The sequence below is a fragment of the Micromonospora echinaurantiaca genome (genome assembly GCF_900090235.1).
Lineage (GTDB): Bacteria > Actinomycetota > Actinomycetes > Mycobacteriales > Micromonosporaceae > Micromonospora > Micromonospora echinaurantiaca.
The window spans coordinates 3011288-3068665 of sequence record NZ_LT607750.1; the positions used below are offsets into that span (position 1 = coordinate 3011288).

52 protein-coding genes and 2 pseudogenes (1 of these 54 running past the window's edge) are annotated in these 57378 nt (G+C 69.6%); 21 read left to right on the top strand and 33 right to left on the bottom strand.

Annotated elements, in window-relative coordinates; translation table 11 throughout:
- Together GA0070609_RS13795 and GA0070609_RS13800 are read left to right on the top strand one after the other, a co-directional pair.
- On the top strand, nt 1-1175 hold the 3' portion of the coding sequence (locus GA0070609_RS13795) for a sialidase family protein (protein ID WP_197700278.1). Its footprint begins 727 nt before the window's first position; 1175 of the gene's 1902 nt are visible here — the last part of the coding sequence; its start codon lies off the left edge, out of view; its stop codon occupies nt 1173-1175.
- A gap of 300 nt (nt 1176-1475) precedes the next feature.
- On the top strand, nt 1476-2690 hold the full coding sequence (locus tag GA0070609_RS13800) for a sialidase family protein (protein ID WP_197700279.1): 1215 nt from the start codon (nt 1476-1478) through the stop codon (nt 2688-2690).
- Nucleotides 2691-2737: 47 nt separating this feature from the next.
- Here the strand turns inward: GA0070609_RS13800 and GA0070609_RS13805 are convergent, their stop codons facing one another.
- Nucleotides 2738-4729, bottom strand: a complete 1992-nt coding sequence (locus tag GA0070609_RS13805; RefSeq protein ID WP_197700280.1) for a beta-galactosidase — start codon at nt 4727-4729, stop codon at nt 2738-2740.
- Between the two features lie 214 nt (nt 4730-4943).
- On the opposite strand from GA0070609_RS13805, the gene GA0070609_RS13810 reads away from it, so the two are divergent.
- The 3 genes from GA0070609_RS13810 (at nt 4944) to GA0070609_RS13820 (ending at nt 8913) form a co-directional block, all read left to right on the top strand.
- Nucleotides 4944-5642: a FadR/GntR family transcriptional regulator gene (locus GA0070609_RS13810; RefSeq protein ID WP_088994186.1), complete on the top strand. Its 699-nt coding sequence runs from the start codon at nt 4944-4946 to the stop codon at nt 5640-5642.
- A 285-nt stretch (nt 5643-5927) separates the two neighbouring features.
- Nucleotides 5928-7835: a sialidase family protein gene (locus GA0070609_RS13815; protein WP_197700281.1), complete on the top strand. Its 1908-nt coding sequence runs from the start codon at nt 5928-5930 to the stop codon at nt 7833-7835.
- An 85-nt stretch (nt 7836-7920) separates the two neighbouring features.
- Entirely contained in the window at nt 7921-8913 is a 993-nt protein-coding gene (locus GA0070609_RS13820; RefSeq protein WP_088994187.1) for an acetylxylan esterase, read from the top strand.
- 3 nt (nt 8914-8916) lie between these two features.
- On the opposite strand, the gene GA0070609_RS13825 is transcribed toward GA0070609_RS13820, so the two are convergent.
- From GA0070609_RS13825 to GA0070609_RS13845, 5 genes are all read right to left on the bottom strand, one after another.
- The gene (locus GA0070609_RS13825; RefSeq protein WP_088994188.1) at nt 8917-9849 is read right to left on the bottom strand and encodes a dihydrodipicolinate synthase family protein; all 933 of its coding nucleotides are present in this window, start codon (nt 9847-9849) and stop codon (nt 8917-8919) included.
- Entirely contained in the window at nt 9846-10868 is a 1023-nt protein-coding gene (locus GA0070609_RS13830; protein ID WP_197700282.1) for an oligopeptide/dipeptide ABC transporter ATP-binding protein, read from the bottom strand. The genes GA0070609_RS13825 and GA0070609_RS13830 overlap by 4 nt, the downstream gene beginning before the upstream one ends.
- Nucleotides 10865-12829 (bottom strand): dipeptide/oligopeptide/nickel ABC transporter permease/ATP-binding protein, encoded by a 1965-nt coding sequence (locus GA0070609_RS13835; RefSeq protein WP_088994189.1) that lies wholly within the window; start codon nt 12827-12829, stop codon nt 10865-10867. The genes GA0070609_RS13830 and GA0070609_RS13835 overlap by 4 nt, the downstream gene beginning before the upstream one ends.
- The gene (locus GA0070609_RS13840; protein ID WP_088994190.1) at nt 12829-13788 is read right to left on the bottom strand and encodes an ABC transporter permease; all 960 of its coding nucleotides are present in this window, start codon (nt 13786-13788) and stop codon (nt 12829-12831) included. Before GA0070609_RS13840 ends, GA0070609_RS13835 begins: the two co-directional genes overlap by 1 nt.
- Before the next feature lie 86 nt (nt 13789-13874).
- Nucleotides 13875-15491, bottom strand: a complete 1617-nt coding sequence (locus GA0070609_RS13845) for an ABC transporter substrate-binding protein (protein WP_231928739.1) — start codon at nt 15489-15491, stop codon at nt 13875-13877.
- 215 nt (nt 15492-15706) lie between these two features.
- Here GA0070609_RS13845 and GA0070609_RS13850 point away from each other — a divergent pair, with 215 nt between their 5' ends.
- On the top strand, nt 15707-16429 hold the full coding sequence (locus GA0070609_RS13850) for a FadR/GntR family transcriptional regulator (RefSeq protein WP_088994192.1): 723 nt from the start codon (nt 15707-15709) through the stop codon (nt 16427-16429).
- Between the two features lie 429 nt (nt 16430-16858).
- Entirely contained in the window at nt 16859-17533 is a 675-nt protein-coding gene (locus GA0070609_RS13855; RefSeq protein ID WP_157748142.1) for an IS110 family transposase, read from the top strand.
- Here the strand turns inward: GA0070609_RS13855 and GA0070609_RS33860 are convergent.
- Nucleotides 17518-18078, bottom strand: a complete 561-nt coding sequence (locus tag GA0070609_RS33860; protein WP_197700284.1) for a response regulator transcription factor — start codon at nt 18076-18078, stop codon at nt 17518-17520. The genes GA0070609_RS13855 and GA0070609_RS33860 overlap by 16 nt on opposite strands.
- Nucleotides 18035-18616, bottom strand: a complete 582-nt coding sequence (locus GA0070609_RS33865) for a hypothetical protein (RefSeq protein ID WP_197700285.1) — start codon at nt 18614-18616, stop codon at nt 18035-18037. The genes GA0070609_RS33860 and GA0070609_RS33865 overlap by 44 nt, the downstream gene beginning before the upstream one ends.
- A 176-nt stretch (nt 18617-18792) precedes the next feature.
- Between GA0070609_RS33865 and GA0070609_RS13865 the strand changes: the two genes are divergently transcribed.
- Nucleotides 18793-20241, top strand: coding sequence for an FAD/NAD(P)-binding protein (locus tag GA0070609_RS13865; RefSeq protein WP_088994194.1), 1449 nt, complete (start codon nt 18793-18795; stop codon nt 20239-20241).
- A 5-nt stretch (nt 20242-20246) separates the two neighbouring features.
- Here the strand turns inward: GA0070609_RS13865 and GA0070609_RS13870 are convergent, their stop codons facing one another.
- From GA0070609_RS13870 to GA0070609_RS34285, 7 genes and pseudogenes are all read right to left on the bottom strand, one after another.
- Nucleotides 20247-20750, bottom strand: coding sequence for a hypothetical protein (locus tag GA0070609_RS13870; protein WP_088994195.1), 504 nt, complete (start codon nt 20748-20750; stop codon nt 20247-20249).
- A 459-nt stretch (nt 20751-21209) separates the two neighbouring features.
- Nucleotides 21210-22193 (bottom strand): phosphotransferase, encoded by a 984-nt coding sequence (locus GA0070609_RS13880; protein ID WP_231928741.1) that lies wholly within the window; start codon nt 22191-22193, stop codon nt 21210-21212.
- A 235-nt stretch (nt 22194-22428) separates the two neighbouring features.
- Nucleotides 22429-22575: pseudogene (locus GA0070609_RS13885) on the bottom strand (IS21-like element ISAau2 family helper ATPase IstB); the annotation flags it as partial.
- Nucleotides 22575-22790 (bottom strand): hypothetical protein, encoded by a 216-nt coding sequence (locus GA0070609_RS13890; RefSeq protein ID WP_088994197.1) that lies wholly within the window; start codon nt 22788-22790, stop codon nt 22575-22577. The gene GA0070609_RS13890 and the pseudogene GA0070609_RS13885, both read right to left, overlap by 1 nt.
- The gene (locus GA0070609_RS13895) at nt 22787-23482 is read right to left on the bottom strand and encodes a DUF998 domain-containing protein (RefSeq protein WP_172899336.1); all 696 of its coding nucleotides are present in this window, start codon (nt 23480-23482) and stop codon (nt 22787-22789) included. Before GA0070609_RS13895 ends, GA0070609_RS13890 begins: the two co-directional genes overlap by 4 nt.
- Nucleotides 23483-24238: 756 nt before the next feature.
- On the bottom strand, nt 24239-25180 hold the full coding sequence (locus tag GA0070609_RS13905) for a phosphotransferase (RefSeq protein WP_088994200.1): 942 nt from the start codon (nt 25178-25180) through the stop codon (nt 24239-24241).
- Between the two features lie 109 nt (nt 25181-25289).
- Nucleotides 25290-25436, bottom strand: a pseudogene (locus GA0070609_RS34285) (Type 1 glutamine amidotransferase-like domain-containing protein); the annotation flags it as partial.
- Nucleotides 25437-25743: 307 nt separating this feature from the next.
- Between GA0070609_RS34285 and GA0070609_RS34290 the strand changes: the two are divergent.
- From GA0070609_RS34290 to GA0070609_RS34300, 3 genes are all read left to right on the top strand, one after another.
- Nucleotides 25744-25983, top strand: coding sequence for a hypothetical protein (locus tag GA0070609_RS34290; RefSeq protein WP_231928743.1), 240 nt, complete (start codon nt 25744-25746; stop codon nt 25981-25983).
- Nucleotides 25952-26239, top strand: a complete 288-nt coding sequence (locus tag GA0070609_RS34295) for an IS110 family transposase (protein WP_231928745.1) — start codon at nt 25952-25954, stop codon at nt 26237-26239. Before GA0070609_RS34290 ends, GA0070609_RS34295 begins: the two co-directional genes overlap by 32 nt.
- Before the next feature lie 121 nt (nt 26240-26360).
- Nucleotides 26361-26807, top strand: coding sequence for a transposase (locus GA0070609_RS34300; RefSeq protein WP_231928747.1), 447 nt, complete (start codon nt 26361-26363; stop codon nt 26805-26807).
- A 171-nt stretch (nt 26808-26978) separates the two neighbouring features.
- On the opposite strand, the gene GA0070609_RS13920 is transcribed toward GA0070609_RS34300, so the two are convergent.
- The 4 genes from GA0070609_RS13920 to GA0070609_RS13935 form a co-directional block, all read right to left on the bottom strand.
- Entirely contained in the window at nt 26979-27341 is a 363-nt protein-coding gene (locus tag GA0070609_RS13920) for a YciI family protein (RefSeq protein ID WP_088994201.1), read from the bottom strand.
- Between the two features lie 316 nt (nt 27342-27657).
- Nucleotides 27658-28269 carry a hypothetical protein gene (locus GA0070609_RS33165; RefSeq protein ID WP_157748144.1) on the bottom strand — a complete coding sequence of 204 codons (612 nt, stop codon included), beginning with the start codon at nt 28267-28269 and terminating at the stop codon, nt 27658-27660.
- 112 nt (nt 28270-28381) lie between these two features.
- The gene (locus tag GA0070609_RS13930; protein WP_088994203.1) at nt 28382-28702 is read right to left on the bottom strand and encodes a hypothetical protein; all 321 of its coding nucleotides are present in this window, start codon (nt 28700-28702) and stop codon (nt 28382-28384) included.
- Nucleotides 28703-29062: 360 nt separating this feature from the next.
- The gene (locus GA0070609_RS13935) at nt 29063-29971 is read right to left on the bottom strand and encodes a hypothetical protein (protein ID WP_157748145.1); all 909 of its coding nucleotides are present in this window, start codon (nt 29969-29971) and stop codon (nt 29063-29065) included.
- 246 nt (nt 29972-30217) lie between these two features.
- Between GA0070609_RS13935 and GA0070609_RS13940 the strand changes: the two genes are divergently transcribed.
- Entirely contained in the window at nt 30218-30613 is a 396-nt protein-coding gene (locus tag GA0070609_RS13940) for a hypothetical protein (RefSeq protein WP_197700286.1), read from the top strand.
- Between the two features lie 5 nt (nt 30614-30618).
- Nucleotides 30619-30843 carry a translation initiation factor IF-1 gene (gene infA / locus GA0070609_RS13945; protein WP_088994205.1) on the top strand — a complete coding sequence of 75 codons (225 nt, stop codon included), beginning with the start codon at nt 30619-30621 and terminating at the stop codon, nt 30841-30843.
- Between the two features lie 946 nt (nt 30844-31789).
- On the opposite strand, the gene GA0070609_RS13950 is transcribed toward infA, so the two are convergent.
- The 4 genes from GA0070609_RS13950 to GA0070609_RS13970 all read right to left on the bottom strand — a co-directional run bounded on the left by GA0070609_RS13950 (nt 31790) and on the right by GA0070609_RS13970 (nt 36057).
- The gene (locus GA0070609_RS13950; protein WP_088994206.1) at nt 31790-32374 is read right to left on the bottom strand and encodes a dihydrofolate reductase family protein; all 585 of its coding nucleotides are present in this window, start codon (nt 32372-32374) and stop codon (nt 31790-31792) included.
- An 897-nt stretch (nt 32375-33271) separates the two neighbouring features.
- Nucleotides 33272-34156 (bottom strand): helix-turn-helix domain-containing protein, encoded by an 885-nt coding sequence (locus GA0070609_RS13955; RefSeq protein WP_088994207.1) that lies wholly within the window; start codon nt 34154-34156, stop codon nt 33272-33274.
- Between the two features lie 9 nt (nt 34157-34165).
- The gene (locus GA0070609_RS13960) at nt 34166-35002 is read right to left on the bottom strand and encodes an alpha/beta fold hydrolase (protein WP_231928749.1); all 837 of its coding nucleotides are present in this window, start codon (nt 35000-35002) and stop codon (nt 34166-34168) included.
- Nucleotides 35003-35460: 458 nt separating this feature from the next.
- Nucleotides 35461-36057: a TetR/AcrR family transcriptional regulator gene (locus GA0070609_RS13970; protein WP_088994208.1), complete on the bottom strand. Its 597-nt coding sequence runs from the start codon at nt 36055-36057 to the stop codon at nt 35461-35463.
- 281 nt (nt 36058-36338) lie between these two features.
- Between GA0070609_RS13970 and GA0070609_RS13975 the strand changes: the two genes are divergently transcribed.
- Both GA0070609_RS13975 and GA0070609_RS13980 read left to right on the top strand, forming a co-directional pair.
- Nucleotides 36339-36896 carry a hypothetical protein gene (locus tag GA0070609_RS13975; protein WP_088994209.1) on the top strand — a complete coding sequence of 186 codons (558 nt, stop codon included), beginning with the start codon at nt 36339-36341 and terminating at the stop codon, nt 36894-36896.
- 1 nt (nt 36897) lies between these two features.
- Complete coding sequence (locus tag GA0070609_RS13980; protein ID WP_088994210.1) at nt 36898-38337, top strand: dihydrolipoyl dehydrogenase family protein; 1440 nt, start codon at nt 36898-36900, stop codon at nt 38335-38337.
- A gap of 77 nt (nt 38338-38414) precedes the next feature.
- Here GA0070609_RS13980 and GA0070609_RS34870 read toward each other — a convergent pair whose 3' ends face one another.
- Nucleotides 38415-44453, bottom strand: a complete 6039-nt coding sequence (locus GA0070609_RS34870) for a DUF4011 domain-containing protein (protein WP_088994211.1) — start codon at nt 44451-44453, stop codon at nt 38415-38417.
- A 294-nt stretch (nt 44454-44747) separates the two neighbouring features.
- On the opposite strand from GA0070609_RS34870, the gene GA0070609_RS13990 reads away from it, so the two are divergent.
- Nucleotides 44748-45602: a glycerophosphodiester phosphodiesterase gene (locus tag GA0070609_RS13990; protein WP_088994212.1), complete on the top strand. Its 855-nt coding sequence runs from the start codon at nt 44748-44750 to the stop codon at nt 45600-45602.
- A gap of 165 nt (nt 45603-45767) precedes the next feature.
- Here GA0070609_RS13990 and GA0070609_RS13995 read toward each other — a convergent pair whose 3' ends face one another.
- Nucleotides 45768-46508 carry a uroporphyrinogen-III synthase gene (locus GA0070609_RS13995; protein WP_088994213.1) on the bottom strand — a complete coding sequence of 247 codons (741 nt, stop codon included), beginning with the start codon at nt 46506-46508 and terminating at the stop codon, nt 45768-45770.
- Nucleotides 46509-46754: 246 nt separating this feature from the next.
- Here GA0070609_RS13995 and GA0070609_RS14005 point away from each other — a divergent pair, with 246 nt between their 5' ends.
- On the top strand, nt 46755-46952 hold the full coding sequence (locus GA0070609_RS14005) for a glycerophosphodiester phosphodiesterase (protein ID WP_269459295.1): 198 nt from the start codon (nt 46755-46757) through the stop codon (nt 46950-46952).
- A gap of 8 nt (nt 46953-46960) precedes the next feature.
- Here the strand turns inward: GA0070609_RS14005 and GA0070609_RS14010 are convergent, their stop codons facing one another.
- From GA0070609_RS14010 to GA0070609_RS14025, 4 genes are all read right to left on the bottom strand, one after another.
- On the bottom strand, nt 46961-48370 hold the full coding sequence (locus GA0070609_RS14010) for an ABC transporter substrate-binding protein (RefSeq protein WP_088994216.1): 1410 nt from the start codon (nt 48368-48370) through the stop codon (nt 46961-46963).
- Between the two features lie 19 nt (nt 48371-48389).
- The gene (locus GA0070609_RS14015; RefSeq protein ID WP_088994217.1) at nt 48390-49220 is read right to left on the bottom strand and encodes a carbohydrate ABC transporter permease; all 831 of its coding nucleotides are present in this window, start codon (nt 49218-49220) and stop codon (nt 48390-48392) included.
- Nucleotides 49217-50056, bottom strand: coding sequence for a carbohydrate ABC transporter permease (locus GA0070609_RS14020; RefSeq protein WP_197700287.1), 840 nt, complete (start codon nt 50054-50056; stop codon nt 49217-49219). The genes GA0070609_RS14015 and GA0070609_RS14020 overlap by 4 nt, the downstream gene beginning before the upstream one ends.
- A gap of 543 nt (nt 50057-50599) precedes the next feature.
- Nucleotides 50600-50914, bottom strand: coding sequence for a hypothetical protein (locus tag GA0070609_RS14025; RefSeq protein WP_088994219.1), 315 nt, complete (start codon nt 50912-50914; stop codon nt 50600-50602).
- 287 nt (nt 50915-51201) lie between these two features.
- On the opposite strand from GA0070609_RS14025, the gene GA0070609_RS14030 reads away from it, so the two are divergent.
- The 4 genes from GA0070609_RS14030 to GA0070609_RS14045 all read left to right on the top strand — a co-directional run bounded on the left by GA0070609_RS14030 (nt 51202) and on the right by GA0070609_RS14045 (nt 53950).
- Nucleotides 51202-51411 carry a hypothetical protein gene (locus GA0070609_RS14030; protein WP_157748147.1) on the top strand — a complete coding sequence of 70 codons (210 nt, stop codon included), beginning with the start codon at nt 51202-51204 and terminating at the stop codon, nt 51409-51411.
- A gap of 223 nt (nt 51412-51634) precedes the next feature.
- The gene (locus GA0070609_RS14035) at nt 51635-52783 is read left to right on the top strand and encodes a restriction endonuclease (RefSeq protein WP_088994221.1); all 1149 of its coding nucleotides are present in this window, start codon (nt 51635-51637) and stop codon (nt 52781-52783) included.
- A gap of 325 nt (nt 52784-53108) precedes the next feature.
- The gene (locus GA0070609_RS14040) at nt 53109-53627 is read left to right on the top strand and encodes an ATP-binding protein (RefSeq protein ID WP_088994222.1); all 519 of its coding nucleotides are present in this window, start codon (nt 53109-53111) and stop codon (nt 53625-53627) included.
- Nucleotides 53624-53950, top strand: coding sequence for an STAS domain-containing protein (locus tag GA0070609_RS14045; protein ID WP_157748148.1), 327 nt, complete (start codon nt 53624-53626; stop codon nt 53948-53950). The genes GA0070609_RS14040 and GA0070609_RS14045 overlap by 4 nt, the downstream gene beginning before the upstream one ends.
- A 264-nt stretch (nt 53951-54214) precedes the next feature.
- Here GA0070609_RS14045 and GA0070609_RS14050 read toward each other — a convergent pair whose 3' ends face one another.
- From GA0070609_RS14050 to GA0070609_RS33175, 4 genes are all read right to left on the bottom strand, one after another.
- Nucleotides 54215-55768 (bottom strand): hypothetical protein, encoded by a 1554-nt coding sequence (locus tag GA0070609_RS14050; RefSeq protein WP_157748149.1) that lies wholly within the window; start codon nt 55766-55768, stop codon nt 54215-54217.
- Between the two features lie 301 nt (nt 55769-56069).
- A complete protein-coding gene (locus GA0070609_RS14055; protein WP_088994225.1) occupies nt 56070-56384 on the bottom strand; it encodes a hypothetical protein in 315 nt (104 codons plus the stop codon).
- A 562-nt stretch (nt 56385-56946) separates the two neighbouring features.
- Nucleotides 56947-57099, bottom strand: a complete 153-nt coding sequence (locus tag GA0070609_RS33170; RefSeq protein WP_157748150.1) for a hypothetical protein — start codon at nt 57097-57099, stop codon at nt 56947-56949.
- A gap of 93 nt (nt 57100-57192) precedes the next feature.
- Nucleotides 57193-57345 carry a hypothetical protein gene (locus GA0070609_RS33175; protein WP_157748151.1) on the bottom strand — a complete coding sequence of 51 codons (153 nt, stop codon included), beginning with the start codon at nt 57343-57345 and terminating at the stop codon, nt 57193-57195.
- Nucleotides 57346-57378: the final 33 nt, after the last annotated feature.

Consider the following 57378-nt stretch of genomic DNA (forward strand, 5'->3'; position numbering starts at 1 on the left):
CGACGCTGGTGGAACTGACCGACGGGCGGATCTACGTCAACGTTCGGGAAGCCGGCACGGCTGAGGGCACCCGGGCGTACGCGATCTCCAGCGACGGCGGCGAAAGCTACGACGCACCGTTTCAGATGGTGCCCGAGCTGACGATGCCGGTCGTGCAGGGAGCGTTGCTACGCCTCACCGCCACTGACGAAGGTGACGCGCGGAACCGCATCCTGTTCTCCGGACCAGCCAACCCCGGCAAGCGCGAGGCCCTGACAATCCGGTCCTCGTACGACGAGGCCCAGACCTGGGAGACCTGGCAGGAAGGCAAAGTAATCACCTGGGGTCCGGGCGGCTACTCCGACCTGGTCGAGATCGAGACCGATCCGGTCGCGGGCCCCGTGGCAGGGGTGCTGTACGAAGGCGGTGTCGCCGCCCTGTACGAGGTGATCCAGTTCGTCCGGTTCAACGAGGCGTACCTCGACACCCCGAACGGTTCACCTCCGGATCTGCCGCCGCCCCCGGAGCCCGGACCGACGACCCCGGACGCAGCACCGCGCTACGACAACACCGCCTACGTCCGCAACGGCGCGACGCTGACCGAGGGGCGGTACGGCACCGGCATCGCGCTCGACGGCGTCGACGACCACGTGGAGGTGCCGTACAACCCGAACGTCGACCTTGAGGACAACCAATTCACGATCATGACCTGGTTCCGGTACAGCCAAACCACCGGCAGCCACGTGATCTGGTGGTTCCACCAGGTGGGCACGGGAGCCGCCCAGATCTGGCTGCGAGCCGAACCGGCAGGCAACCGCATCCGGGGCGTCGTCGGCACCGGCCAGGGCGACGCGAACATCACCATCGCGGGCGCGTACAACGACGGGCTCTGGCACCACGTTGTCATGCAACGCACAGCGACCCGGGTCACGGTCCTCATCGACGGCGCCACCGTCGCCAACCTGGCCGCTCCGCGCGGCTCGGTGACCACCGGAAAGGAGTTCGGCATCGGCAGCATCCACCTCGGTCAACGGATCGACGGCGTCAACCGGTTCCGCGGCACCCTCGACGAGTTCCGCATCTACGGCCGCGCCCTCACCCCTGAAGAGTTGCGGGATATCCGGGACCACAATGTCCCGATCGCCGGCCAACTCCGGCTTCGCCTCCCGTTCACGACCGTCAACCCCGAGCAGTAGCCACAGGGTCGGTGCCCCGCCAGCGGTCGTCTGGCGGGGCACCACCGCGCCGACTGTGTTCACGCTCCGCGTCGACGGCCTTGTGGGTCGAGGGTCGCGGAGCGTCCGCCAACGTCGGGGCAGAGCGTTCCGGAGGCTGTCGGCAGGCGGGCCGGCAGGTCATCGACCTTGACCATATCGAACTCCGCCATTAGCGTCTGGATCGGACAGAGGACGTCCTACGTCAGGCTCGACCAGTGCATCTTTGAGCGATGCGCCGGATCTACGAAGTTGCCACCCACCATCACGAAAGAGGTGCGCATGTCCCGTACACCCCGCTCGATGATCGCTCTCGGCGCTGCCGCGACCGCCGTCTCCCTGGCCCTCGGAGCCCCGCCCGCGACGGCCGCACCGACGACACCCGCTCACCAGTGCGACACCTCCGTGCCGTTCGTCTCCGGCACCGAGGGCTACACGGGATTCCGGATCCCCGCCGTCGTCACCACTCGGTCCGGCATCCTGCTCGCCTTCGCCGAGGGGCGACACGGCTCGTTGGCCGACGCGGGCAACATCGACCTCGTCCTCAAGCGATCCGGTGACGGCGGATGCACCTGGGGGCCGTTGCAGATGGTGCACGACCGCGGTCCGGATACCGCCGGAAACCCCGCGCCGGTCCTCACGGCGAGTGGCCGTCTCGTCCTGCTGTCCACGACCAATGCCGCCGACGCGTCCGAAGCCGAGATCATGCGCGGTGAGGTCACGCCCGAGCAGAGCCGCCGGGTCTTCGTCCAGCACAGCGACGACGACGGAGTCAGCTGGTCGGCCCCGCGGGAGATCACGGGGCAGGCGAAGGCGCAGAACTGGCGGTGGTACGCCACAGGGCCGGGCCACGCCCTACGCCTGACCGGTGCCGCCCACCGGGACCGGCTGGTGGTACCGGCCAACCACTCGATCGCACCCCCGGCCGGATCGACCGATCTCGGTACCGAGGCCAAGTACTACGGTGGTCACCTGCTCTACAGCGACGACGCCGGCGAGACCTGGCACATCGGCGCGGTCGACGACAACCCCAACGGCTACGTGAACGTCAACGAGACCACGGCGGCTGAGCTGCCGGACGGCCGGCTCTACCTCAACACCCGCGAACACAACGGCAGCGCGCCCGGCAACCGGGCCGACACCTGGAGCGCCGACGGCGGCGAGTCGCTGGTGCTGCCGTACCGGCCGCAGGCGACCCTCGTGGGCCCGGTCGTGCAGGCCAGCGTCCTGCAGCTGAGCGGTCCGAAGGCGCCGCTGCTCTTCTCCGGGCCCGCCGACCCCGCCAGCCGGGCCGCGATGACGCTGCGGATCAGCACCGACCAGGGTGCGACCTGGCGGCCGGCCCTGGCGCTGTCCGGCCTTCCCGCCGGGTACTCCGACCTGGTGCAGCTGGACGCCCGAACCGTCGGGGTGCTCTACGAGACCGGCAACTTCGGCCCGTACGAGACGATCACCTTCCGCCGGGTCCCGGCGGTCGAGCTACGGAAGTTCGGGTGAGGCACGGGTGTGCGCCGCGACGCTGGTCGCGGCGCACACCCGCCCGATCAGGAACGCAGCACAGCGACACCGCGCGGAGACAGGGTGACGATGTCGGCCGCCGCGTCCTGTTCACCGAGCAGGTCGACGGCGACGGACGGCAGTGCCACGGTCGCCGGCATGCCGCCGTGGTTGAGCAGGAACAGGTACGAACGGTCGTCGCCGTGGCGACGCACGGCCTGCACGCCGTCGGGCAGGCCGGGCAGGACCGGCGCGACTTTCGCCTCCGCTCGGACCTGGTCGAGCACCGCGCGCATCAGCGCCGGGTCGGGGCGAGTGGCGAGGTACCACGCGGCGCCGGCTCCGTAGCGGTGCCGGAGCAGCGCGGGTCGGCCGGCCAACTCGCCGTCGGTGAACGTCCCCATCACCTGCGCCCCGCCCGGCTCTACCCACTCCGACCACTCCAGGCCGTGACCGTGCCGGCCGTCGAGGTCCAGGCCGATCGTGCCGTCGACCGGCAGGGGCCAGAACTCCTCCACCCGCAACCCGAGCAGGTCACGCAGAGGCCCCGGCGCACCTCCCGGGTGCAGCCGCTCGGTCTCGTCGACCACCCCGGTGAAGTACGACACCAGCAGGGTGCCGCCGCGGTGTACGTGCTGCCGTAGCGCGTCGGCGGTCGCGGTCGAGAGCAGGTACAGGTTGGGCACGATCACCAGGCGGTAGCTGGTCAGGTCGGCGTCGGGTGGGACGACGTCGCAGGTCACATGGGCGTCGAAGAGCGGCGCGTAGTGCGCCCGGTGGGCGGCCAGGACATCGAGCGGCGCCGGGTGGGCGTCGCCCTCCACCGCCCACCAGTTCTGCCAGTCGTGCAGCAGGGCCACGTCGGCCTGCACCCGGGTGCCGGCGAGTTCGGCGGCGGCCGCGATCTCGGCGCCGAGCTCACGGACCTCGCGGTGGGTCCGGCTGTGCTCTCCGGTGTGCGGCAGCATCGCCGAGTGGAACTTCTCGGCGCCGCCCGCGGCCTGCCGCCATTGGAAGTACAGCACCGCGTCGGCCCCCTGGGCGACCGCCTGCCAGCTCCACAACCGCATCACCCCCGGCGGCTTCGGCGCGTTCCGCTCCCGCCAGTTGACCGCGCTCGGTGCCTGCTCCATGAGCAGCCAAGGCTGACCCCGTCGTGCCGAGCGGACGAGGTCGTAGCCGAAGCCGGCGTCGACGTGCGTACGCGGATCGTACGGGTCGGGATAGCTGTCGAGACTGACGACGTCCTGCTCGGCGGCCCAGCGGAAGGAGTCGATCGGCTTGTGCACGAGGCCGATGAAGTTGGTGGTCAGCGGTATACCGGGGGTGTGCCGACGCAGGATGTCGCGTTCGAGGGTGTAGCAGGCGAGGATGGCGTCGTTGCTGAACCGGGCGAAGTCGAGCTTCTGGGCGGGGTTGCCGAAGGTGGGCGCGGTACGTGGGGGCAGTACCTCCGACCAGTCGTCGTAGCGCTGGGACCAGAAGGCGGTGGACCAGGCGGCGTTGAGGGCGTCCACGTCGCCGTAGCGGTCACGCAGCCAGCGCCGGAAGTCGGCCGCGGACACGTCGCAGTAGCAGGCCCGCACATGGCAGCCGTACTCGTTGCCGACATGCCACAGCCGCAGCGCGGGATGGCTGCCGTAGCGCTGGGCGAGCTGTTCGACCAGCCGGGCGGCGTGTTCCCGGTAGACCGGGCTCGACGGGCAGTAGTGCTGGCGGGCGCCGGGCCAGAGCCGCACCCCGTCGGCCCGGGTGGGCAGCACCTCGGGGTGCAGGCGGGACAACCAGGGCGGTGGCGAGGCGGTCATGGTCGCGAGGCTGGCCCCGATTCCCGCCTCCGCCAGGTGGTCCAGCACCCGGTCGAACCAGCCGAAGTCGTACTCGCCGGGACGCGGCTCCACCTGGGCCCAGGCGAAGATGCCCACCGAGACCAGTGAGACGCCAGCCTCGGCCATCAGCTTCATGTCCTCGACCCAGACGTCCTCCGGCCACTGCTCTGGGTTGTAGTCACCGCCGAACAAGATGTTGGGCATGGTCATAGTCCACTCCTCGTCGTTCGGGCGACCGCCCGGGCACTCCGAATCGGGCAAGGCGGACATGGGATGTCATCCGCCATCCGGGCACAGTAGGTGGGGCCACAGTGACCGTCAAGGCATGAGCCGTGTAAATTCTTCCTACCGCCCGGCCGCGTCAGTGGCACGACGTGGGATGTTTGGAGCGAGAAGACGTGGCGGTGCGGAAGTGGGAGGCAACATGCGGGCACGCACGAGGGAGACGCTGCAGGACCGCATCATCGCCCTCATCCACGAGCGCCGGCTCGCGCCCGGTGCCCTGATGCCGACCGAACCGCAGCTGATGGATCTGCTCGGCGCCAGCCGCAACAGTGTGCGGGAGGCGATCCGCGCCCTGCAGGCGTTGGGCATCGTGGAGATCCGGCACGGATTCGGCACGTTCGTGGGGCACGCGCCGCTGGACGTGCTCAGCCCGTCACTGACGTTCCGGGTGCGGACCCGGCCCGGGCACGGGGTCCGGGCGCTGCACGATCTGGTCGCCGTCCGCGAGATCCTGGAGACGGGCCTCATCGGTTCCGTGGCGCGCGATATCAGCGAGGCGCGACTCGCCGCACTGGACGCCCTGGTCACGGCGATGGAACGGGACAAGGAGGCTGACCGCGCCTTCCACTCCCTGCTCTACGAGTCCTGCAACAACGAACTCGTCCTGCAGTTGATCGGGCTGTTCTGGGACGTCTACCACGAGGTCGAGCCGGCCCTCGGCCCGCCCGAGGACCGGGCGTCCGACATCGTCGCCAACCACCGCCGCATCGTCGAGGCGCTGCGCAACCGCGACGGAAGCGGCGCGCAGGAGGCGATGCGCCTGCACTTCCGGGACGTCAAGGCCCGGATCGCCCGGGCCGAGCGCTGGCTCGACGAGGCGGGCCAGCAACCCGCCTGATCGCACGCGCCGCCCAGCCCTGCTGCATGGCGACCGTGGATACCCCGCTGGCCGTAGCCCGCTGTTGCGGCTGGCTGCACCTGGGGGTCTCATGTGGGCCGACCCTGGACCCGCCGGACACCTCACCCGGCGGCCTACGCCGGTGGCCCGACCCTCTCCCTGCTTCTCGACGTTGCAGCCAACTACTTCCGGACATCCCACGTCCCACATAGGATGACCGCACCACCACCCAACGCGGAAGGGCGCGATATGAGAGAAGGGCACCGATCATCCAGTCGCACCGGCGTGCGACGGCGCCGCCGACCGGCCCTCATCCTGCTTGCCGCGGCCAGCCTGCTCGCCGCCACGCTCACCACGCCGCCGCTCACGAGTGCCGCCGAGGCGAGCGACGGGCTGGACGGGACGGGCAGCGCCGTTCCGTTCGTCGATGAGCAGGTGCTCTACGAGCAGAGAACCTTCGGATACGCCTGCTTCCGGATACCGGCCGTCGTCCGCGCGATGAACGGCATGGTCCTGGCGTTCGCCGAAGGCCGGGTCGCCGACTGCGGCGACGACGGGGACATCGACCTTGTGCTGCGCCGGTCCTCCGACGGCGGACGCACCTGGGGCCCGCTCCAGGTGGTGGTCGAGGGCAACGGTCAGACCCGGGGGAACCCGGTGCCGATCGTCGACCGGCGCACCGGCCGGGTTGTGGTGGTGGGGACCAGCAACGGCCCCGCCCCCTGCCCGAACGGCTGCGACCGCGACCCCTACCTGGTCACCAGCGACGACAACGGCGCGACCTGGTCGCCGGTGCGCGAGCTGACGGAGGCCAAGCGGCCGGAGTGGAACTTCTGGTACGCCACCGGGCCGATGCACGGCATCCAACTCCAGCGCGGCCCGCACGCCGGCCGGCTCGTTGTCGGCGCCAGCTTCGAAAGCTACGACGGGGTCGGCGCGCACGTCTACGGCACCCACCTGCTCTACAGCGATGACGGTGGACTGACCTGGCAGATCGGCGCCGAGACGTCCCGCGACGACGGGTCGGTGATCGCCCAGGAGGTCACCGTGGTCGAGCGGACCGACGGCCGGATCTACGCGCTGGCCCGCGAACGTGGCACCGACCCGGGTCACCGGGCGTACGCCGTCAGCAGTGACGGCGGACGTAGCTTCGACGCCCCCTTCCGGACCATCCCCCGTCTCGAGATGCCGGACGTGCAGGCCTCACTGCTGCGGTTCGGCGCGACCGACGCCGGCGACCGCCGGAACCGGATCCTGCTCTCGTCCCCCGCCCACCCGGTGGCGCGGGAGGTGATGACGGTCCGTTCCTCGTTCGACGATGGGCGCAGCTGGCAGACCTGGGACGAGGGCAAGGTCTTCCACTGGGGGCCGAGCGCGTACTCCGACCTGGTCCGGCTCGACGGCGACGAGGCGGCGCTGCTGTACGAGGCGGGGCGGACCAGCCCGTACGAGAGCATCCGGTACGCCCGCTTCAACGAGGCGTACCTGGCGACCCCGAACGGGACGCCACCGGGGATCCCGAGCCCGCCGGCGCCGGGCCCGACCACCCCTGACACCTCGCCCCACCACAACCCGGCGTACGTCCGGGGCGGCGCGCAGCCGACGGCGGGCCGCTACGGCGACGGGCTGGCACTGGACGGGTTGGACGACCGGATCGAGGTGCCGTTCGACCGCTCGGTCGACCTCGGAGGTGGTGATTTCACGTTCGCGACGTGGATCCGGTACGCCGAGACGAAGGGCTCGCACGCCATCATGTGGGCCTACCGCACCGGTAGCGGCACGACGCCCCAGGTCTGGTTGAGGGCCGAGCCGGCGAGCAACCGGATACGCGCACTGATCATGGTGGACCGATTCAACATCTCGGTCGCCTCCGCACAGGCGTACAACGACGGGAACTGGCACCACGTGGTGCTGCAACGCGTCGACGGCCGGCTGGTCCTGCAGGTCGACGGCGCCGAGGTGGCCGCCGCCGAGGTGCCGCCCGGCTCGGTCACCGCCGGAAAGGAGTTCGGTGTCACCGGCATCCACCTCGGGCAGCGGGTGGACGGGGCGGACCGCTTCCACGGGACGCTCGACGAGGTCCGCCTCTACCGTCGGGCCCTGTCCCCCACCGAGCTCGATCTGATCCGGGAGCGGAACCTGCCGATCGGCGGCGGGCTCGGCCTTCGGCTCCCGCTGGAGACCGTAGGCTGACCGGCCGCCACCGATTCGCACGGTGGCGCCCACCAGCGCGTGGGCGCCATCGTGCGCCGACCACGAACCGATCAGGGAAGACGCTGTGCTCACCGACTGGCCACTGGACACGCTGCGCGACTACCGCCCTGCCCGGACCGAGCCCGACGACTTCGACGACTTCTGGGCCGCGACGACCGGCGAGGCCGCAGCCGCCGCCTGGCCGGCGCGGCTGGAGCCGTACGACGCGGGGCTGGCCACGGTGGAGGTGTACGACGTCACCTTCGCCGGTCACGCCGGACAGCCGGTACGCGGGTGGCTGCTGCTGCCCCGCCACCGGTCCGGGCCGCTGCCCTGCGTCGTCGAGTACATCGGCTACGGCAGCGGCCGGGGCCTGCCGCACGACTGGCTCTTCTGGAGCGCCGCCGGCTACGCCCACCTGGTCATGGACACCCGGGGCCAGGGCGCTGCCGGCTCGCTGACCGGGGACACGCCCGACCCGGACCCGTCCGGGGCGCCGCAGGCCAACGGCTTCCTCACCCGCGGCGTCACCGACCCCGCCCGCTACTACTACCGGCGGGTCTTCAGCGACGCCGTCCGGGCGGTGGAGACCGCGCGGCTCATCCCGCAGGTCGACCCGACCCGGATCGTCGTCGCCGGGGGCAGCCAGGGCGGTGGGATCGCGCTGGCCGCGGCGGGGCTGCTCGACGGTTTGGCCGGGGTGCTCGCGGACGTGCCGTTCCTGTGCCACTTCCGCCGGGCGGTCGACGTCACCGACGCCGGGCCGTACGGCGAACTGGGGTCGTACCTGCAGACCCGCCGGGACGAGGTGGATCAGGTGTTCCACACCCTGGGGTACTTCGATGGGCTGAACTTCGCCGCCCGGATCACCGCGCCCGTGCTGGTGTCGGTGGCGCTGATGGACCGGATCTGCCCGCCGTCGACCGTCTTCGCGGCGTACCACCACTGCTCCAGCGCCGACAAGGACATCGTGGTGTGGCCGTACAACGGGCACGAGGGCGGGGCCGCCTTCCAGCGGGTGGAGCAGCTCCGCTGGCTCGGCAAGCGGGTGCCCGTCGGGGCAAGCGGCACCTCCTGACAGTCAGAGCAGCCCGGCGTCGGCCAGGTACCGGCCGATGCGGGCTGTCTCCTCGCTGTTCAGTGGCACCTGGGGCAGCGCCGTCGTCGGGTGGTCGATGATGCCCCGCAGGTGCAGTGCGGCCTTGAAGGCGCCGAGCGGTGAGGAGCTCATCCCCATCCGGTGGGCTCCGACGAACACGAGCTCGAACATCCGGTACAGCCGCTCCTGCTCCGTGCGCGCCGTCACCCAGTCGCCCTTGGTGGCGGCCTGGTGCAGCCGCACGTAGCCGTCCGGGTCGACGTTGCCGAGGCCGGGCACGACCCCGTCGGCGCCCATCCACAGCGCCGAGTCGACGGTCAGCTCCGAACCGGTCAGCACGCTGAACCCGGTGAGGTCCGGCCGGTCACGCCGGCGCAGGATCAGCGACCGCAGCCCGGCGTCGTCGCCGCTGGAGTCCTTGATGCCGGCCAGCACCCCGTCGGCGGCCAGTGTGAGCACCAGTTCCGCGCCGAGCTTCGTGTGCACCGACACCGGCAGGTCGTACGCGTACAGCGGCAGGCCGGTCCGGGCGGCGATCGTCCGGAAGTGCGTGTCGATCTCCACCGGGTGGGTGCGGGCGTAGAACGGCGCGGTCGCCACCAGTCCCGCCGCGCCGGCCTGCGCGGCCACCCGGGCGTGGTCGAGCACCCGCAGGGTGGTCATGTCGATGACCCCGGCGAGCACCGGCACCTGACCCGCGACGTGCCCGATCACGGTGTCCAGCACCACCCGCCGGTGTGCGTCGGGCAGGAAGGCCACCTCCGAGGAGGAGCCGAGCACGAACAGCGCGTCCACCCCGCCCCGGAGCTGGTGGTCGACGAGACGGGTGAGCGATCGGGTGTCCACCTCGAAGTCGGGGGTCAGCGGGGTGCACACCGGGGGGATGACGCCGGTGAGTGCGGCGGCGTTGGTCATGGACGCTCCTGTGCTTGGCTGATCAGTTCGGTGTCGGTGGCGCCGCCCGGTACGGGGTGGTGACAGCGGAACAGGTGCCCGTCCGGCACACCCTGCACGGCGGGCAGGTCGCGGGCGCACATGTCGTCCGCCTTCCAACATCGGGTGCGGAACGGGCAGCCGGACGGCGGCCGGGTCGCCGACGGCACCAGGCCGGACAGCGGGATCGGGTCGATCGGCGAGAGCAGGCCCGGGGTCGCGGAGAACAGCGCCCGGGTGTACGGGTGGCGAGCCTGCCGAGGTACGGACCCGGCTGGCGCCTGCTCCACGATCCGCCCGAGGTACATGGTGACCACCCGGTCGCTCATCCGCCGCACGGTCTGGATGTCGTGCGAGACGAACACCATGGCGAGCCCGAGCTGGTCCTTGAGGTCCAGCAGCAGGTTGAGGATCTGGGCCCGTACCGAGACGTCCAGTGCGCTGGTCGGCTCGTCGGCCACCACCAGGTCGGGTTCGAGGGCCAGGGCCCGGGCGATGGCCACCCGCTGCCGCTGCCCACCGGAGAGCTGACCGGGCAGCAGATCGGCGGAGCTGGCCGGTAGCCCGACGAGGTCGAGCAGCTCGCGTACCCGCCGCTCCCGGTCGCCCGGTGTGCCTCGCCGGTGCACGTCCAACGGATCCCGCAGGATCTGCCGGACGGACAGGCGGCGGTTCAACGCGGTGGACGGATCCTGGAACACCATGCCGGTGGTGGCGCCGATCGTCCGTCGGCGCCGCGCCTCCGGCGTCGACCACACGTCCTCGCCACGGAAACGGACGGTCCCGGCGGTGGGGCGTTGGAGCGCGACCAGTACGCGCGCGAGTGTCGACTTGCCGCAGCCTGACTCGCCCACGATCCCGACGGTTTCCCCCGCCCTGACGGTGAGGTCCGCGCCGGTCAACGCGTACACGCGGTCGCGGGCGAAGATGCCTCCGGAGCGGGCCCGGTGGACGACGTGCACGTCGGCGAGCTCCAGCAGAGGTGTTTCGGTCGGGTTCACCGGGCCTCCGTTCCCGCCGCGAGCGGCTGGGTGAGCGTGTTCGCCGGGTGGTGGCACGCCGTCGCGTGGTGGCGCTGGTCACCGGCGAGTTCGGGAGCGGCGGTGTGGCACACGTCGGTCGCCATGGGGCAGCGGTCGGCGAACCGGCAGCCGGCCGGGAAGTCGGCGGGGGCCGGCACGACGCCGCGGATCTGGGACAGTCTCGCCGCGCCGGCCTCCAGCGACAGCACTGAGCCGAGCAGGCCCCGGGCGTAGTGGTGGGCGGGTGCGCCGACCACTTCGGCGGTCACCCCCGTCTCGACGATCTGCCCGCCGTACATCACCACGACCCGATCGGTCACGTCGGCGACCAGCGCGAGGTCGTGCGAGACGAGGATCAGCGCGAAGCCGAGTTCCGCCCGTAGCCGCAGCAGCAACTGGATCACCTGTGCCTGCACGGTCACGTCCAGCGCGGTGGTCGGCTCGTCGGCGATGATGAGCTTCGGGTCCCGGGACAGGGCCATGGCGATGAGTACCCGCTGTCGCTGGCCGCCGGAGAGCTCGTGCGGGTAGGCGGACAGGGTCCGGTCCGGGTCGAGCCCGACCAGTGCCAGCAGCTCCCTCGCCGTACGCCGGCCGCCTCGCCGGATGAGCTGCTTGAGCTGGGCGCGGACGGTCATCGCCGGGTTGAGCGAGGAGAGCGCGTCCTGGTAGATCATGGCCAGGTCGTGGCCGAGCAGCCGCCGCCGCGCCGCGCGGGGCATGCGGAGCAGGTCGGCGCCGGCGAACCGGATGCTGCCGCGGATCCGGGCGTCGCGCGGTTGTAGGCCCATGACGGTCAGGGCAGTCAGCGACTTGCCGCAGCCGGACTCCCCGACGAGCCCCAGCACCTCTCCGGGCCGCACGTCGAAGGAGATCCCGTCGACGATGTCCACCCCGTCGTGCCGCCCGTCGAAGCCGATGGCGAGGTTCTCCACCTCGAGGATCGGGGGGCCGTCGGGCAGGGGACGGGCCCGTTCGGAGAGCCGGTGGGCGGCCTCGGCGAGGCCGGGTAGTTCGGTGACCTCGCCCGATCCGGGCCGGGCCTGCTCGATCGCGTCGACATCGCCGGAGCGGCGGGCGGGTGGGCGGCGCGCGGCCGGTGTCGCCCAGGCGTCGGAGATGCCCTCGGACAGGATGTTCAGCGCCAGCACCGTGACGAGGATCAGCAGGCCGGGGAAGACGGTGGCCCACCATCCGCCGAGCAGCACCAGGTTCTTGCCGTCGGCGATGACGCTGCCCCAGGACGGGTCGGGCGGGCGGACGCCCGCGCCGATGAACGACAGCGACGCCTCGAACACGATCGCGTCGGCGACCATGACGGTGCAGAACACCAGGATGGGTGCGGCGCAGTTGACCGCCACGTGCCGGACGAGGATGAACGGCGTACGCGCGCCGATGATCTTCTCGGCGGCGACGTAGTCCTCCCCGTACTGGGCGAGCACGTTCGCCCGGACGATGCGGGCGACGGGTGGAGTGTTCAGGAACCCGATCGCGGCCACCAGGACGCCGACTCCCCCACCGAAGACCGCGACCAGCACGGCCGCCAGGGCGATGCCGGGAAAGGCCATGATCACGTCCAGGACGCGCATGACGCCCTCGTCGACCCACTTGCGCGAGGTGGCCGCGAGGGCCCCGATCAGCGCGCCGGCGAGCAGGGCCAGGCCGGTGGCGCCGAGCCCGATGACCAGCGACCACCGGGCGCCGTGCAGGAGTCGGCTGAAGATGTCGCGGTTGGCGCTGTCCAGGCCCATCCAGTGGGTGGCGGATGGGGCGCCGCCGGCGGAGTGCTGGGTCAGCGGAGAGTGCGGCGCGATGATCGGGGCGAGCAGGGCGGCGAGGGCGACCACCACCAGGACGCCCAGCGCGACCCAGGACAGGGGCGGGAGCCGGCGGAATCCGATGCCCGGCCGGGCCAGCCGTTCAGTGAGTCGTCGCCGCATCAGCCAGCACTCCTCAGGCGTGGGTTGACCAGTAGGTAGAGGATGTCGACGACGAGGTTGACCACCACGAAGCCGGTGGCGATGGTCAGTACGGCGCCCTGCACCACGGCTGGGTCGCCGTTGGTCACTCCGTCGATCATTAGCTTGCCCATTCCGGGCAGCGAGAAGATCGTTTCGATGACCACCGCACCGCCGAGGAGGTAGCCGACCCGCAGGCCGAGCACGGTGAGCGGGTTGATCAGCGCGTTGCGCAGCACGTTCCGGCCGACCACGACGACGGGTGGTAGGCCGTTGCCGATCGCCGTGCGGACGTAGTCCTTGTCGAGCTCTTCGACCATCGAGGTCCGGACGATGCGGGTGAGCTGGGCCGCGACCGGCAGTGACAGGGCCAGCGCCGGAAGGGTGAGGGAGCGCAGCCAGCCGGTGAAGGAGTCGGCCGGGTTGATGTATCCGCCGGTGGGAAAGACGCCGGCGTCGACGGCGAGGTACTGGATCATCAGCAGGGCCAGCCAGAACGACGGCGCGGCGACGCCGGTCAGGGACAGCACGCGGATCAGCTGGTCCGGCCAGCGGTCCCGGAAGAGCGCCGCGGTGACGCCGAAGACCAGCGCGGTGACGACTCCGATCAGCAGGCCGAGGAAGGTCAGTTGAAGGGTCAGCGGCAGCGCGGTGAGCACCGAGTCGAGCACTGGCGCCTTGGTGAGGACGCTGGTGCCCATGTCGCCCTGTAGGAGGTCGCCCACGAACCGGAGGTAGCGGATCGGCAGCGGATCCAGCAGGCCGTTCTCCAGTTGGAACTGATGGATCTGTTCCGGGGTGGGGTTCGCGCCCTGGAAGTACGCGTACTCAGGCTTGTTCTGCGAGAACCGCATGATGATGAAGACGAACAGGATCACGCCCAGCAGGAGCGGGATCAGGAGAAGCAGGCGACGGACCAGCATTCTGGCGATCACTGCCACGGTGTGACTCCTCGGCGGGTGGGACGGCCGGGCCGGAGGGCCTGCCGGGCGGGCGGTGACAGTCCGGCCGCCCGGCAGCCCTGCTGTCAGACGCGCTCGGCTTGCAGCAGGTTGATGCCCGGGTAGGCCTGCGGGCGGATGCCGGTGAGCCGCTTGGGGTCCCAGGCGGTCATCAGCTCGGTGTGCACCACCGGGTAGAGGACGGCCTGCTCGGCGATGACGTCCAGGTACTGGTGGGTCAGGGCGAGTTTGCGGCTCTGGTCCGGCTCCCGGGTGGCCTGGTCCATGAGCGCGAAGAGGCTCTTGGCCTCGGCGCTGCTGTCCCACTTGGTGTATTTCATCCAGGTGCCGCCCGGGGAGTAGTTGTAGCGGAGGATGAGGTCGGCGTCGAGGCCGAACTGGTTGGGGTTCGACGCTGCGGCCACGACCTGGTAGTCCTGGGACTGGTCCATTTTCGTGAACAGCGCGCTGGTGTCCTGCGGCTGCAGGGTCGTCTTGACGCCGATGGCGTTCCAGGAGTTGGCGATGGTGGGCAGGCAGTCGGCGATCCAGCTGACGTTGACCGCCATCAGGGTGATCGACAGGTTGGTGACGCCCGCCGCGGCGAGCAGGGACTTCGCCTTGGCCGGATCGTAGCTGTAGACGGTCTTCGCCTTCGCGTACGACGGGTTCTGCTCGTTGAGGAAGCTCGTGGATGCGGTGCCGTGGCCCTTGAGCGCGACGTCGATCATCTTCTGCGTGTCGATCGCGTAGAGCAGTGCTTGGCGGACCCGTATGTCGTCGAACGGCTTGGCGCCGGTGTTGAACATCAGGAACATGTGGTTCATGCCCTTGCCGCCCTCGACGGTGAGGCCGGACTTCTTCAGCTGGTCGATGTTGGCGTACGGGATGTTGTCCGCGATCTGCGCCTCGGCCGACCCGCCGGAGATCTTCGCGACCCGCGCCGAGCTGTCCACGATCGACAGCCAGTTCATCTTCTTGAACCGGGCCTTGCGCGGGCCGTTGTAGTCCGCGTACGCCTCGAAGGTGGTGTTCGACTTCGGGTTGTGCGCGGTGAGCCGGTAGGGGCCCGAGCCGACCGCCTTGCCGCCCTTGGCGGCGTCCCAGCCGCCGGGCGCGCCGAACACGTGCTTCGGCATGATCTTGGCGATCGAGAGGCGGCGCAGGGCGTCCGGGAAGGGGAAGTGGAAGACCAGTTCCACAGTGCGGTCGTCGATTCGCCGCACCTCCTTCAGCCAGGCGCGGAAGAACGAGCTGACCAGAGTGGACGTGTCGAGCACCCGCTCGAAGGTGAAGAGCACGTCGTCCACCGTCACCTTCTGGCCGTCGTGCCAGGTGGCGCCCTCGCGCAGGGTGAACCGCCACGCGGTGGACGCGGTGTCGGTGGGCAGCGCGGTGGCCAGCGCCGGGTAGGGCTCACGGCTGACCGGGTCGGTCTCGATCAACCCTTCGTAGATGTGGTTGTTGGCGGCCATGGAAAACGCCGAGGCCGTCATCGTCGGGTCCCAGCTCTGGTCGTTGCCGTAGCCGATGACCGCGGTGACCAGGTCCTTGTCGGCACCGGCACCCACCGAACTGGTGGACGCCGGTCCGGACTGGCAGGCGGAGATGTTGGCGGTCACCACCGCCGCCGCGCCGAGCATCCCACTGAAGCGCAGGAAGTCGCGGCGGCTGTAGTGAGGGCGGGATACCGGGGCGCTCACGGTGCCTCCTACCGATTGGGTGACTGAGGTAACTGCTAGGACGTGGGACGTTCCACATCCCACCTCCCCGGTTAGGATGGAGGCTAGAGTGGCCGAAGCAATCGGGTCAAGGGAATGAGTCATTGAGGTTTCCCGGATGTTTCGGCCCCGGCGCCGGCCGGAAAGGACCGGCCGACGCAAGTCATGGGATGTCCAGCGGAAGGTTGACCCCGAGCATGAGCGTTGCCGACCGTCCCGTCCGTCCGCGAACGAGTCGCGCCGCCGAAGCCCGGGAGGCGGTGAAACGACTGATCCTCGACCGGGGCCTCGGCGTCGGCGACGCGTTGCCCACCGAAACGGAGCTGATGAGGGAACTCGGCATCAGCCGCAACTCGGTCCGGGAGGCACTCAAGGCGTTGCAGGCCGTGGGCATCGTCGAAATCCGGCACGGCTTCGGCATGTTCGTCGGGCAGATGTCCCTCGGCGGCCTGGTCGACGAACTGGCCTTCCACGGCCGGATCACCCCCGCCGGTGGCGGCCACCAGCTCGCCTATCTGATGCAGGTCCGGGAGGCGCTGGAGAGCGGCCTGGTCATCCAGCTCATCGAACGGCACCGCGAGGCCGATCTGACCGCCGCGGTTGACGTGCTGGACCAGATGGCGGTGGAGGCCCGTCTCGGAGCCGTATCACCGCAGACCGACCGGCTCTTCCACGACGTGCTCTACCTACCGCTACGCAACCCCCTCGTCGGCCAGCTGCTGGGCGCCTTCTGGGACGTGTACCACCAGCTACGGCTGGACCTCGGCACGCCGACCGAGTCACCGCAGGAGGTCGTGCACCGTCACCGGGTGATCCACGAAGCCGTTGTCGCCGGCGACAAGGAGGCAGCCGTCACCGCCGTGCGGGCCCACTTCGACGGCGTACGCGAGCGGCTGGCACGCCTACGCGATCGATCCTGACCCGCCGCTTCGCCACCGCGGTCGGGCGAGGGCCGCCGCGCCCGCTCACCCGCAGATAATCCGTCCGCTAAGCCGGGTCCGGACGGCGGAACCACGGGGTCAGCTTTCCCTACCTTGTTGATCGTCCGGGCTGTCGTACTGTCCGGGCAGCCGGGAGCACCGGGGCATGCCTTTCAGTTTTCTGCCGTTGATGGCTTCGCTTGATTGGCCAACCCGGTGCTCCACGACGCCGTGACCGCTAATTGAGATCTGCGACATCGATCGCTGCGTAGGGAATGGACGGCCAGCGCGTCGACGGCATCCCGATCACGAGCAGGGAGAGGGCTGGAATGCAGCAGGTCGAGCAAGCATGGGCCGGAATCGACGCCGGTAAGGGCCACCACCACCTGGTGGTCGTCGACTGCGAAAGGCGGCGGCTGCTGTCTCCGGGTGTCCAACGATGAACCCGAACTGGCTGCGGCGATGACCGCAGTCCTCGCCGGAGCGGAGAAAGTGATCTCGCCCATCGACCTGACCGATGGACCGGCCGCTCTTGTCATCACGCTCCTGCTCGAGCCCGGCCAGCGGGTCCTCTACCTGCCAGGTGTGGTAGTCAACCGCATCGCCGGTGCCTACCGCGGCGAGGGCAAGACCGACGCCAAGGACGCCGCCGTCATCGCTGACCAGGCCCGCATGCGCCGCGACCTTCGTGAGCTGCACCTCGACGACACCCTGCTCGCTGAACTTCGCATGCACACCGCCCACCGCGCCGACCTCGCGGCCGACCGCACCCGCACCATCAACCGGCTACGGGTACGGCTGCTCGGCATTTTCCCCGCCCTGGAACGCGCACTCGACTTCACCAATCGCGGACCGCTCATGCTCATCAGCCAGTTCCAGATACCCACCCCTCTCATCGCAACCGGGCGAGAGGAACTGGCAAGCTGGCTCCGCGAGCGCAAAGTCCGCCACGCGAACAAGCTCGCCGCGGCAGCGATACACACCGCCGAAGCTCAGCACGTCCGCGTTCCCGGTGAGGCGATGGCCGGGGAGCTCGTCGGCCGGCCTGCGGCCAACGTCATCGACCTCGACCGGCAGCTCACCATCGGTCAGACGGGGCCATAGGCCGTGGCGCCGGGTCGGTCGCGCAGCGGCCAGTAGTTCTCCGTGAACAGGCGGGCCACCAGTTCGCCCCGGCTGGAAACCTGGGCCTTGTCGAAGATCGCCTTGATGTGGTCGCGGACCGTGTGCGCGGAGATGAACAGCGCCGCGGCGATGTCAGTGGTAGCGAGGCCACGCGCGATGTGCTGGGCGATCTCCAGTTCGCGGGGCGAGAGGCCGTAGGCGTCGGCGATTATCGGCGCCATGTCGGAGGCGGGGGCCGGCTCGATGATGAGCGCCGTCGGGCCGGGACGATCGTCGGGGCCGCTGAGGCACGAGGCGTGGCAGGCAAGCCAGCCGCCGTCGCGGGTACGGATCCGCGCCCGCGCGGTCCGCCCGTCCCGTTCGGAGGCGACCGCCCGTGCCTGCGCTGCCGTCACGACGACGCAGACCGGGAGGCGGACGCCGAGGGCCGACGGCTCGGTCGGTCCGTCCGGCACCAGGGCGAGGTAGTGCCGGGCCTCATCATTGATCGAGGTGGCGGTTCCGTCGGGGGCGAAAAGGATCATGCCGGGCGCGGACGGACCGCCGAGCGCCGACGCGGCGGACGGGCGGGCGGGCGAGAGAGCGCAGCCGTGCACCGAGTGACGCGGACAGGCCCACGACCACATCGATCTCGGTCGGACCGAACGGTGCCCGTCCCGTGCTCCGGAACAGGCTGACGACACCCCACGGCTTGCCGCCGGCGCGCAGCACCGCGCGGAGCTCGTCGATCACACCCTGGCCCCGCAGCCGCCGGTACTGTGCGCTGCGTCCGGGCAGGTCACCGGTGTTCCACCGCAGCGCGCCGGCGGCGGTGACCGAGCGAGCCAGCTCGCGGAAGGGTATGACGGTCTCCTCCAGCAGCTCGCATTCCCAGTAGGCGTAACACTGCGCGCCGCCGTCGAGGTTCTGCACCCACATCGGGGCAGTCACCAGTCCGGTCTCCGGGTCGGTGACCGACCACACCGCGGCATCGAAGACGACGCGCTCGCGGAGCCGGGCCGAGACCCGGGAAAAGAGCTGCAGGGAGTCGGTCGCCTCAGCGATCGGGTCGTGGCGCACCATCCGGTCTCTCCTCTCCGACTGTCAACCACCCAGCCTGCCTCCGCGCGACGCTGCCTCCCATCCCGCGTTTGGGGGGGGTCGACCACGCCTGGCACCCCGTCGGCGAGGGATGGGAGACACGGGCCACGGCGACGAGAGTCGTGACGAGGCGACCAAGGACTCGTAAAGGGTGGCACATGGAGATCGGAATCGTCGGCGCGGGAGCGTCCACGGTAGGACTGTTGGACGCGCTGGCCCGGTTTGCGCGGGGGCCGGGCGCGCTCACGATCCTCGAGCCGTCGCCGCACCTGTGGCGCGGGCGCGCCTTCGCGCCGGATCTGGAGTCGGTGTTGGTCAACACCCCTCCGATGATCATGTCCGCCAACCACGGCGACCCCGGACACTACGGCCGGTGGCTCGCGGACCGGGCTGCCTCGTACCTCGACCGGCGCCTCGGCCAGCCGATCGTTCCGCGTGGCGTGTACGGCAGCTACCTGGAGCAGACCGCCGAATCCGCCCTGGCCAGTCTGCGGCGGACCGGATGGCGGGCCGACGTGGTACGTGAGCGCGTGGTCGGGGTCCTCCCGTCGGACCGGCCCACGCTGGTCACCCACACCGGACGACGTCACATGGTTGACGTCGCTGTGCTAGCCGTGGGATGCGGAACCCCGCAGGATCACTACGGGCTCAGTGGCAGCCTCGGATTCGTCCGCGACCCCTACCCGCTTGCCACCACCCTCGCCGACGTCGCGCCCGAACGGGACGTCGCCGTCGTCGGTAGCGGCCTCACGGCGGTCGACATCGTCGTTTCGCTGGCAGCGCGGGGCCACACGGGGCGGATCAGTCTGCTGTCCCGCAGTGGAGTGCTGCCGGCCGTATGGCAGCGACCGGCGAGAGTCGCGATGAATCAGCTGACCACCGACCGGCTGACGGCCCTCGCCCGCGAGCATGACGCGTTGACGCTCGACCACCTGTGGTCGTTGCTGGACGCCGAACTGGGCCCGGACCTGACCGAGCTCACCGAGGAGGTGCGGGCGACCAACTCGGAGGACCCGATCGAACGGTTGCGGCGCCACCTGTCGCTGATCGACTCGCCCGGCATGGGCCGCCGCCTCCTCCAGCAGGCCGTGCACGTCGTCGGGCCGCACGCCTGGCGTCTGCTGCGACAGACCGACCGCGACGTACTGCGCGGCCGGCACTTCCGCGCGATCGCCAGCCTCAGCTCTCCGACGGTGCCCGGCAACGCCGCCACCATGCTGGAACTCCTGGAAACGGGGCAACTGGCCGTGATCCCCGGCGTGCGGAAGATCGAGCCCGGCGACGGCGGCTTCCGGGTGTTCACCGACGGAAGCGTCCGGAGCGCCGACGTCGTCATCAACGCCATCAACCCGCCACCGCACTCGATCCCCGAAAGCGCCCACGCCCTGATCGCGTCGATGCTCACCGCGGGGACCGCCGAACTCCACCCTGACGGCGGGCTGAACGTCGAGCCCACGACCGGACGGCTGGTGGCCTCCGGGCACGTGGACCCCCACTGGTACGCGGTGGGCGACCTTGCCGGAGGCGGATCCTTCATCACCACCAGCATCCCGGGCCTGGTCGCACGCGCCGAGGCGACCGCGCGTGCGATCGTGTGTCGCCGCTGAGGTGTTTAGTCGCTGCCAGATGCACGAGAGCGGTCTTCGAGCACTTCGCGGGCGGCCTGCTCACTTCGCCCAAACCCAATGTCTCGGACCCTGGCTTGCACGATTCCGTTGCGGTCACGCCGCTGCGGCAGCCTCACCCGGAGCGTTGTCGTTGATCCCGTGAGTTCGACGCTCCAGCCACCGGCCGTCTGTTCAACCGCGGTGACCTCGAAGCCACCGTTTCCGTCCTCGCCGTTTCGGCGCGACCTGAGGCGGGCAGCCTCTCTCGCGAACGCCACCACCTCCGTCTCGTTCAGAGCGGGCCCATCCTTGCTGCGGCGGAGGGCGCCGAGTGCCGCCTTGAGGGCGTCGTAGGTGGCGTTCCCGAGGATGCCGCCGCTGACTGCGCCGCCGAGCCAGAACACGAACTCGTGTATCGCAGGAGGAATATCTGCTTCGTCGTAGAGAACCTGTTCGTTCGACAGCTCCGGACGGAGGTCATCGGGGGGTTGGGCAGAGTCACGATCCACCCGGGAAGGGTAGTCACCGGCGTCAACGTCGAGGCTTCCCCTTGGCCCTGGCAGATGTGCCACCGTTCGAGGGTCGTCCCCAGCTCAGGTAGGACGCGGAACAAACACCTCGTCCTGCTCTGCAGCGGCAGCTAACCCCAGGGCGTCATACCCGCGCCCCAACGCGTCCAGCAGATCCCCGGCACGTGTAGATGTGATCGGCAACGGGTCGCCCCCGTTGGCCGGACTGTCCGGCAGGCACAGATCCAACTCCTGCTGCCCCGCGGCCAGCCGCTGCCGCGCTACCGCCTTGAGTAGCTCCACGTCCGCGTCCGTGTGCGCGGACCCGGCGTGCACGATGTCCCGCGATCCCCGGCGCTGGGAATGCGCGACCTGCACCGCCCGCCCCCAGAGGCCGTCATACCGTCCGCACGTGCACCACGACCGACACGATACAAACCGCTGAATTCGTGTGCTGATTTACGCACTAGCCCGGCGGAGGCGTTCGGCTGCCTGCGCCCGCAGCGCATCGGCGCCCGCCGGGGTGCCACCGCACAGTGCCATCTCCCGGGCGTTGTACGCAGCCATCCACAAGCTGGCCGCCCAGGCGATCTCCAACTCCACGGTCGTGAACGGGCGCCGTCGTATGTCTTGATAAGCCACCAGGAACGCCTCGGAGCTTTCGATCGGCGCTAGCGTGGGCGGCCCGTCACTGGCGAACGACCCGCTCGCCGCTCCCACCAGCGCCGCCTCCGGCTGCCAGGCCAGGCTGTCCCAGTCGTGCACCGCCCACACCTGCCCACCCTGCCACCGCAGGTTTTGCGCCTCGAAGTCGGCGTGGCCGAGCACGTACGGCAAGCGGGCGGCCAGCAGCCGCTCCCGGGCCCGCTCAGCCGCCTGGACAATGTGCTCGGACACGACACTCTGGTCCCGGCTGTCGAGAAATTCGATGGCCGGCCACACCCCGGAATCGGTGTGGTCCCAGCGCACCCAGGGCGGATTCGGCAGCGGCGGCGCGACGGGCACGCCGGCAAGTTCGGCCATCAGCCGGGCGAACACCTCTGCGCAGCGCACAGCAATGTCCGGGGAGTCCCCGTGCAACACCTCGCCGCCGGGCCGGAATTCCTCGGCGTGCACGGCCAGTGCACCGACACCGACCACCAGCGTGAGCGGCCGGGCACACGGAAACCCGCGCTCGGCCAGCCGGGCCTGCGCCGCGACACACGATGAGGCCCGGCCGCCGTCGGCGCGCGCCTTGACCACGACGTCCCTGCCACCGACCAACCGCAGACCGAACACCATCGAGACCTGTCGCGACTGGAACAGCACGTCGGCGGGTTCGCCGCCCAACTGGTCAAGACACCAAGCCGGTAGCCAGTTCGGCAGCTCGTCCAACGACACACTCACGACTGTGCCATAGTCACCGATCGCGCCGGAGGCGAGATCGTCTGCTGGACGAGCCACCGGACCTCCGTGACGATCCGCCCTGCCACACCTCGCCCGATGCAGTGCCGCAGTCATCACCGACCCGCACGGGTGAGTGCGGCGAAGTCGGCGCGTAGGGCGGTGTAGACGTCGCGGACGATGTAGCGCCTGAGGCAGACCACGAGCTCACACCGCACTCGGCGGCCATCCACCCACCAGCCACGTCCCACGTCCCTGGGCAGAACAGCTCGGCCTAGTGGCGTTGCTTGCCTGTTGATGAGAGGAACTCCTCATGCGTCCACGACTCGGCCCGGGCCCGCTCCGCCAGCCTCTCGACCGACGCGGCCAGAGACGGCGCCTTCAGGGCGCGGGTGAGGAACGCGATCTCCGAGGCGACATTGCGGCTGGCCTTGGCGGCCATCACGCAGCCACCTCATCGAGGCCGAACATGCGGTCGTAGTCACTCAACGGCCGCCGTTCGACGCGGGCGTCAACGGCGGCCGTGGGAGTGCGTTGGGCGGCGATGCGCAAGCCCGGAAACGCCGAGCCATCCACACGGTCAGCGGGACTGGTGAAGCGGTGGCTGGGCCTGAGGTAGGGCTCGCCCGCTCGACGGTCGAAGCGTCGGTCGATCACCGTCTGCTCGACGTCGTCGTGGCGAGCCTGGCGATCGTCGCGGAGAGCCACACAAGACCCAGGGCCGCTCCCGTGAAGAAGAGCAGGACGCTTGCCGCCGAACCGACGAAACCGGCAACGACGACCACCGGAACGATGCGAGAAGCCAGCGCCCAGCCACGCCGGCCCTGGGCGGAGAAGTGACGCGCGAGCGCGATGAACGCCGCGCACAACGCCAGGTAGCCGATCATGCCGCCGACCATGTGGACGGCGCCGTGGGTACTGAGAGAGGTGGTCGGGCCGTCGGATGTGCCGACGGGGAAGCCGGCACCGGGGTCGGCGGCGAACACCGCGCTGACCAGGAATGAGGCGCCGAACACGGTGACCAGTGGGGGTGCCCAGGTGGTGCCTGGCCCGTCCTGCAGCGCCCGCCGCAGGCCAACCGCGCCAGCGATGATCAGCATTCCGCAGACGACGAAATTCATCACCTGGATCCAGCCCAGATCTCCGAGGCTGAGCTGGCTGATGGCGTTGCGGGTGAAGTCGAAGCCCTCGCGGGTCAGGCCCTGGATCACGCCCGCCGCCAGGAACAGCGGGCCCGCGGCGATACCGCAGCCCATCAGCAACGGGTTCGTTGGACGAGTTCGAGTACTGGTGGTTCGGGGCCGCGCGCCCGCCGGCGCGCCCGGCTCGACGGTGCTGTCGATGTTCATGCGTGGGTTCCCATCGGTAGGAGTCGAAGCGGTGATGACCTCCAGTCTTCGGCGGCCGGCAGCATCCATCAAGCCAAGATCGAACTAGGATCGTTGACCTGGGTTCAACGAACAGGCCGAGATGTTCAGGCGCCGGGAACGTCCTGAACGGCCAGCTGGGCGCCACCTCGGCAGTCCCGCCGCTGCGCGACTGCCCGGCTTGGGAGGTTGGAAGCGGTGCTGTCACGGAACACCGCTGCGGTGACCACGACCGTCAGCCGGTGCCGGACACCTCGCCGGGCCCGTGGATCAGGCAGACCGGCAAGCGCTTCGGGCAGCCCACCGGCGGTTTCGACAACGCTCAGAGCCGGTGCGCAGGACAAGGACGAGATCAGCGATGATGGCAGTGCGGACATGACCCACCTCGGGCGATCAGCATGGCGTAGAGAACCTTGATGATCTTCTGAGCCGGTCATGCCCGTCTTGCTGCCACCAACAGCGGTCCTTCTACTCCAAGCCCCACAAGTCAGACACCGTCACGACTTTGCCGGGCCCTGGTCGGCACGTACCTCGGTGATGGGCTCATCATCCAAGCCCCGAAGACCGGCGACGTCATCGAGATCACTCGGCTGAGTCGTTGGATCACCCGGATCGCAGCAATTCGCCGCATCGTTGCCCAGTAATCGGCGTACGTTCTCGACCTCGATTCCGCCTGGCGCTCAGTCGCAATGCCAGAATCGCGGCGAGCGGATCGCGGCTAGATGAGTGCGTTCACACTCACCGAACTCGGTCAGACTCTCGGAGGGGAATCGTCCTCGCTCGGGCGGCCCAGGCATCGACGATGCGGTCCAGGGTGCGCCTGCCCCACCGGCTCATCGTCGGGTTGGAGTCGAGGTAGTACCAGACTAGCCCCATCGCCTGCTGGAACGCCCAAGCCATCCCGCGCCGCCACTGGACGTCGCCGCATCCGAGCTCGCGGCGGAGGATGCCGCGCTGGTGCTCGTCGAGGAGGTGCCAGGCCGCCACGAGGTCGAGCGCCGGGTCCGCCGGGCCGAAGCCGCCGCCGTCCAGGACGCCGACGAGACGGCCGTCTTCGACGAGGACGTTGGGCGGGATGAGATCGCGGTGGCACATCGCGTCCTCGTCGACCTCGGGCAGCGTCCGAAGCTCCGCCCAGATCCGCCGCAGGAGGGGTACGTCGAGTAGGTCCTCACTCTGCCGAAAGCATGTCTCGAGCCATTCGTCGTGGTCCGGGAGGTGCCCGCCGCGACCGACGCCGTCGAAGCGTCGCCCACGGGTGTCGGCGGCGCGCATCCCGGCGATGAGCTCGGCCAGGTCATGGGCGAACGCGTTCGACCCTGCGGAATCCTCGACCGTCGCGTCGTGGCCGGACAGCCAGGTCTGGACGCTCCACGGCAGCGGATAGCCCGCGCCCGGCTCCCCGAGCGCCACCGGCTCCGGGGTGGGCACGGTGGCGACGCCGGCCAGTTCACGCGCGGCCTCGGCCTCGGCCGCCAGCGACGCGCGGGCCTGCGCCGGGTCGTGACCGACCAGAGGGAAGCGGGCGGCCAGGTCGTCGCCGATCCGGAAGATCGCGTTCACGGTCCCAGGCGTACGCAGCTCGGTGACCGGCAGTCCGCGCCACTGAGGGAACTGCACCTCGACCAGCTGACGGACGGTCTGCGCGTCGACGTGAAGCTGGTCGGCGTGCATCGTCATGCCGCCATCCTCCCGTCGGCGACCGCGGGTGTCCTCCGATTTTCGCGCGGCAGGCTCGGCACCGTCGCCCGACCAGCCGCCAGCGGCCGGTCGAGACGACGTCCACCTTGTCGCCGCGGACCCGGATCGCGGAGTCGTCGTCGAGCCGGCAGAGCGGGAAGTCCACGCTCGCCGCAAGCCGGTCCGCCCATGCCTCGTCGCGGTTTGGGAAGGACGGGGAGTCGAGGTGCGGCTTGACGTACCAGTCGAACAGCACGTCTGCACATCGGCTACTTGTTTCATTGAGCTGCGACCGTGGCCCGGCCAGGCTTCGGTCGAGGCGCCCGGGTTGTCGCTCTCTTTGCCGCTGCCAACGCTGGTCGTGTGGCTCTCATCTGGCCTGCGCGGCCCGGGCGTCGCCCCAGGGCAGGGAGAGGCTCAGGGGTTTGCTCGGCTCGAAGTAGCGTTGCCCTCCCGGCTCGACAACCCAGGTGGATCGAGCATCGGAGGACGCGTTGAGTGGCACGTCGGATCGTGTGGTCATCGGGATGGACCCGCACAAGCGCCCTGCCACGATCGAGGTCATGGCACGCGACGAGACCGTCGTCGGCGGCGGCCGGTTCGACACCGACCGCGACGGCTACACGGCGATGAGGAAGTACGCCAGCCCGTGGCCGCACCGGGTTTGGGCGATCGAGGGCTGCCAGGGCGTCGGCCGGCACATCGCCAACCGGCTACTGGCCGACGGCGAGCAGTCGTCGATGTCCGCCGAAGCTGTCCGCCAGGGCGCGGGTGTTCGCCACCGGGCAGGGCCGCAACCCTGATGCCACGGACGCGCACTCCATCGCGCTGGTCGGCACTCGCATGGCCGGGCTGCGCCCGGTCGTCAACGACGAGCAACTCGCCCTGCTGCGGATCCTGGTCGACCGGCGCCGGTCCCTCGGTGAGGACCACACCCGGACGGTGTCCCCCGACGGGGCGAGGAAAAGCCTGTCCGCCGCGCAGGCCAAGGCACTGCTGGCAGGGTCAGACCCCGTGACGCGGTCGGCAAGGCCCGACGCCGGGTCGCCGCGGAGCTGATCAGTGACCTCGAACGGGTCTACCAACGCACCAAGGAGGCAGACAAGGAGCTGAAAGAGGTGGTCACCTCCACCGGCACCACGTTGATGAACCTGCACGGCATCGGACCCTCCGGCGCCGCATGCTGGTCGAGGTCGGTGACATCACTCGGTTCCCCGACCGGGCCCACTTCGCCTCCTGGAACGGCACCGCCCCCATCGACGCATCCTCAGGCGAGCAGGTACGCCACCGGCTCTCCCGCGCCGGCAACCGACAGATCAACCGGGTGCTGCACACCACCGTCCAGCTACGCAACCCCACCGAAGGACGCACCTACTTCGACCGCAAGAAGACCTCCGGCGAGACATCGATGGAAGCAATGCGCGCCCTCAAGCGTCGCCTGTCCGACATCGTCTACCGACGCATGCTCAATGACGTCGCGGGCGTAGCGGCGGGCCCAGGAGGACAACGGGGAACGACTCCTGACTCCAGCGTGACCAACTCGCATCCCCAAGCCGGCTCTTCGGAGAAGTCACTTCCCGGACCCGCCGAGACCCAGGATACAACCGTGCTCCCGACGGTGTCTTGACACAGAGGGAAGCCAGATGAGTACGGCGAAGCGTTTTCGTCGGCCGGCTCCGGGGGCGGCACTTTTCTGACCGCCCACGTGCCTGGTCGAATCCTTGCCGATACCGCAGCAGCGACGTCGCCCCGGTGCCGGCCACGCCTCGGCTCAAGCCTCAGCCGACGAGTGACGATCTCATCCCTGCAAGACGCGCCGCGGCTTGAACCGGCGAACCTCCTGCGGCCAGCCGCATGCCTCCGCGATTTTGCCGGCCCACATCCGGGCGGTCGCATCATCCGGCACGTCCACGATGGTCAGGCCACCCAGGAACTCCTTGGTCTCGACATAGGGCCCGTCGGTGAAGACCAACGCACCGCTTGTGGCGTCTGCGTTGAAGACTGGGCCGTCCTCTTCCTCCAGGCCCCCGGCGAAGACGAATGCCCCGGCGGCCTTGATCTGATCAACAACCGCCCTGGCGAGGGGACCGCGCCCGCGGAACCACTCCTCGGTGTGGTCACCCACCCACTGCTGATTGAAGTAGATGAGGTACTCAGGCATGTCCGCTCCCTCTGATCGTCTCCGGACCCGACGTCCGTCTCTGCATACGCTACGAACGGCATCCGGCAGATCCGACACTCTCCAGCTTGATTTCTGTCAACCGGTCAACCGTCGCACTCACATCGGCCACGAGCGGTCGGCTGACTGGTCGGTTTCGCACGTGCGGCCCCTGACGCCCTCTCGGCGGCAGAGAATGCGTCGGGCAGTTCAGGATGGAGCTCAGCGTGTGTGCCCGTTTGCGCGTCGCCGTACCTGCCGGATGCGCCACCGGTGGTGTCCGGCGGGTTACGCATTGGGCGCCGGCCAGCAAGACCTCTTACCAGTACGCTTCGTCGTCCCATGGCTCGAAGTCGATGAACTCCAGCGGATCGTCGAGTTTGTCCAGGCCAGGGAGCCCTTCGGTGGCGAAGCGTCCGCGTAGCCACTCCAACAGGTCGGCCAGCGGCCGCCGGTGGCGTTCAGCGGGGTGCACCAGTCTCTGCCCAGTTGGACCAGCGTGGGTGTCGGCGACGATGTCTTTGCGCTGCATGTCAACCGATGCGTGGTCTACCTGGTGAGCCGTCTCCGTGTCGTCGACAAGCAGCGGCGCGCCTGTTGCGGCGCTGCCCCAGCAACGTGGCGCGACCCGGCCCATCCCGGTCACGACGACTGGGCGATGCTCGGCGCCGGCGGATGCGGGGCGATCCCGGTGCATGTCGAGGCGACGCCGATCCGCTTCGACGTCGCCGTTCCCGGCGAGTTGCTCGGCGCGCTGACCCGGCGCAACCGACGCGGAGAACAGCGCACCTTGAAGTACGTCGTCGACGGTCGTCTCGAACGCTCCGTCAGCCTCCAGGGCGTCTATCGTCTGACCGACGAATCCGCCGCTCGATTGGGCGCCCTGCTCGATAGTTCGCCAGCCCCGTGCCGAACGGGGTAGACGCTCCACGTGCATCAGGATCGGTAGCCGCCCTTGACCGACGACGCGCCTTGACGGCGGCAGATGCGCGTATCCGCTGCTGAGGATGTGCGACGGCAGCGCCGGCTGCCTCGCCTGGCGGTCAGTAGTGGGTGAGGATCTGCGTAACTGGGTGGCCGAGGAGATCAGCCGTCTTGGCGAGTTCCTCTGCGTCGAGTTCGTATTGCGATCGAGTCGGGTTCATGGCGCTCACCTCGAACCGCGCGAAACCGATGGGCCAGTCGTAGTGCAGGCTGTTCAGCGGTACGACCGCACCGCAGCAGGGCACCGTCACGTCCAGATGGTCGAAGCTCAGGCTGCCATTTGCCCTGACGACGTCCCCGAGCCAGTCCAGACCGATATCCCGACCGCAGCGCGAGCACGTGATCTGGCTGGTGTTCTCGCCGGCGTCGATGAGGGTCATCCGGTCGTAGAACTGGTTCCCACCTCGTCGACAGCGTCGTCGGGGCCCGAGAACAAGCTCGCAACGTAGGCAACGGCGGCGGCCGCGTCGTGGGCGGGCTGCCAGCCCGGGTCCGTCGGGATCAGGCGGATGAACGAGTCGCTCACAAGCCAAGCATGCCTGGTCGTGTTCTCAGCATGTCGGGCGCCATCGATGCATGATCAGTCGAGCCGCCGCTTGCTCTGCATGCTCATCCGCCTTTTCTGGACTCCGCGCCCGCGTTGCTCGATGCAGCACGCCCGCAACATGGGGCACCCGACCAGCGGCATGTGAGTGCAAGTCGCCTCAGTAGTGGTGGCCCCACAGCCGTGGCTCTGTTGGTCATGAAATACAGGCTCCGCACTTGGTGTAAGTGCGCTGCTCGTTGACCGATGGGTCGCTGCTGTAGTTGACAAGCGCCAGCGAAGGGCCTGTGGCGAAGATCTGCATGGGGCGGCTGCCGGTGTGCGTCGGTTGCCCGGCAACGTTCGTAAAGAAAAGGTGGACGTTGCTGTGCGGCCCGGCGGGGTCCCACTGCGGACGCTCCAATTTCCACGTCCCCACTCCCGATGCCCGATCATGGACTCGGTCGAAGTCCGCCGGGAGCGCGAACCGGTTTCCCCCGAACAGGTAGGAGAAGTCCTCGCCCCGGAACCCGCCGTTCTTATCGAAGACGATCGTCGAGCCTCGCTTGGTGTCTTTCCACATCCCGACGAGTTGATCGGAAGTGACGTCGATCCGCTTGCCAAGGCCCTTACGTTTTGGCGCTATGCGGTGACAGCCGGTCTGGCATTTGCGGTAGACGACGGTGTTGTTGACGTCGGGGTCACCGATGTAGTGAACGAGAACGATCGCACCGTCAGACCGCTGCGCCTCGACGCTGTTGCCCCCCGCCGTCGGGCGCCTCGCCAAGACGTCGAAGTGAAGATCAATCAACCCACTCGGCCCTTGCGAATGCCCCAGCAGCTTGCCGATCGACCACTGACCGGAGCCGGGCGCCTTGTCATGCTTGACGTCGAAGCCGGCCGGGAGGACGTCTGTGAAGCCGACGAACATGTAGCCCGCGTCGCTGGCGTAGAAGTCCCCGTCCGCCGTGAACTCGATGACGCCGCCTCGCTGATCGCTCTGCCACACCCCAATCAGGTCATCTGCCGTCATGTCAACCAACTCGACACCATCCGAGAGCGCCGGTCCCACAAAGCATCCGGCGGTCATAGTGAGAGCGATGACAAGCAGCAGGATTTTTCGCACAACCATCCCCGGCCAGGCGCTAATGATGGACCTCGATCCTATGCCGGACGCGACCCCCGCGCAGGCCGAGCATGACGGGACACGTACGCGTCGATAGCCTGACGTCCGGCCGTGGCATTGCCCGAGGAGGTGAGCACCGTGAACGTTGTATCGATGTGGGTGCTCCCCTCGTCGTCACGGTCTGGCGATTGATGCCGGTGTCGCCCGGGAGCGTCTGGACAAGGCACTCCCGAGAGGCGACATCCTATGGATTCTGCACACCTGTTCAACGGCACCGGCGAGCATGCCGTTGCCGCCACGCGGATCGCCGAGTGGCAATGGCACGCTCTGGAGGACGACCAGGTGGTCGGCCGCGGTGAGGTATCCCACCGTCCCGACGGGCGGCTCTTTCTCAGCATCGACGCATGGCACGAGGCGGTCTTCGACCGGCTTGCCGACACCATGCTGGCGGACCTGCCGAGGCCGCTGTACACCGTCGTCGACGAGGCCGACCTCGACTTGATGGTCCAGTGGGAGCGAGCCGGTTTCGCGCCCCGCCGCCGCGAGTGGGAGTACGTCGTGCCCACCGACCCGCGGATCACCGGACTCGGCTCGGCGCCACCCCCGCCGGGCGTGACAACGTTGGCCGTCGGCGAGTACTAGAAAACATGGGCAAGGCTAACGGCGGCATCCAACTCGAGGGCACCGTTCTCGAGTGTCTTCGCAACGCCACCTTCAGAGTGGAACTCCAGAACGGGCACAAGGTGCTGGCACACATCAGCGGGAAGATCCGGAAGAACTACATCAAGATCCTGCCGTTTGACCGCGTGCTCGTGGAAATCAGCCCGTACGACCTCGACCGCGGCCGGATCCTTTTCCGCTATCGCAACTGACGACCGCATCCATCGCACCGGAACCTTCTCGGCAGGTAGGACAGGCGACTCGCTGAGCAGCACGACGGTGGCGTCTATGCTCGGCACCCAGCTTGATCACGGATGCCGCCGTCGTCTCTCGTCCTTGACCGGACCCGACGCGCATGCTCGTCGGCTACCTCATTCACCTGCGACCGTGGCCCGGCCAGGCATCGGTCCACTCGGTCCACGCGCTCGGGCTGTCGCTCTCTCATCGGCTGCTCACGCTGGTCGTGTGGCTCTCATTTGGCCTGCCCCCTCGATCGCGCCCCCAGCGGCTAGTGCGGTGGCTTGGAGTTCGGCGGGGTCGGGTTCCAGCCGCCAGGGTGTGTTGTGCCAGCCGTGAGCGTCAGGGTCACGAGCGGACCTTGAATCGGGCGATCAGCTTGACGGTGGTGCGCGGGGCTTCGGTGAGGAGTTGGTCGCCGTCGTGAACGCGGAAGGTGGTGTCGGCGGCTTCGACGGTCACAGTCGATCCGGCGTGGGCGATGCCGACGTGGATGCGTTGGCCGGCGATGACCAGGGTTCCTCGGCAGCTGACGCGACGTTAGACCGGCACCGGATGGGACGCGGGCTGGCGGTGGCGGTTCGGCGGGGCGGGCATCGCGGATGCGGGAAATCTCGGCGGCTGTCAGGGGGTTGGGCAGGCTGCGCAGCAGTACGCCGTCAGCGGTGAGCTGCATCAGACCCGGTCGAGCCGGACGGTGACCCGCCTGCCGGCGAAGTGCTAGCCCACAGGATGTTGCCGGCCGGCAACGGGCTCCTTCGGAGCCGCCGCCCGGCGCCGCAGCGCCGGGGCGGCGAGCCCAGGTGTGAGTGCGAAGTGTCGCCATGCCTCGATCTCAGTCGAGCCGCTCGCTGTGTTAAAAGGCGATCGGCGAGCGGCAACACCTCGGTTATGTCCCGCCGGTCGCACGGTCGCGCCGGCTCACCGAGTAAGGACGCGGAAGCGCAGGTGGACCGCCTTGGCGGTGCCGACCGGTTCGCCGGGGACGAGCCGGATGTGGTCGTCGCCGATGTGCTCAAACAACCGGGTGCCGTGGTGGAGCAGGACAGGCACGAGGTGGATGGAGATCTCGTCCACCAGGCCCGCGCGCAGATACTGCTGGATCAGGTCCGCGCCGCCCATCACACACATGTCGCGGCCGTCGGCAGCGGTGGCCGCCTCGCGCAGCGCGTGCTCGGGCCCAGCGGTTACGAACGTGTACACGCCGCCCTCGACGACGTCGGCGGGTGCCGTGTGGGTCACCACGAACACCGGGACCCGGGCGGGACCGGACGGGCCGTCCGCGCCCCACCACGGCACCGACAGGTCGTAGGTGCGTCGGCCGGTGATGATCGCTCCCACGCCGGCGCCGCCTCCACCGAGAACCTCCCGGTCGCGGTCGTCGCCGTCGAACGCCCACTCGTGCAGTACCAGACCGCCGTCGCCCATCGGCTCCTCCGCACGGACGTTCGACGCATTCACGAACCCGTCCAGAGACATGCTGATGTCCACGATGACCTTGCTCATTTGGGCTTCCTCCCTCATATCAGCCCCCTTCCACCTACCGATAGGTCGATTCGGCGCCGCCGCACATCGACATTCGCGCACCCGACTCGACGTGACCTGCACCACACCGCACCCGCGCCCGGGGACTTCCCCGCGGTGTGGGCGTCAAGACCGGCTCCGCTGTAGCACCGCCTGCAGCAAGGTGAGTGACCAACTGAGTGACGATCGGAGCGGACGTCAGCGGACGAGCGTGGACGTCGGAGGACCGTTCTCGCAGCTCCACCCACCCCCGGGCGGCGCGAGGATCAGTTGGCCCGCGGAGGCCCCGCCCCACCACCCGACGGTGGGGAGTCGCTCACCCCAACGGTGAGGATCCACAACACCCACCGGACACCCGGTGAACGTTGGTGGACACCGCAATAGAACCAAGGGACGCTGGCCCTCCCAGCTCAATGAAACTGTCGAATCGAGCAACAGAGGGCCAGGTGAATCCATCGCAGCGTGTGGTCATCGGCATGGGACCCGCACAGACGCTCGGCCACTTGGAGGTGATGACCAGCGACGAGACCGTCCTGGGCGGCGGTCGCTTCGGCACCGACCACGCCGGCATCGCTACTTCGAGCTGCGCAAGGCCCTCTTGAGCCTCTCCCTGCCCTGGAGCGACGCCCGGGACTGCGCAGGTCAAGTGAGAGCTACAGCAAGGTGGGCAGCCGATGTGAGAGCGACAGCCCGGACGTCTAGACCGAAGCCTGGCCGGGCCGCGGTCCTAGGGCAATGAACATGTAGCCGATGAGAGTGCGCTCTGCGCTCGCTATTGCAGCGGCCGCGGACGGAAACTGCCCTGATACGGCGTGTTTCTCAATCTGCTTTCTCAATCTGCGCGGCGCGCGTGGTGCCACATCGTGGCAGGCAGGCTGTTCAATGAAGGTCGGGGATGCGTTCGCCACCCGTTCCAGGGCTCCGGGTTGGCGATGAAGCCGGCCACGCAACGTCGTCAATCGCGAGCCACGGTGCGACGGCCACGGCCGTGGGTGTAAGCCCGGTGAACGCCTTGACCTCGCGGTGGAGGTGGGACTGGTCGACGTAGCCGCTTCCGGTGGCAACGCTGGCGGGGGCGTGTCCCGTCGCGAGAAGGTGGGCGGCGTGGTCGAACCGCACCAGTTGGGCGGCGCGTTTGGGTGTGATGCCGAGCTGGGACCGGAAGCGGGACCACAGGCGCTTGCGGCTCCAGCCGACCTGGTCCGCCAGGCCGTCGACCCGTACCCGCCCCCGGCTGGTGAGCGTCCGCCGCCAGGCGTAGGCGACCTCCGGATCGACCGGTGGGCGGGCGCCCAGCCGTCGGCCGAGGATTTCCACCGCGATCGTGAACCGTTCGTCCCATGACGCGGCGGCGCGCAGCTTGTCCTCGGCTCGCCCGGCATCGCGGCCCCAAACATCTTCGAGGGATACCACCGTCCCGCTGAGTTCGGTCGATGCGCCGAGCACCGCAGCCGCCGCGGCCGGCTCCAGCCGGATCTGGAGGCATTCGCCGAGCCCCCGTCCACTTGCCCGAAGATTGCCAGGCAGGAGCCCGACGACGACACTGCCGCGCTCGTGCCGGCCAGGGGTGTCGTAGACGAGGCCTTCCCCCTCGCTCAGGTCGATGAGCAGCGTGACGGCTGGGTGCGCGACCATGGCGATGTCCACCAGTGCGGGGGCACGATGGCGGAACCCGGCCATGGTGGTCCCCGGCAGCCGAGCTGACGGGCGCGGGACTGCGACCTCCACCAACGCCCAGTCGGGTGGCGTCCCGGTCGACAGCATGTGACCAGTCTATGCCTGAGGGATCACGGGCAGGGTGTCAGCGGCCGTTGCCGTGAAGCCCAGCAGCAGTTCGCTGGTCATCTCGGGAGCCTCGAGCATGGGTATGTGCCCGACGCCGGGCAGCAGCTCGACCCGCGCGTTCGGCACCGTGTCGTACTGGTGTGCCGACGACGGCTCCCAGCGGGGGTCGGCGGTACCGAAGATCACCAGGACGGGGACATCGAGGGCGGCGAGACGCTCGGGCACGCTTCGCTCGGCGATGTACGCGGTGTTGCGGCGCAGCACCGTCCTCATCGCCCGGTAGGTGATGCTTCGTAGGTCGGCGACCAAGTCGTCCGGGACCTCCACGGGGCGAGCGCACGTCACGCTTATCCCCCTGCGGATCATCGCGTTCGAACGCGTCAACCAGAGCAGTGGGCCGAGAGGCGGGGCCAACAGGGCCCGAAGAAGGACCGGCTGCCGAAGGAACGCATCGGGACTCGGGCCGGTGCTGATCAGCGCGAGCGACCCCACCAGGTCGGGGCGCTGTTCGGCAAGCGCGGTGGCGACGTACCCGCCGCTGGAGTGCCCGACCGTGGCGACCCGACGAAGGCCGAGGTCGTCGAGCAGCGCCGCCACCCGGCCCGCCTGCACGGACACGTCGTATGACAGCCCGGGCGGGGACTGGCCGCAGCCCGGGAGGTCAATCCGGATGACGTGATGGTAGCCGGCGAGTGCCGGGACCACCGGACTCCAGGAGCCGCCCGAGAACCCCGATCCATGGATGAGCAGCAGCGGCGGTGCCTGCCGCGGGCCGTCGTGGACCACATGCATCGCCTGCGACTGCTCAACGTCGTGCTCACTCATGTAGGGGATGATGCATGGGCTGCCGACTATCAGTCTTGGACAAATGTCGTCGTGGAAGGGGCCGGGGCCGACCCTGAGCTGCACGCGGGCTGGCGTGAGGCGTTACGGCCCAACTGGCCACCCACCCAAGCCACCGCCGTCCTCATCCGCCGCAGTCGGGCGCTGGCCATGGTCGGTCGTTGGCCTGTCCCGCTCACTGCCGTGGAAGCGGCGCCGCGAAGCGTCCCGCCTGCTCGCCGTGACCCACACCGAGGCTTCGACGCTGTCGTCATCGGAGAGCCCCAGCGCGCCTTCTACAGCAACCAGGTCGGCTCACGCTCCCGCTGTTCGAACACTACGGTGTCGCGCTGTGGGTGCCCGACGTCGGTGGAGCCGTCGACCCGGGCAGGACGCCCACGATCTCGTCATAGCTCTACGCAGGCATGAGCGAGGGCGAGCGTGACCGCTCCGGGACGCGCTCAGGATGGCTGGCGTGCGGCGTGGGTTCGGATGAGTCCCTCGACGCCGCGGAGGAAGGTCTCGGAGATCAGCGCCCGGTCGAAGAGGCAGCCGGCCGCCATGGCGCCGTCGCGGAGCATGACGAAGTGCCGCGCGGCGGGTTCGGCCTCGGTTTCCTGGATGCCCGCCAGCAAGTTGTTGATCGTGTCGAGGAACCACTGCCGGTGCGTGAGGACGGCCTGGTGCACGGGGTGGTCGGGGTCGGGATACTCGGCCACGGCGTTCAGGAAGGCGCAGCCGCGAAAGCCGGTGGACTGGATGTCCCGGGCGATCCCCTCGGCAACGGCCCGGAGTGCCTCGGGCGCCGGTAGGCCGGCGGCGAAGGCCGTCTCCACCTGGTCGCGGATGGCCTGATCGGCCGTCTTCAGATAGGCGAGGACGAGATCCTCCTTGCCCGGGAAGTGCCGGTAGAACGTGGCCCGGGTCACTTTCGCCTCGGCAATGATCCGATCGACGCCGACCGAATGGATCCCCTCCCCGTAGAAGATCCTGGTCGCCGTGTTGAGGAGCCGTTGTCGCGCCTCGGACGGTCGGACGCCGGTCTCGCTACGTGCCATGAGCCCATGTTAGCGATAGAACGTTCGGTCTTGCTTCTCGTCCGTCGGCTTCAGCCATTTCTCACCGGGCGCGATGGCGCATCCGGCCCGGGCGGGACATCCGGGCACGCTCCTCGCACGGCGGGCCAGCGCGCACCCAGTCACAAGGGGGTAGAACGTTCTGTCTTGACAGGCCGGGGCGAGGTCGGCATCATGGGCGAGACAGAACGTTCGTTCTACCGCGTGGTGTTCGAGCCTCGGCCCTGCTGGTCGCGGTCCCCCTCGCCACCGAAAGGATGACCATGACCACCCTTGCCGCACCCGGCATCTCGACGACGGCGTCCACCCTGCGGCGGCTGTACTTCGTCCGGTTCGCGTTCGCCATCGCCTGGGCCCTCGTGATGTTCACGACCGCCACCCACCTCGGCCCGCTCGCCGTCACGCTGCTCGTGCTCTACCCGCTGTTCGACGTCGCCGCCGCCGTCATCGACGCCCGCACGTCCCGCGCCACCGGATCGCCCACCCTGCTGTACGTGAACGTCGCGGTCAGCCTGCTCGCTGCGGTCGGCCTGGCCGTGGCCAGCGCGTCCGGCATCCCGGCGGTCCTGCGCGTGTGGGGTGCCTGGGCGGTGGTGGCCGGGCTGGTCCAGCTGATCGTGGGGGTCACCCGCCGCGGGATGGGTGGCCAGTGGCCGATGATCATCAGCGGCGGCATCTCGATGCTCGCCGGTGGGTCGTTCATCGCCACCGCCGCCGCGGACAACCCGGTGCTGACCAACGCGATCGGCTACGCCATCCCCGGCGGCATCTTCTTCCTCATCTCGGCCATCCGCCTCGGCCGCGCCGCCAGGGCCAACTGACATGGACAACGCCACGTATGACGTGGTCGTCATCGGCGCGGGGCCGGTCGGGGAGAACGTCGCCGACCGGGTCGTGCGGGGCGGCCTGACCGCCGCCATCGTCGAGCGGGAACTCGTCGGTGGTGAGTGCTCCTACTGGGCCTGCATGCCGACGAAGGCGCTGCTGCGCAGCGCGACCGCGCTGCGGGCGGCACGTCGGCTGCCCGGGGCGCGGGAGGCGGTGACGGGCGACCTGGACGCGACCGCGGTGCTGCGCCGTCGCGACGCCTTCGCCGCGAACTGGTCGGACGAGGGGCAGGTGTCGTGGCTCGACTCGGCCGGGATCGCGCTGTATCGCGGCCAGGGCCGGATCAGCTCCGACCGGGTCGTCGAGGTGACCGGCGAGGACGGCGTCTCGACCTCGCTCACCGCCCGGCACGCGGTCGTCGTCGCGACCGGAACCAGCGCATTGGTCCCGGACGTCGCCGGGCTGCGCGAGGTGGCGCCGTGGACCAGCCGGGAGGCAGCCGCCGCGAGCGCGGTACCGGGTCGGCTCGCCGTCATCGGTGGTGGCGTGGTGGCGGCGGAGATGGCGACCGCGTTCGCGAGTCTCGGATCCGTGGTGACGGTGCTGGCCCGCGACGGTGTGCTGCCGCAGGCGGAGCCGTTCGTCGGTGAGCGGGTCACGCAGTCGTTGCGGGCAGCCGGTGTGTCGGTACGCCTCGGCGCCGAGGCCGCGTCGGTGACCCGCGACGGCGACGGCACGGTGCACATCACGCTCACCGACGGCGAGCGGGTCGACGCCGACGAACTCCTGGTCGCCATCGGCCGTACGCCGAACACGCAGGACATCGGCCTCGAGCGGATCGGCCTGAAGCCCGGCGCCTGGCTCACGGTCGACGACACGTTGCGGGTCGTCGACGGCGACGGCGCGGTGATCGGCGACGGATGGCTGTACGCCGCCGGTGACGTCAACCGGCGCAGCCTGCTGACCCACCAGGGCAAGTACCAGGCGCGCGCGGTGGGTGACGTCATCGTGGCGCGGGCCAGGGGCGAGGCGGTCGAGGATGGCCGGTGGGGTCGGCACGTCGCCACCGCCGACGAGCGGGCCGTGCCGCAGGTCGTCTTCACCGACCCGGAGGTCGCGTCGGTGGGGCTGACCGCAGCCGCCGCCGAGGCCGCCGGGCTGCGGATCCGGGTCGTCGACTACGACCTGGCCGCCGTCGCGGGAGCCGCCCTGCACGCCGATGGGTACCAGGGGCACGCCCGGATGGTCGTCGACGAGGATCGGCAGGTGATCGTCGGCTGCACGCTCGTCGGTCCGGACGTGGCGGAACTGCTGCACGCGGCGACGATCGCGGTCGTCGGTGAGGTTCCGCTGGATCGGTTGTGGCACGCCGTTCCCGCGTACCCGACGGTCAGCGAGGTGTGGCTGCGCCTGCTGGAGGCGTACGGCCGCTGACGGCCCGGCCGGGTCGTCGATGGGTCACCGTCACCATTGCCGTGGCGCGGCAATGGTGACGGTGGCCGGCCAGTCGGTCAGCCGAGGGTGATGCGTCCTTCCCCGTCGTGGCGGAGGCGGCCGCTGGTCAGGGCGACCTGGAGGCCGTACCGGAGCAGCTTGTCGATCTTGTCGGTGCGCCGCCGGTAGCCGAGGCGCTCCAGCCCGGCGCGCAGCAGCCGCTCCTCGTCCATTCGCGGCACGTCCCGCAGGACGTGTGCGAACGCGTTGGCCACCTCCTCCGGCGGGATCTCCTCGAACGCCCGGTCGTTGCTGGCCTGGGTGACCCGGTACGCGCGGTAGGTCTGCGGGTCCGTCCCCTCGGGCCAGGCGTACCGGCCCACGGTGGGGTGGTCGTAGAGCCGGCGCGCGTCGACGAGGGTGAGCACGGCGACGCGCCGGTCCTCCCGGGTGCGGAGGAAACCGAACCGGGCCAGCGCCAGGCGGGCCAGCCGGTGCTGTTCGATCGGCCCCTCGGCGGCGAGGATCTCGCGCAACGCCTCCCGGACCAGCCCGCGCACCCGCTGGTCGCTGCCGAGCAGGTCGAGGTCGCTCTGGTCACCGAGCGGCGTTCCGGCGTACGGGACGAACGGGCTGACCGCGATGCCGCCAGTGGCCGCCGGTGGTGCGATCGCGACGGGAGCCGGCGCCGCCGATGCTGTCACGACCGGAGCCGGCGCGGGTGGGGCGGCCAGGCCGGTGACGGGTGCCGGCGACGTGTCGGCGGGGTCGGCCTGCCCCGCGACGGGTGGCCGGGAGAACTCGACGTCGTCGGTCGGACCGGACTGCGCGACGCGCGGCTGCGTGACCTCCTCGCCGGCTCGGGGCGACGGCAGGTCGACCTCGTTGCCAGGCGCGGCGGCCTCCGTCGGCTCGGCCGCGGCGGCCTCGGCTCGGGCGATCGCCTCGTCGACCCGCTGTACCAGGGCGGACCGGTCGTGGATCCACGCCGGCAGCCAGAACCGGACGACCTCCGGCCAGCCCATGATCGACCGGAGCAGCCCCGGCGCGGAATCCCGGTCGGCCACGGTCGGGCGGGCGCCCCAGTCCGGGCCGTCGAGCATGACGGCCACCTGCCAGCGAACCGATCCCGGCCGGCGCACGGCGATGTCGACGGTGAAGTCGGACAGGCCGTGCGAGGTCCGTACTTCGTAGCCCTGCTCGCGCAGTGCCGCCGCGACCTCGTCGCGGATCCGGCTGCGCCGCTCGGTCCGGTCGGTGACCAGGTCGCCCAGGCGGTCCGCGCCGGCGGCGGCCATCTCGCAGTACGCCCGCAGGTGCTGGGTGCCCACCGCCGAGGTGCGGGACAAGTCGATGTCGGATGGGTCGAACGACGAGAACAGCACGACCTGGCGGCGGGCCCGGGTGATGGCGACGTTCAGCCGCCGCTCGCCGCCGGCCTGGCTGAGCGGGCCGAAGTTCAGCGGAAGCTGGCCGGTCTCTGGGTTGGTGGAGAACGCCAGCGAGAACAGCACCACGTCCCGCTCGTCGCCCTGCACGTTCTCCAGGTTCTTCACGAAGATCGGTTCCGGGACGGCGCCGGAGAGGTGCTCGCGGATGAGCGGTTCGGTGCTGTCCTCCAGCAGGTTGAGGATGAGGTCGCGCTGCTGGATGTTGAAGGTGACCACGCCGATGGACTGGCCGGCGGTGGCCGGGTCGTGCAGGCGCCGGGTGATGTCCGCGAGGATGGCCCGCGCCTCGACCTCGTTGGTCCGCGCGCCGCCGCGGTCGTACTGGCCGTCGACCCGGCGCCAGGTGATGCCGGCGGAGCCGCTGGCGCCGGGCGACGGCAGGCTGGAGAGCTTGTTGTCGTAGTAGTAGCGGTTGGAGAAGGCGATCAGCGACTCGTCGTGGCTGCGGTAGTGCCAGGACAGCCAGCGCTGCGGCAGGCCCGACTCGACGGTTTCGCTGAGGATGCTCCCCAGGTCCTCCAGCACCGGGCCGTCGCCGTCGTCGACCCCGTCGGTGGTGTGGCTGGCCTGCATGATGCTGGTCGGCGGCATCTGCCGGGAGTCACCGACGACCACCACGGCGCTGCCGCGACCCATCGCGCCGATCGCCTCGGCGACCCGGATCTGCGACGCCTCGTCGAAGATGACCAGGTCGAAGCGCTGACTTCCGGGGGCCAGGAAGTTCGCCGCCGAGGCGGGGCTGACCAGCACGCACGGCGTCAACGCCAGCACCGCGTCCGGGTACAGCTCGAACAGCTCGCGGAAGGACCGGCCGCCGCGCTTGCGGCGCAGTTCCGCGGCGAAGTCGGCGAAGCGGCCGCGCCGGTCGGTCGGGCTGAACGGGCGGCGGCGGACCAGCACCGCGGGCAGCCGCTCGGGCAGCGCCGAGCGCAGCTCACCGGCGGCCGCCTCGAACTGGGTGATCTCGTCGTCGTGCAGCTCCGGGTCGAAGTACTGCAGGCCGCCGGCCCGAACCCGCTCGGCGAGGGACGCGGCGGCGACGCCGCGCCGGTACGCCTCCTCGGCGAGCTGCGCGGTCACCTCGGCGCGCAGCAGCTGGTCCCGGTAGTCGGTGAGACCGGCGGCGGCGAGCACGTCGGCGTGGGTGAGCACGGTGGCCCAGCGGCGCAGCGGGAACAGCTCCTCGGTGCGCAGGTCGTGCAGCCAGGTCGCGCCGTCGCGCTGCCAGGCGTCGACCCAGTGCGCGCCGGCGGACCACAGCGCCAGCTCCGGCTCGCCGGAGCGCAGCACCCCGCGCCAGGCCCGCCACCGGGCGGCGACCCGGTCCAGCAGGGCCGCGTCGGCGTCGGTGACCCCGCGCTGGAACAGTTCCCAGGCCTGCGGGTGCCGGGCCAGCAGCGTCCGGCCGGCCCGGGTCGCCTCGACCGCCTCGGCCAGCCGCTGCTGCGCGTCCGGGTTGGTGGGCTGCCAGCCGGGCAGGTGCAGGCCGCCCAGGGTCACCGCGTGCTGGTGCAGCGCGGCGGCCTGCGCCTGCGCGGCGACCAGACGGCCGGTGGTCACCTCCACCCGGTCGACGTCGAGCGTCGCGCCGGCAACCAGGTGCACGGCCAGCTTGTCGACGACGGCCTGGCGGCGCTTGCGCTTGCCGAACAGCTTCTTCGCCGCCTCCTCCGCCTCGGCGTGCCAGCCGGTCAGCTCCGGGCGGGCGTAGACGTCCGGCCGGAAGGTGGCCAGCTCACCGGCGAAACCCTGACCGAAGGCGGCCAGGTCGGCCTGGAGCCGGGCCGCCGCCTCGTCCCACCGCCGGTCGCCGGCGCGCAGGGTGGTCTCCCGGTCCGGCAGCAGTCCGCGTACGGCGAGCCAGGCGCCGGCCTGCAGCTCGGTGACGGTTTCCGGGGCGGGCAGCGTCCGCAGCAGCCCGACCAGGTGCGGGTGGCCGGCGAGGTCGGCGCGGAGGCGTTCGAGTTCGGCGGCGATCTCGGTGACGGCCGCGGCGTGCAGCCCGTCGAGGGCGCGGCAGCCGCTGAGCGCCCAGGGGTGCTCGGGCCGGACCCGCGCCGAGCGGGCGGCGGCCGGGAACTCGCGCAGGGTCCGCTCCACCTGGGCGCGTACCTCGGCGGGTGCGTGCAGGTAGCTCACCGGGATCGGGGCGGCCGGGCCGTCGCCGTAGGCGAGGACCTGCTCGTAGGCCGACCAGAGCGACATCCCGACGGGGTTGGCGGTGTGGACCTGCTCCGGGTACTCGACCAGCGGCGCGAGCCGGGTCCGGTAGGCCGTCTCGACGGCCGTCCAGTCGCCGTCGCCGCCGCCGTCGTACTGGTCGAGGGCGTCGCGCAGCTGCTGGCGGATCGCGTTGAGGGACTGCTTGCGCCCGTGCAGGTCCAGGGCGAACGGTCCGAGGCCGATCTGCTTGAGGCGGCGCTTCACGACGTCGAGGGCGGCCTGCTTCTCGGCGACGAACAGCACCGACCGGCCGGCGGCGACCGCACGGGCGATCATGTTGGTGATGGTCTGCGACTTGCCGGTGCCGGGCGGGCCTTCCAGGACGAAGGAGTGGCCGCGCTCGGCCATCACGATCGCCTGCATCTGGGAGCCGTCGGCGGGGATCGGCAGGTGCAGCTCCGCCTCGTCGACGGCCACCTCCACCTGGTGCTCGGGGCGGGCCGGGTCGTCGAAGGTGGCTCCGGAGGACTCCACCAGGTGCCGCACGACCGGGTTCTCCATGAACCGGGGCCAGTGGTCGCCGAGGTCCCGCCACATCTGGAAGGTGGAGAACTGCAGCAGCCGCAGGCTGGCCGTCTCGTCGATCCGGTAGTTCAGCCGGTTGTCGACCAGCCCGGTGTTGATCGCGGCCAGGGTCTTGGCGATGTCGATGCCGTGCTCGTCGAGGACCGGCTGCTCCAGCTCCCGGATGCGCACACCGTGCTTGACCCGCAGCCACTCGATCAGGCAGTGGTTCGGGCTGGCCACCTCGGTGCCGTCGATGACCAGCGCGTACGGCCGGCGGCCGGCGCCGCCCTCGATGCGCACCGGCAGCAGGAACAGCGGCGCGTAGGCCTCTCCCCCGCTGGTCTTGGTGTGCACCAGCGTGCCGATGGTCAGGTAGAGGTAGTTGCTGCCGGTCTCCTGCTCCATCGTGCGCGCCTCGCGCTGCAACGCCCGCATGACGGTCTTGTAGCGGGCCTCGGTGACCGCGCCGTAGACCCGGCGGTCGGTGCGCAACTCCCGGGTGAGAATCTCGGCGTCGAGGTCCTGCGCCCGGCGGGCGCCGGCCAGTTCGTGGACGTGGCTGATGTCGTCCTGCGGGATGACCTGCACCTGCCGGCCGTCGTGGATGAGGTCGTCGAGCAGGGCCAGGGCGCCGGCGGGCACGTGCAGGTCCAGGCCCCGGCCACGCTTGGGCAGGTTGAGCAACGGGTTGCGCAGGCTCAGATCGAGCAGCGACTTGCGCCACTGCTGGATACGCGCCGGCGAGCCGTCGGCGGGTTGCGGCACCTCGTCGCCCTCGTCGGCGAGTTGGCGCAGCTTGGCCGCGGCGACCCCGGGCGGCAGGTCGAGGGAGGCGGCTTCGGTGTCGGTGCCCGTGCTCGTCTGGGCGTCGACCGGTGCGGGGGCGACCAGTTCGTCGGCCGACGGCAGCGGGCGGATGCCGGAGCGGTGGGCGAGGTGCACGTCGACGACGCCCTGCAGCCGGTGGACTTCGCCGCGGAAGTGGCCGAGCCCGACCCGTACCGCCTCGGTGAACGTCGCGGACTGCGCGCCGGGCCCGATGCGGGTCAGCTCGACCGGCACCGCCCGGCCCGAGTCGACCATCGAGATCAGCAGGTTCGTCTCGGTGACGGCGGTCGCGCCGAGCCGCTCCTCCTCCAGCAGGAAGCCGCCGAAGGCGTGCCCCTCGCTGATGAAGATGAGCGGGTGCAGGCCCGCCGCCTCCAGGCAGGCGGCGTAGGTGACGGACAGGTCGAGGCAGTTGCCGAGCCGCCCGTCCAGCACCGCGGCCGTCGTGCGGACCTTCTGGCCGCTGTTCTCGAACGACGCCGGCAGGGTCTGGTAGGTGATCTCCAGCTGGCGCAGCGCCTCGTACACCGCGCCGGCGACCAGCGCCGCCCGCTCCGAGCCCTCCTGGTAGCCCTGCAGCGACCCGGACCCGGTGCGCGCCAGCAGGAGCTGCGCCGCCGACCGCAGCACCGCCTCGACCGCCCGGGTGTTCGGCTGCACGAAGGCGGCCAGGCTGTCATAGAGGGCCGGGCTGTTGAACCACTCGTTGTGCGCCAGCACTCGTGACGGTGCGACCAGCCGCAGTTCCTGCTCGTTGGCCTCGACGGTGAGCAGGTAGTCGACCGGGAACGCCTCGTCGGTGCGGTACAGCAGCGCGCGGTCCGGGGTGACGTCGCGGAAGTCGTCCCAGCCGGTGCTCGCGCCGCACCGCAGCGGGGTGGTGAGGGTACGCGTCCACGGCTCGGTGAGCGCGCCGTCGGGCCCGCGCAGTTCGAGGGTGAGCGTCACGTCCGACAGCGGCTCCGCACCGCGGTTGACCAGCGTGAGGTGGCGGACCAGCGGCACCCGGTTGTGCACCAGGGCGGCGTTGATCGCCGGCTGCACGAGCAACGCGACGGCGAGCTGGTCGTCGTCGGCGGTGAACTGTGCAAAGACGCTGTCGGACATGGGCGTTTCTCCAGGTGGCGCGGCCGGGAAAAGGTCAGCCTAACGGCGACAACTCCCCACCGTGCGAGTGCACCGAGCGCACCTGGCCCTCCCCCGCTCCCATCCCCGCCGGGCCATGCTCATCATCGCGACGGACGGGACGGGCTGCTGTTGCACGGCGCGGGCGGCGACGCCGCACGGCTCGTCGCCGGGTGGTCCCCCGCCCGCTTCTGAGTGATCATTACTCCTGCCGCCCGCACAGCCACTACCGGTACCGGCGGCGGCCACCGTCGCCCCTTTTTTCGGAGTTCCTGAATGAGTACGAGTCCGTCATCGAGGCGGGGCGCCGCGACGTACGCGCACCGGGGATCGTCCGGCATGGCGCCGGAGAACACTGCGGCCGCCTTTGAGCTCGCGATCGCCGAGGGCGCCGACTACATCGAGACCGACGTGCAGCTCAGCGCCGACGGCGAGCTGGTGATCATCCACGACGTGACCCTGGAGCGCACCACCGACGCACGGCTGGCGTTTCCGGACCGCGCACCCTGGAACGTGCACGACTTCACCCTGGCCGAGCTGAGGAAACTCGACGTCGGGGCGTGGTACGGCGGCGATTTCACCGGCCAGCAGATCCTCACCCTCGACGAGGTGCTCGACCTGCTCGGGTACCGGGTCGGCCTGAACCTGGAGCTGAAGTCGCCGGCGGTGAATCCCGGGCTGGCGCGGGCGGTCGTCGCCCGGCTGCGCGGGCGGCGCGACTGGGTCGCACCGGATGGCCGGAGACAGCCGCTGATCGTCGGGTCCTTCGACGAGCAGGCCCTGCGGGACTTCCACACGCAGCTGCCCGATGTCCCGGTCTCGCTGATCACCTACGACGTGCCGGCGGCCGGGAAGCTGGCCGACCTCGACGGGTGGATCTACTCGGTCAACCCGGACATCCACCGGCTCCGGCGCAATGACGCGGCCCGTGTCATCGAGGCGGGCATGGCCCTGGTGCCGTGGACGGTCAACTCGCCGGAGCTGTGGCAGTGGGCCCTGAACCTCGGCGTCGACGGCATCATCACCAACTACCCGTACGCCCTGAAGACGATGCTGCACGGTCACGTCGACGACGAGGGGCCGACCCATCCGGAGCCGGCCCCTCGTCCCGAGGTGTCCCCTCGGCAGTGACGCTGTGGTCAGCTAACCGACTTGTTGTAACCCTGAGTTGGCTCACGGTGCCGCGCTCGTGAGACCCGCGTCGCGTTCACCTGCGGTGATACCTGCAGGTGGGGCTGTTTTCCCGCACTAACCGAATGAGTCAACTGGGTCTGACCGGCCAGCCGTCTGGCGGCCTCAGAGCCGCAGCAGCCCCGCGGCGAGCGACTCACGCAATCCGGCGGGCGGCTCCTGGTAGCCCTCGTCCCACAGCGCACCGGGAAAGCCGCCGGCCGCGAACGCAGTGTTGAGATCGTCGACGAACCAGATCGCGGGCCCCACCTTCCCGTCGATTCCGGGCCCGGGCAGGTCGATGCCGTAGGGCGCGTCGCCGCTGATGTTCGCCTTGTGGAGCTCGTCGGGCGCGTAGTCGAGCTGAAACGGGATGCCGGCGTCCCGGCGCGCGGTGTCCCTGAGGTACGCGGCGTACTCGGTCTCGTAGTAGGAGCGCGAGCCGCCCCGCTCGGCCCACTCGAGCTGCACCACCAACGGGTCCGCGAGCACGCTGGCGGGCCAACCCGGCAATTCCCCGACGAGCCACACATCGCCCACCTGCCGGATCCACGCGCTGACCGTCATCGGGAACGGCGCGAACGTCACCTCCAACCAGTCGGCCAGCGCGGGCGCGCCCGGCGACGGGGGAACGTGGGCGCGACACGGCGTCCCCTCGTCGTCGTTCTCCTGCGCACGGAAGCCCCGCGCCTGCAGCCGCTCAACGAGCGTCTCGACGTTCCTGCGGGCACGGTCGGCGAACTCGCGCGCCACCGCCTCGGCGTCCTCGCGGTACGGGGCGTCGAAGACCCGTAGGCCAAGACCGCGCAGGTCGCGCCATACGTCGTCGGGATCACCGGACACGTACCGCGCGTGGAAGCTCGCCACGGCCACCATCCTTGCAGAGAGCCACCAGCGCCGGCGGCGAGGTCTCGGTTGCCGACTCAGCTGGCGATCCGCAACGTCATCAAGCAGCCGCGGCCGCTGCGCTCGGCGACCATCGCGATCAATGGCACGACACAGACCTTCGCCCCGCCATCCCCGCCGAGAAGCAGGCCATCCTCAAGGATCCACGCCCGCAAAAGTCACGCACTAATCGGGGTGTCGGCTCCGGCGCGATGACGCGCCCGCGTCATCGAGGCGGGCATGGCCCTGGTGCCGTGGACGGTCGACTCGCCGGAGTTGTGGCAGTGGGCCCTGGACCTCGGCGTCGACGGCATCATCACCAACTACCCGTACGCCCTGAAGACGATGCTGCACGGTCACGTCGACGACGAGGGGCCGACCCATCCGGAGCCGGCCCCTCGTCCCGAGGTGTCCCCTCGTCGGTGACGCTGTGGTCAGCTAACCGACTTGTTGTAGCTGTCGATCGCGGCCTGCACGCTCGCCGCGGCGTCCTTCATGGCCTGGTCGGCCGGCTTGCTGCCGACGATCGCCGCCTCCAGGCCGTCCTCCGACGCCTTGCGCGCCTGCGGCATCACGCCGAGCAGGCAGCCGGCCGACGCGACCGACGGCGGCAGCGCGTGCAGCTGGTCGACGGCGGTCTTGAACTGGGGGTACTGCGCCACCCAGTCCTTGTCGATCTGCTCGTCGAGCGCCTTGGCGTTGACCGGCACGTACCCGGTGCCGGTGTGCCACTTGGCCTGCTGGGCCGGGGTCAGGGCGAACTTCACGAACTCCCAGGCGGCCCGCTTCTCCTTGTCGCTGTGCCCGACGCCGTTGATCCACAGCGAGGCGCCGCCGATGATCGGCCCGCCCGTCGAGGAGCTGCTCGCCTTCGGGTACGGCGCGGTGAGCACGGTGAACTTTCCCTTGGCCGCCTCGATGTAGCCGCGCATGGCGCCCGTGGATTCCAGGTGCATCGCCACCGTGCCGGCCTTGAAGGCGGCCTGGGCGTCGTCGGTCTTGCGGCCGGTGTTCGTCGCGTAGCCGCCCTTGACCAGGTCCGCCCACCACTGTGCGACGCGCACGCCGGTCTCCTGGTCGAACTGCACCTTCGTGGCGAGGCCCTTGCGGCCGTTGCCGTTGTCGCAGTACTCCTTGCCGTCCGTGGCGATCAGCTGCTCCACCAGCCAGCCGTAGATGGCGGCGCCGAAGCCGTACTGGACGGTCTTGCCGCCGGCGTCCTTGACGGTCAGCTTCTTCGCCATCTCCCCGATCTCGTCGAGGTTCTGCGGCGGCTTCGTCGGGTCGAGGCCGGCCCGGACGAAGGCCTCCTTGTTCAGGTACAGCAGCGGGGTGGACGTGTTGAACGGCATCGACTGGAGCTTGCCGTCGATCGAGTAGTAGTTGGCGATGTTCGGTTCGATGTCGCCCGCGTTGAAGTTGTCCTTGTCGATGAACTTGTGCATCGGCACGGTCTGCTTGGAGTCGACCATGAAGCGGGAGCCGATGTCGTAGATCTGTACCAGCGCCGGAGTGCTCTTCTGCTGCACCGACGCCTTGTACTTGGCGATGGTCTCGTCGTAGTTGCCCTGGTAGATGGGCTTGACCTCGACCTTGCCACCGCTCTGGGCGTTGAAGTCGGCGACCAGCTTGTCGATCGCCTCGGCGTTGGCGCCCTTCATCCCGTGCCAGAACTCGATGGTGGTCTTGTCGGTGGCCTTCTCGAGCACCTCCGCGCCGGGCGCCTCGAGCGCGTCCTTGCCGGAATCGGTGCCGGACCCGGAACCACCGCACGCGGTCAGCGCGGCGGCGGCTACCAGGGCGACGAATGCCGTCATTGCCCGGCGGGGCTTGGGTTGTCTCACAGGTTCTCCTCTTGACGAATTAACGCAGCGCGCCGGCGGTGAGGCCACGGACGATGTAGCGCTGGCCGAAGAGCACGACGGCCAGTGTGGGCAGCAGGGACAGCGCGACGCCGGCGAGGACGAGGCCCGGTTGCGCCGCCTCGGCGTCGTTGAGCTGGGAGATGCCGATCTGCAGTGTCTGGTACTCGGAGTCGCGGATCAGGATCAGCGGCCAGAAGTACTGGTTCCACGCGGAGAGGAAGACGTAGACCCCGACCGCCGCGATCGAGGGCTTGGACAGGGGCACGATGACCCGCCACAACAGGCGCCAGTGGCCGCACCCGTCGATCACCGCGGCGTCGCGCAGCTCGGTCGGGAACTGCAGGAAGGCCTGGCGCAGCAGGAACGTGCCGAACGCCGAGGCGAGGAAGGGCAGCACGAGACCGAGGTAGGCCAACCCGCCCCGCGCCAACCCCCACCCGGAGATGGCCAGGTAGTTGGGGATGATGATCGCTTCCCACGGCACCATGAGAGTGGCCAGGAACAGACCGAAGGTCGCCGCCTTCGCCGGCAGGCGAAGGAAGGCGAAGGCGTACGCGGCCAGGATGCTGGTGACGATCTGGGCCACCGTGATGGCCCCGGCCTGGACCGCCGAGTTGACGTAGAAGCGGCCGAGCGGCACCGAGCGGAAGACGTCGGTGATGTTCTGCCAGTAGAGCTCGTGCGGCACCAGCGCGGGCGGGTAGGTCGCCAGGTCACCGGGGCCCATCACGGCGCCGACGAAGCCGTAGTAGATGGGGAACAGGACCGGGATCAGGGCCAGGCCGAGCACGACGTAGACGGCGGCCTGCCCGAGACGGAACTTCTTCATCGATAGTGGACCCGCCGCTCGAGGATGCCGAACTGGACAGCCGTACAGCCGAGCATGACGATCAGCAGCACGACGGCCTGGGCGCTGGCTGATCCGAAGTCGGAGGACCCGAAGGCGAACGCCTTCTCGTAGATGGAGTAGACCAGGGTCGTCGTGGCCTGGTCGGGGCCGCCCTTGGTCAGGATGTGGATCTGTCCGAAGCTCTGCAACGCGTGGATCGTGGACACCACGACCAGGAAGAACAGTTGCGGGGAGAGCAGCGGCACGGTGATCCGGGACGCCAGCCGCCAGCCGGTCGCACCGTCCAGCCGCGCAGCCTCGACCACCTCAGGTGAGATCGCCGCGACGCCGGCGGAGAGCACGAGGACGTTGTAACCGAAGTTCATCCACACCGTCGCGGCGCAGACGGCGGGCAGCGCGATCGACGGATCGGTGAGCCAGTTGACCCGGTCGATCCCGAAGGATCCGAGCACCCCGTTCGCCACGCCGATCGCGGGATTGTAGATGACGGCGAAGACGACCGACGCGGTCGCGACCGAGAACGCGAACGGTAGCGCGAACGCGGTGCGCAGCACCCGTACGCCGCGGATGCGTGCCTCCAGCAGCAGCACCACGAAGAGCGCGCCCAGGACGGCCGGCACCACGGAGAGCAGCGTGAACAGGCCCGTGGTGGCCAGCACCTTGCCGAACTCGGCGGACAGCATCTCCCGGTAGTGCTCCGCGCCGACGTACACCGACGGCGCGCCGAAGAGGTCGTTACCGTGCACGGACAGGTACAGCGTCCGCCCCAGCGGCCAGAACACGAACAGCGCGAAGACCACGACGGACGGCAGCAACAGCAGCCACCCGAGGCCGGTTTCGAGGCGCGCTGGCTTCCCTCGCCGGGCGGTGGGGCGGGGGGAATCCGTGGTCGGTGCGTGGTCATCCGGTGGGGCGGTGACGGTGGGAGGGGGATGCACGGGCAGCACAGTACCAACGGCATCGACCGAAAGAAATCCTTCCATGCTGCACTCGGAGCTGGAAGTTCTTTCCAGGACTGGTGTTCTTCCCCACCCGTGGCCAGTGCGTCGTCACCCTCGGGTGTGGTCACGAGTCTCGAGCGGCAGGGGCGCCTTGCGGGGCCCGGCGATCTGCCACAAGGGCCGCAACGGGTGGACGCCGACCGGGCCGCGCCGGTCCCGACCTCAACTGACGGGAGCACCCGGCTATCCACCCGGGCGGCAGAGCTTCGCCCGCGGCTGCCCCTGGGGATGAGTTGTCGCCCCCGCGCCCGTCACACCTACGGCGTCGGTCAGTTCTCCAGCTCACCCGCGAACTGCGAGCACAGGCTGGCCTCTACGTATTCGCCACATCCGGAGCCTTGAGGGCCATCCACACGGTCAGTCGGCCAAGGCTGCGGCCGCCTGCTCCAGGTGGCGGGCGGCCGCGGTCAGCGCGAGGACGGCCCGGGTCGGCAGCAGGCCCGGGCGTGACCCCTGGCGCAGGAATTCGCGGGCCAGGGCGACGTGCCATTGCCAGTGCCAGTCCACCCTGCGCGGCTCCAGGTCGTCGAGACACAGGTATGTGGCGCGCTCGGTGACCAGCTTGAGAATGTAGGCGTCGGTGGGACTGCCGGGGTCGGGCTCAAGGCTTCCGGTGCAGTCGCACAGGCCGGTCGCGAAGCCGGCCTCAGCTGCGAGGCCCGACCAAAGCATCGACTCGATGCCCGGGCGGCGGACCTGCAGGACCAGGTCGACCAGCAGGCGGGTCGTGTCGGTCGCCCAGTGGTGGACGCCGTACTGGGAGGCGTCGATCAGCAGCGGATGGGGCTCGCCGACGGACTGCTTACCTGCTCTGCGGGCGCTACATCGGACAGCGCTCCGCCATCCGCTGGGCGTCGCGGTACATATCCGAGCAGCTCAGCCCGCGAGTGCCGGATGGCCTCGGCTGGTCGGCGTGGGTCGCGCGGAACCGCCGACCCGACCGCCTGATCGACTGGTACGTGCCAATGCTCATCTGCTTCCCCGGGGCGAGCCTGCTCGCGCTCTGCTGGACCCTGCGCCTCGTCTTCGTCCCGGGCCACCGCTCCGGCTGGGCCACGACCGGTCTGGTCATCGTCTGGCTGGCCGGGCTCTTCGCCGCGGCGGGATGCGGCTACCTCGTCAGCCGCGTCTTCCGCTACCGATCACCGGCGGCACCCTCGAACTCATAAGGAGAAGGGCCAACCGCCGGCGCGGGCGACCGCATCGCGCGAACGCTTGTGGTGGTAAATCGCCGCGTCCGCCTTCCTTAAGATCCGGTCCGCCTTGCCCGACAGCCCGCTGACCGCCCCAGTATTCGCTGCGGCCCTTTGAAAGATCCGGAGCAGGTCCCACGTGCCGCGGGAAGGGCCGACCGGCCACTGGCGTCGCGCGAGAGGCCTCCAGTAAGAAATAATGATGCGCACCCCGCCCTTGCTGTCGACCGATCCTCGAACCGCTCAATTGTTCAGGGAGTCCGGCTGCAAGGACATCCGCGACAGTCAGGCGGTCCTCGAGGCTCTAGGTCCGGCACAGCGTGTCACGGCCCTTGCGCGCGGACGGAGCGGCGGAGTCGCCGTTGCCGTCGTCGTGGCCGACGGCAGAGTGCTCGTCGTTTCGGTTGGGCTCCTCGCCTCCGCCGGTCCGCCGCCGCGGATCGTTCCGGCGGCATCGGTGAGGCTCGAGCTTTTGCAGCCACGCTTCGCGAAGCCTGGACACGGCACGGCCGTACTGCACACGCCCACCGACCAGGTGAAGGTCGAGGACGTGCCTCAGATCGCGCTGACACGATTGGCGCAGGTGCTGGCCGCCGAGGGTGCGCCGGCCGCGGAAGGAAGCGTTGGCGCTGGGGCGCCACTGGGCCAGACACCACCTCATGCGGCAATGGGTGGCGCGGATCCGTCTGGCCTCGGCCCACCCGCAGTGGACTGGAGGCAGGCCGAACAGCTGGCGGTGTGGCACCTGAGGCTGCTCGGTTATGCGGATGCCCGATGCACACAGGCGGGCGCCGACGCTGGGGTGGACGTCCTGGCGACGGGTGCCGTGGCGCAAGTGAAGCATTGGGCGCAACCTGTCGGTCAACCGCCACTTCGTGACCTCTTCGGAGTGGCCCAAGCCGCAGCCGCCAAGCCGTTCTTCTACAGCCTCAACGGCTATACCCCGCAAGCCCTCGAATGGGCTAACGCGACCAGTATGCCGCTTTTTACCTACAGCGCGGACGGGCGGGTTCTGGCGCAGAACAGCGCCGCACATACGCTGGCGCCCGGCAGCGCCCGGATCGGCGGCGGGAAACTGGGCTTCTTCGAGCAGGCACGAGCCGACAAGTACCGGCGCGAACTGGAGAAGCTGCGGCAGGACATCAACGACCTGACAGTGCTGATGCACAAGCGGACGCAGTCGCGACGTCCAGCGGTGCGTCGCAGTGCAGGGGAGGCAGGCGGTCTGCTCCTCAACGCGAGTCGCACCTTGGACGGTAGCGACGTGTTGCCGCCCGCCGACAGGCGCAGGGAAGACTTCCACCGGGCGGTGCGGGACGCCCTCAAGCTTGCGAGAAGGATGCTGTAGGCGGCAGCGCCAATGCGAGGGGTAAGGGTCCGGGAGCCGGCTCCAATGCCGGGATCAGCGGGCATCCTGCCCTGGCGGCCGCGCGAGAGGCGGCGGTTGGTTGCCCGGGCGGGTACTGCGGAGTGGTTCGGCCACGACGGCCTGCTCGCCGAGCAGGCCGGAAGACTCAGTGGTGGAGATGTGAGAGACCGATGGTGGCGTGGCCGCTGCCGGGACGGCGAGTATCAGTTTCGCAGTCGGGTGATCACCGGCGGGTGCCGTGAGCTGGGGATACTTGTCGGCGAGCAAGGGTCGCGGATCTTGCAGGGATAGGTAGCCTGCCAGCATGAGTGCGGACGTGTGGGGGCCCGAGCCGGCGGACCCGGCACGGCCACACCGTCGCGCGGTCACGACCCTGATGTCACAGCACTTCACCGGCGCGACTGTTACCGCGCTCCGACACGCGCTCGCCGCGAAGGTCTCCGCCGCGGGACTCGCCGGCGACCCCTGCTTCGACTTCGTTCTCGCCGCGCACGAACTGATCACCAACGCCGTCCGCCATGGCGGCGGCCACGGGCGCATCGAGTTACGCCGTGAAGAAGACACCCTCATCTGCGAGATCACCGACCAGGGCGAGACGACTGACAATCTGCCCGTGCGGCCACCGACGGCCGATGTGCCCGGCGGGCGGGGACTGTGGCTAGCCCACCAACTGACCGACGGGCTCATCCTCACCCACCGCCCCGACGGAGTGACCGCCACGGTCACCGTATGCTTGCAGCCATCGAGCGGCCCCAACATCAGCGCCGCATCGGCCGCACGACACAACGACGATCTCAGCAGCCCTGGGGAGGGCACCACATGATGAACCCCCAGCCAAGCTGGCAGCACCACGTTCACGTCGAGCCGGACCGCAGAATCGTCCAGCTCCGAGGAGAAATCGACGTCAACGGAGCGGCCCACCTCCTGGACCTCCTCACCCACACGATCAACGCAGCGCAGCGGGTCGACGTCGACATGGCAGCGGTCCAGTTCATCGACTCGACTGTCATCGGCGCACTGATCACCGCCCGCAACACCGCGACAGCGAGCGGGAGACAACTCGTCGTCACCAACCCCAGCAGAACCGCCCGTCGAGTCCTCGGCATCACCGGCGTACTCGACGCCCTCTCGCCCACCAGCACCTGACGGAACCTCACACCCGCACCGAGTAAACCCTCGATTCAGCGCCTGGTCGTCGCTACGAGTCGTCAACGACGAGTGAGCCGGCGCCGCGGCCGCCGTTGATAGTCACGGCGCTCGGGATAGCCAAATCCGAACTGCACCGCTTGAACGCGTCACCCCCCGGCCGTCACGGCCCGTCCGGGAACAACCTGCAGACGGAAGGGACGGACCGGGTTTGGTTGGCGCGGACGACTTCGGTCACCGTGAGCGTGTGGTCAGGCCGGCCCGTCAGGCCGGTGAGTCTGGCGGTGAAGACAACAGCCACTGTGCGGTCTGCCGGACGGCATCCGGCAGGTCGCCGCGTTGCCGCAGTTCCGCCAGCAGTTCGTAGTGTCGGTCTGTGCCGATTCCGTAGGCGATGCCATGCAGGATAGATTCGCCCGTGGCCGAGGGCCTCCGCAACCACGCCCCATGTTGCTCGGCGAGTATCCGACGCCAGACGTGGAGCGGATATACGCCAGCGCAATGGGGTGTGGCCCAGGCTGCGGCGTGGCGAAGGTCCGCGCTGGAACCGTCATGGATCAGTAGAGTCCGCATGAGCGGCCGGTGGATGTCGACACCGAACGTGGTCAACGTGCTCAACGCCGACGGAGCAATCTCCTCGACCCGGCGCGACAGGTCGCTGTGAAGCTGGGCCAGCAGTGCGGCGGCCACGGCGTCGCGGTATGGGGTCGCGGCTATGAGCATGGTGGCAGTCAGCCGCACATCTGGATTGGCATCGAACAGCGCCTTGCCGACGAGTTCCGCCAGCACGGCGTCTCGGCCGTGGCGATCGTCGGCCAGGCGGCACTGTGCCAGGTCGGCGATGCGCTGACTTACCGAGTGCGCACCCGGCGGATACTCCACCGCCCCGATGGCGGTCAGTGCGTCCGAGTGCGGCACCCAGCGGCGTCGCGGAAACGCTGACTGCCCAGCCATGCGGCGGTCGAGTAACGCCGCCACCTGGCTGAGTAGCGGCGCTGTCGCCGCATCAAGCGCCGGGTCGGCCACTGCCTGTTGGACGACACGGGCGAGCCAAAACTGCTCGTCGCTCGTGAAGTGACCATGGCGTACCTTGCGCACCGCAGCCAGCAGGCCGGCGTAGCGCGCGCGATCGCTGCTCGGATTCTCGATCTGTTGGAGGACGTACCTGTTTCCGTCCTTGTGCGCTACCACGTCGAGGAGCGAAACGGGCTCGATGACAGCCGGAGAAGAGCGGTCTTCGGCCAGGGCAACGCATGTCGCTACAACGTGGGAACGAGCGATCGGGTGCTCCAACAGGCGGCTGAGTGCCTCCTGCCGTTGCAGCCATGCGTTGTTCTCCGAGACCACGAGTTCACTCAGTACCTGCTCGGCGATCGCACACCACAGCCGCGGCGGATAGAGCACCAGTGCCGGTTGCCCGGCAATCAGCTCCGTCAGCCTGGCCCAGTCAGCTCCCGCCATCTCGCCGGGAGCAAGGACTCGGTCCAGGTATTGGTAGAGCAAGCGCTGGTCGTCGGACCGGCCGTCCGTGACTTCGAGGGGCCCGGCTGCTTCGCTGCGACGTATCGTGTCAGCAAGAACGACGAGGGACTGAGGAGACGCTTCCAGGAGCTGCTCGTATCGGCGGACTACTTCCCGGCTGGCGGTCGTGGTGCCCTGCTCCCACCGGGTGATCTGTGACGGCGCAAGTCCGGGCTCCGCGTCTGTTCGGAAAGCACGAGCGAAGTTTCGTGCCACCTGAAACTCGGAGTTCACCGCGAGCCGCCGGTTGGTCCGCAACAACCAGCCCACGTAGCGTGATCCGTTGGCGAAGGACACGTCCACACGGTGCACGACGACATTGATCGAATCAATATTTTGATTACTTCACTACAGGGAGCGTCGCTAATTTCGATCCTGAGCGCTTCGATCATCTTCAGGTCGGACCGTTCAAAGCTGCACCGGTGGGCTGTCACATCCTCCTGACAGCCCACCGGCCGGCTCGCGCGAAAGCGGCTATCCCTGCGTTTGCCGATCGCGAAGAGGTCCGAGGCCCTTCTGATCCCATGACACTGCGTCGATGGATCGGAACTGCCGCCAGCTCAGCGGTAAGGGATCCGCCTGGCCTCCGCCGGACCTGTCAGTTGTAGTACACGATGTATGAGTAGCTCGCGGACTGCGGCCAGGGGCAGGTCGTGTCGACGTGACCCGGCCCGGTGATGATTCCACTGGAAGCGGTGCTTCCCCAGGAGCAGGCGGTCTTCAACTGCCACTTCCGGGGGCCGGGAACCGAGTTCTCCGTGCAGTCACCCCAGCCGTGGTTGCCACCCCACGTACCAGCAGAGCAGACCACCTTCGCTTCCGCGGCGGAGCCGAGCCCGAGTACGGAGGTGGCCGTCGTTGCGGCGGCGATCGTCAGGACGCTCAGAGCACGCCGCATTGAGAAGTTCGACATGTGGGATCCTTTCAACTTGGGATTTGCTTGGCGGGCGATTGCGCCTAGATCGGCAGAGGTCAACTCACAGGGCCGAGTCATGTGTGGTTCTCATCTTTGGAACTCCTCGCATGCGGAGGAGCCCGCGGCGAGCAGAAGCCGCTTGTACGGTCTGCCGAGATATCAGTCACAGCCGCCCCTCCCTATCTCTCCGATAGCGCCCGCACCTTCATCACGTCACAACGTATGGATTGGGGCGGGCAGGTAGGGCACTGGTTGCAGCGAAATCGGGGGATGCAATGGGCCAACGACGGGCACCAAACGGATCGTGTTCCGGCCGTAAGAGCGTGTCTCAGGTGGCGGTGGGCTGACCTTGGTGGTAGATCATGTCTACTGTGGACGAGCGTGTGGTTCACCAGTGGGTGTCTGATGAGTTGTGGGAGCTGGTCGCCCCGTTGATCCCGCCGCCGCCTCGACGTCCGCAGGGTGGTGGCGCACCGCGTCGAGGCTCGGGCGGTGTTCGCCGCGACCGTGTACACGTTGACGACCGGCTGCGCGATCGCCGCCTCGACAGTGGCGTCGATCATCTCGTCTCGCCCTGCTCGGTCGCGCTGTCGGTGGCCAACTGACCCAGCAGCGCGGAGAGTTTTCCCTGAACCTCGATCACCTTGCGGGCCTTGTTCAGCTCGGCCCGTAGCCGCTCGTTCTCGGCGCGCAGCCGGACGGCCTCCCGCACGGCGGGGTTGATCTTCGGCCGACCTGCGGGCTTGGCCAGAGCCTCCCGCGTCCCCGCGTCACGCTGATGCTTGCACGCCGCGATCAACGACGTCTACAGGCCTTCACGACGCAGCAACGCGCCCTTGCCGGGCTTGTCCAGGGTCTCGTACTCGGCCAGGATCCGCACCTTGTAGACGGCGGTGTACGTCCTGGTCCGGGGCTTGGCCGGCACCTCAGGGTCAGGTACCGGTTCGTGCGTTGTCACAGGGGTAGTGGTTCCTTGCTCGCCCTCACAGGG

Bases quoted from the DNA above. Each gene is read 5' to 3' on its own strand.
- GA0070609_RS14055 (WP_088994225.1), bottom strand. From the start codon at position 56,384: ATGTCGAACTTCTCAATGCGGCGTGCTCTGAGCGTCCTGACGATCGCC.
- GA0070609_RS13920 (WP_088994201.1), bottom strand. From the start codon at position 27,341: ATGCCTGAGTACCTCATCTACTTCAATCAGCAGTGGGTGGGTGACCAC.
- GA0070609_RS14040 (WP_088994222.1), top strand. From the start codon at position 53,109: ATGAGTGCGGACGTGTGGGGGCCCGAGCCGGCGGACCCGGCACGGCCA.
- GA0070609_RS13990 (WP_088994212.1), top strand. From the start codon at position 44,748: ATGAGTACGAGTCCGTCATCGAGGCGGGGCGCCGCGACGTACGCGCAC.
- GA0070609_RS13805 (WP_197700280.1), bottom strand. From the start codon at position 4,729: ATGACCATGCCCAACATCTTGTTCGGCGGTGACTACAACCCAGAGCAG.
- GA0070609_RS34290 (WP_231928743.1), top strand. From the start codon at position 25,744: ATGGCACGCGACGAGACCGTCGTCGGCGGCGGCCGGTTCGACACCGAC.
- GA0070609_RS13895 (WP_172899336.1), bottom strand. From the start codon at position 23,482: ATGAACATCGACAGCACCGTCGAGCCGGGCGCGCCGGCGGGCGCGCGG.
- GA0070609_RS13865 (WP_088994194.1), top strand. From the start codon at position 18,793: ATGGAGATCGGAATCGTCGGCGCGGGAGCGTCCACGGTAGGACTGTTG.
- GA0070609_RS13835 (WP_088994189.1), bottom strand. From the start codon at position 12,829: ATGCGGCGACGACTCACTGAACGGCTGGCCCGGCCGGGCATCGGATTC.
- GA0070609_RS33865 (WP_197700285.1), bottom strand. From the start codon at position 18,616: ATGGTGCGCCACGACCCGATCGCTGAGGCGACCGACTCCCTGCAGCTC.
- GA0070609_RS14045 (WP_157748148.1), top strand. From the start codon at position 53,624: ATGATGAACCCCCAGCCAAGCTGGCAGCACCACGTTCACGTCGAGCCG.
- GA0070609_RS13960 (WP_231928749.1), bottom strand. From the start codon at position 35,002: ATGAGTGAGCACGACGTTGAGCAGTCGCAGGCGATGCATGTGGTCCAC.
- GA0070609_RS13940 (WP_197700286.1), top strand. From the start codon at position 30,218: ATGGATTCTGCACACCTGTTCAACGGCACCGGCGAGCATGCCGTTGCC.
- infA (WP_088994205.1), top strand. From the start codon at position 30,619: ATGGGCAAGGCTAACGGCGGCATCCAACTCGAGGGCACCGTTCTCGAG.
- GA0070609_RS34870 (WP_088994211.1), bottom strand. From the start codon at position 44,453: ATGTCCGACAGCGTCTTTGCACAGTTCACCGCCGACGACGACCAGCTC.
- GA0070609_RS34300 (WP_231928747.1), top strand. From the start codon at position 26,361: ATGCTGGTCGAGGTCGGTGACATCACTCGGTTCCCCGACCGGGCCCAC.
- GA0070609_RS13980 (WP_088994210.1), top strand. From the start codon at position 36,898: ATGGACAACGCCACGTATGACGTGGTCGTCATCGGCGCGGGGCCGGTC.
- GA0070609_RS13975 (WP_088994209.1), top strand. From the start codon at position 36,339: ATGACCACCCTTGCCGCACCCGGCATCTCGACGACGGCGTCCACCCTG.
- GA0070609_RS13905 (WP_088994200.1), bottom strand. From the start codon at position 25,180: ATGACGATGCACGCCGACCAGCTTCACGTCGACGCGCAGACCGTCCGT.
- GA0070609_RS13850 (WP_088994192.1), top strand. From the start codon at position 15,707: ATGAGCGTTGCCGACCGTCCCGTCCGTCCGCGAACGAGTCGCGCCGCC.
- GA0070609_RS13810 (WP_088994186.1), top strand. From the start codon at position 4,944: ATGCGGGCACGCACGAGGGAGACGCTGCAGGACCGCATCATCGCCCTC.
- GA0070609_RS14025 (WP_088994219.1), bottom strand. From the start codon at position 50,914: ATGCTTTGGTCGGGCCTCGCAGCTGAGGCCGGCTTCGCGACCGGCCTG.
- GA0070609_RS33860 (WP_197700284.1), bottom strand. From the start codon at position 18,078: ATGATCCTTTTCGCCCCCGACGGAACCGCCACCTCGATCAATGATGAG.
- GA0070609_RS14035 (WP_088994221.1), top strand. From the start codon at position 51,635: ATGATGCGCACCCCGCCCTTGCTGTCGACCGATCCTCGAACCGCTCAA.
- GA0070609_RS13955 (WP_088994207.1), bottom strand. From the start codon at position 34,156: ATGCTGTCGACCGGGACGCCACCCGACTGGGCGTTGGTGGAGGTCGCA.
- GA0070609_RS13930 (WP_088994203.1), bottom strand. From the start codon at position 28,702: ATGACCCTCATCGACGCCGGCGAGAACACCAGCCAGATCACGTGCTCG.
- GA0070609_RS13825 (WP_088994188.1), bottom strand. From the start codon at position 9,849: ATGACCAACGCCGCCGCACTCACCGGCGTCATCCCCCCGGTGTGCACC.
- GA0070609_RS13970 (WP_088994208.1), bottom strand. From the start codon at position 36,057: ATGGCACGTAGCGAGACCGGCGTCCGACCGTCCGAGGCGCGACAACGG.
- GA0070609_RS14015 (WP_088994217.1), bottom strand. From the start codon at position 49,220: ATGAAGAAGTTCCGTCTCGGGCAGGCCGCCGTCTACGTCGTGCTCGGC.
- GA0070609_RS13950 (WP_088994206.1), bottom strand. From the start codon at position 32,374: ATGAGCAAGGTCATCGTGGACATCAGCATGTCTCTGGACGGGTTCGTG.
- GA0070609_RS13800 (WP_197700279.1), top strand. From the start codon at position 1,476: ATGTCCCGTACACCCCGCTCGATGATCGCTCTCGGCGCTGCCGCGACC.